Source organism: Staphylococcus sp. GDY8P57P (genome assembly GCF_017892585.1).
GTDB lineage: Bacteria > Bacillota > Bacilli > Staphylococcales > Staphylococcaceae > Staphylococcus > Staphylococcus borealis.
Window position 1 is genome coordinate 288,358 of the sequence record NZ_JAESLK010000018.1, and the last position, 57,671, is coordinate 346,028.

56 protein-coding genes, 2 tRNA genes, 1 pseudogene and 1 riboswitch (2 of these 60 only partly in view) are annotated in these 57,671 nt (G+C 33.2%); of the genes and pseudogenes, 17 read left to right on the forward strand and 42 right to left on the reverse strand.

Annotated elements, in window-relative coordinates; genetic code table 11:
• Together menD and KA878_RS06635 are read right to left on the reverse strand one after the other, a co-directional pair.
• Window positions 1-1,369, reverse strand: the 5' portion of a protein-coding gene (gene menD / locus KA878_RS06630; RefSeq protein WP_193839544.1) for a 2-succinyl-5-enolpyruvyl-6-hydroxy-3-cyclohexene-1-carboxylic-acid synthase. Its footprint begins 302 nt before the window's first position; only the first 1,369 of its 1,671 coding nucleotides appear in the window; it begins with the start codon at window positions 1,367-1,369; its stop codon lies off the left edge, out of view.
• A complete protein-coding gene (locus KA878_RS06635; RefSeq protein ID WP_210129972.1) occupies window positions 1,359-2,726 on the reverse strand; it encodes an isochorismate synthase in 1,368 nt (455 codons plus the stop codon). Before KA878_RS06635 ends, menD begins: the two co-directional genes overlap by 11 nt.
• 179 nt (window positions 2,727-2,905) lie before the next feature.
• Here KA878_RS06635 and KA878_RS06640 point away from each other — a divergent pair, with 179 nt between their 5' ends.
• A complete protein-coding gene (locus tag KA878_RS06640; protein WP_193839546.1) occupies window positions 2,906-3,844 on the forward strand; it encodes a 1,4-dihydroxy-2-naphthoate polyprenyltransferase in 939 nt (312 codons plus the stop codon).
• A gap of 105 nt (window positions 3,845-3,949) precedes the next feature.
• Here the strand turns inward: KA878_RS06640 and KA878_RS06645 are convergent, their stop codons facing one another.
• Window positions 3,950-4,504, reverse strand: coding sequence for a GNAT family N-acetyltransferase (locus KA878_RS06645; protein ID WP_193839547.1), 555 nt, complete (start codon window positions 4,502-4,504; stop codon window positions 3,950-3,952).
• Between the two features lie 184 nt (window positions 4,505-4,688).
• On the opposite strand from KA878_RS06645, the gene KA878_RS06650 reads away from it, so the two are divergent.
• Both KA878_RS06650 and KA878_RS14520 read left to right on the forward strand, forming a co-directional pair.
• A complete protein-coding gene (locus KA878_RS06650; RefSeq protein ID WP_053029107.1) occupies window positions 4,689-4,913 on the forward strand; it encodes a TM2 domain-containing protein in 225 nt (74 codons plus the stop codon).
• Between the two features lie 89 nt (window positions 4,914-5,002).
• Complete coding sequence (locus KA878_RS14520) at window positions 5,003-5,104, forward strand: SAR1012 family small protein (RefSeq protein ID WP_267253923.1); 102 nt, start codon at window positions 5,003-5,005, stop codon at window positions 5,102-5,104.
• A 78-nt stretch (window positions 5,105-5,182) separates the two neighbouring features.
• Here KA878_RS14520 and KA878_RS06655 read toward each other — a convergent pair whose 3' ends face one another.
• Window positions 5,183-5,401 carry an IDEAL domain-containing protein gene (locus KA878_RS06655; protein WP_075109046.1) on the reverse strand — a complete coding sequence of 73 codons (219 nt, stop codon included), beginning with the start codon at window positions 5,399-5,401 and terminating at the stop codon, window positions 5,183-5,185.
• Window positions 5,402-5,614: 213 nt separating this feature from the next.
• Between KA878_RS06655 and KA878_RS06660 the strand changes: the two genes are divergently transcribed.
• From KA878_RS06660 to KA878_RS06670, 3 genes are all read left to right on the forward strand, one after another.
• Entirely contained in the window at window positions 5,615-6,199 is a 585-nt protein-coding gene (locus tag KA878_RS06660) for a competence protein ComK (protein WP_053029105.1), read from the forward strand.
• Window positions 6,200-6,351: 152 nt separating this feature from the next.
• A tRNA-Asn gene (locus KA878_RS06665) sits at window positions 6,352-6,426 on the forward strand.
• A 3-nt stretch (window positions 6,427-6,429) separates the two neighbouring features.
• A tRNA-Ser gene (locus KA878_RS06670) sits at window positions 6,430-6,518 on the forward strand.
• A gap of 217 nt (window positions 6,519-6,735) precedes the next feature.
• Here the strand turns inward: KA878_RS06670 and lplA are convergent.
• Window positions 6,736-7,725, reverse strand: a complete 990-nt coding sequence (lplA, locus tag KA878_RS06675; RefSeq protein WP_193839548.1) for a lipoate--protein ligase — start codon at window positions 7,723-7,725, stop codon at window positions 6,736-6,738.
• A gap of 200 nt (window positions 7,726-7,925) precedes the next feature.
• Between lplA and KA878_RS06680 the strand changes: the two genes are divergently transcribed.
• Window positions 7,926-8,102, forward strand: a complete 177-nt coding sequence (locus tag KA878_RS06680; protein WP_011276202.1) for a YkvS family protein — start codon at window positions 7,926-7,928, stop codon at window positions 8,100-8,102.
• Between the two features lie 16 nt (window positions 8,103-8,118).
• Window positions 8,119-8,721, forward strand: a complete 603-nt coding sequence (locus tag KA878_RS06685; protein ID WP_075108394.1) for a CPBP family glutamic-type intramembrane protease — start codon at window positions 8,119-8,121, stop codon at window positions 8,719-8,721.
• An 83-nt stretch (window positions 8,722-8,804) separates the two neighbouring features.
• On the opposite strand, the pseudogene KA878_RS06690 reads toward KA878_RS06685, so the two are convergent.
• The 8 genes and pseudogenes from KA878_RS06690 to KA878_RS06720 form a co-directional block, all read right to left on the reverse strand.
• A pseudogene (locus tag KA878_RS06690) lies at window positions 8,805-10,303 on the reverse strand (bifunctional metallophosphatase/5'-nucleotidase).
• 192 nt (window positions 10,304-10,495) lie between these two features.
• On the reverse strand, window positions 10,496-11,854 hold the full coding sequence (locus KA878_RS06695; RefSeq protein WP_107629792.1) for a TrkH family potassium uptake protein: 1,359 nt from the start codon (window positions 11,852-11,854) through the stop codon (window positions 10,496-10,498).
• Between the two features lie 18 nt (window positions 11,855-11,872).
• On the reverse strand, window positions 11,873-12,067 hold the full coding sequence (locus KA878_RS14685) for a PDZ domain-containing protein (protein WP_483883280.1): 195 nt from the start codon (window positions 12,065-12,067) through the stop codon (window positions 11,873-11,875).
• An 8-nt stretch (window positions 12,068-12,075) separates the two neighbouring features.
• Window positions 12,076-13,788, reverse strand: a complete 1,713-nt coding sequence (locus KA878_RS14585; protein WP_228480593.1) for a S1C family serine protease — start codon at window positions 13,786-13,788, stop codon at window positions 12,076-12,078.
• 268 nt (window positions 13,789-14,056) lie between these two features.
• On the reverse strand, window positions 14,057-14,851 hold the full coding sequence (locus KA878_RS06705; RefSeq protein ID WP_053029667.1) for a TerC family protein: 795 nt from the start codon (window positions 14,849-14,851) through the stop codon (window positions 14,057-14,059).
• Window positions 14,852-14,921: 70 nt separating this feature from the next.
• Window positions 14,922-15,028: riboswitch (yybP-ykoY riboswitch) on the reverse strand.
• 128 nt (window positions 15,029-15,156) lie between these two features.
• A complete protein-coding gene (locus KA878_RS06710; RefSeq protein ID WP_070855076.1) occupies window positions 15,157-16,719 on the reverse strand; it encodes a peptide chain release factor 3 in 1,563 nt (520 codons plus the stop codon).
• 3 nt (window positions 16,720-16,722) lie between these two features.
• Window positions 16,723-16,974 (reverse strand): YueH family protein, encoded by a 252-nt coding sequence (locus tag KA878_RS06715; protein ID WP_193839549.1) that lies wholly within the window; start codon window positions 16,972-16,974, stop codon window positions 16,723-16,725.
• Window positions 16,964-18,448: a UDP-N-acetylmuramoyl-L-alanyl-D-glutamate--L-lysine ligase gene (locus tag KA878_RS06720; RefSeq protein ID WP_193839550.1), complete on the reverse strand. Its 1,485-nt coding sequence runs from the start codon at window positions 18,446-18,448 to the stop codon at window positions 16,964-16,966. The genes KA878_RS06715 and KA878_RS06720 overlap by 11 nt, the downstream gene beginning before the upstream one ends.
• A gap of 391 nt (window positions 18,449-18,839) precedes the next feature.
• On the opposite strand from KA878_RS06720, the gene KA878_RS06725 reads away from it, so the two are divergent.
• Window positions 18,840-20,015, forward strand: coding sequence for a diglucosyl diacylglycerol synthase (locus KA878_RS06725; protein WP_193839551.1), 1,176 nt, complete (start codon window positions 18,840-18,842; stop codon window positions 20,013-20,015).
• A complete protein-coding gene (gene ltaA, locus KA878_RS06730; protein WP_075108387.1) occupies window positions 19,993-21,189 on the forward strand; it encodes a lipoteichoic acid biosynthesis MFS flippase LtaA in 1,197 nt (398 codons plus the stop codon). The genes KA878_RS06725 and ltaA overlap by 23 nt, the downstream gene beginning before the upstream one ends.
• Window positions 21,190-21,268: 79 nt before the next feature.
• Here ltaA and KA878_RS06735 read toward each other — a convergent pair whose 3' ends face one another.
• Window positions 21,269-21,778 (reverse strand): YjcG family protein, encoded by a 510-nt coding sequence (locus tag KA878_RS06735; protein WP_075108386.1) that lies wholly within the window; start codon window positions 21,776-21,778, stop codon window positions 21,269-21,271.
• 179 nt (window positions 21,779-21,957) lie between these two features.
• Window positions 21,958-22,719, reverse strand: a complete 762-nt coding sequence (locus KA878_RS06740) for an esterase family protein (protein WP_193839552.1) — start codon at window positions 22,717-22,719, stop codon at window positions 21,958-21,960.
• A 404-nt stretch (window positions 22,720-23,123) separates the two neighbouring features.
• On the opposite strand from KA878_RS06740, the gene cozEa reads away from it, so the two are divergent.
• On the forward strand, window positions 23,124-24,209 hold the full coding sequence (cozEa, locus tag KA878_RS06745) for a lipoteichoic acid biosynthesis protein CozEa (RefSeq protein WP_075108384.1): 1,086 nt from the start codon (window positions 23,124-23,126) through the stop codon (window positions 24,207-24,209).
• Window positions 24,210-24,350: 141 nt separating this feature from the next.
• On the opposite strand, the gene fabI is transcribed toward cozEa, so the two are convergent.
• The 7 genes from fabI to KA878_RS06780 form a co-directional block, all read right to left on the reverse strand.
• Window positions 24,351-25,121: an enoyl-ACP reductase FabI gene (fabI, locus tag KA878_RS06750; RefSeq protein WP_053029684.1), complete on the reverse strand. Its 771-nt coding sequence runs from the start codon at window positions 25,119-25,121 to the stop codon at window positions 24,351-24,353.
• A gap of 407 nt (window positions 25,122-25,528) precedes the next feature.
• Window positions 25,529-27,373, reverse strand: coding sequence for a monovalent cation:proton antiporter family protein (locus KA878_RS06755; protein ID WP_053029686.1), 1,845 nt, complete (start codon window positions 27,371-27,373; stop codon window positions 25,529-25,531).
• A gap of 9 nt (window positions 27,374-27,382) precedes the next feature.
• Window positions 27,383-28,768, reverse strand: a complete 1,386-nt coding sequence (gene mgtE / locus KA878_RS06760) for a magnesium transporter (RefSeq protein ID WP_053029688.1) — start codon at window positions 28,766-28,768, stop codon at window positions 27,383-27,385.
• A gap of 21 nt (window positions 28,769-28,789) precedes the next feature.
• Entirely contained in the window at window positions 28,790-29,653 is an 864-nt protein-coding gene (locus tag KA878_RS06765; RefSeq protein ID WP_193839553.1) for an RluA family pseudouridine synthase, read from the reverse strand.
• Entirely contained in the window at window positions 29,650-30,459 is an 810-nt protein-coding gene (locus KA878_RS06770) for an NAD kinase (protein ID WP_011276221.1), read from the reverse strand. The genes KA878_RS06765 and KA878_RS06770 overlap by 4 nt, the downstream gene beginning before the upstream one ends.
• A gap of 12 nt (window positions 30,460-30,471) precedes the next feature.
• Window positions 30,472-31,101, reverse strand: a complete 630-nt coding sequence (yjbM, locus tag KA878_RS06775) for a GTP diphosphokinase (protein WP_193839554.1) — start codon at window positions 31,099-31,101, stop codon at window positions 30,472-30,474.
• A gap of 16 nt (window positions 31,102-31,117) precedes the next feature.
• On the reverse strand, window positions 31,118-31,465 hold the full coding sequence (locus KA878_RS06780) for a UPF0738 family protein (protein ID WP_070855082.1): 348 nt from the start codon (window positions 31,463-31,465) through the stop codon (window positions 31,118-31,120).
• Between the two features lie 245 nt (window positions 31,466-31,710).
• Here KA878_RS06780 and KA878_RS06785 point away from each other — a divergent pair, with 245 nt between their 5' ends.
• From KA878_RS06785 to yjbH, 3 genes are all read left to right on the forward strand, one after another.
• A complete protein-coding gene (locus KA878_RS06785) occupies window positions 31,711-32,292 on the forward strand; it encodes a CYTH domain-containing protein (RefSeq protein ID WP_193839555.1) in 582 nt (193 codons plus the stop codon).
• Window positions 32,293-32,379: 87 nt separating this feature from the next.
• The gene (locus KA878_RS06790; RefSeq protein WP_053030005.1) at window positions 32,380-32,745 is read left to right on the forward strand and encodes a truncated hemoglobin YjbI; all 366 of its coding nucleotides are present in this window, start codon (window positions 32,380-32,382) and stop codon (window positions 32,743-32,745) included.
• A 23-nt stretch (window positions 32,746-32,768) separates the two neighbouring features.
• A complete protein-coding gene (gene yjbH, locus KA878_RS06795; protein WP_193839557.1) occupies window positions 32,769-33,566 on the forward strand; it encodes a protease adaptor protein YjbH in 798 nt (265 codons plus the stop codon).
• 63 nt (window positions 33,567-33,629) lie between these two features.
• Here yjbH and KA878_RS06800 read toward each other — a convergent pair whose 3' ends face one another.
• The 6 genes from KA878_RS06800 to spxA form a co-directional block, all read right to left on the reverse strand.
• On the reverse strand, window positions 33,630-34,277 hold the full coding sequence (locus KA878_RS06800) for a hypothetical protein (protein ID WP_075108380.1): 648 nt from the start codon (window positions 34,275-34,277) through the stop codon (window positions 33,630-33,632).
• 15 nt (window positions 34,278-34,292) lie between these two features.
• Window positions 34,293-34,670: a hypothetical protein gene (locus tag KA878_RS06805; protein WP_053029704.1), complete on the reverse strand. Its 378-nt coding sequence runs from the start codon at window positions 34,668-34,670 to the stop codon at window positions 34,293-34,295.
• Window positions 34,671-35,020: 350 nt separating this feature from the next.
• Window positions 35,021-36,829, reverse strand: coding sequence for an oligoendopeptidase F (gene pepF / locus KA878_RS06810; protein WP_193839558.1), 1,809 nt, complete (start codon window positions 36,827-36,829; stop codon window positions 35,021-35,023).
• 64 nt (window positions 36,830-36,893) lie between these two features.
• Complete coding sequence (locus KA878_RS06815) at window positions 36,894-37,853, reverse strand: competence protein CoiA (RefSeq protein ID WP_193839559.1); 960 nt, start codon at window positions 37,851-37,853, stop codon at window positions 36,894-36,896.
• 101 nt (window positions 37,854-37,954) lie between these two features.
• A complete protein-coding gene (gene mecA / locus KA878_RS06820) occupies window positions 37,955-38,674 on the reverse strand; it encodes an adaptor protein MecA (RefSeq protein ID WP_053029709.1) in 720 nt (239 codons plus the stop codon).
• Window positions 38,675-39,002: 328 nt separating this feature from the next.
• A complete protein-coding gene (spxA, locus tag KA878_RS06825; RefSeq protein WP_011276230.1) occupies window positions 39,003-39,398 on the reverse strand; it encodes a transcriptional regulator SpxA in 396 nt (131 codons plus the stop codon).
• Window positions 39,399-39,686: 288 nt separating this feature from the next.
• Between spxA and trpS the strand changes: the two genes are divergently transcribed.
• Entirely contained in the window at window positions 39,687-40,676 is a 990-nt protein-coding gene (gene trpS / locus KA878_RS06830) for a tryptophan--tRNA ligase (RefSeq protein WP_053029711.1), read from the forward strand.
• 55 nt (window positions 40,677-40,731) lie between these two features.
• On the opposite strand, the gene opp4C is transcribed toward trpS, so the two are convergent.
• The 10 genes from opp4C to opp3b form a co-directional block, all read right to left on the reverse strand.
• Entirely contained in the window at window positions 40,732-41,640 is a 909-nt protein-coding gene (gene opp4C / locus KA878_RS06835; protein ID WP_193839909.1) for an oligopeptide ABC transporter permease, read from the reverse strand.
• 24 nt (window positions 41,641-41,664) lie between these two features.
• The gene (gene opp4B, locus KA878_RS06840; protein ID WP_193839560.1) at window positions 41,665-42,627 is read right to left on the reverse strand and encodes an oligopeptide ABC transporter permease; all 963 of its coding nucleotides are present in this window, start codon (window positions 42,625-42,627) and stop codon (window positions 41,665-41,667) included.
• A complete protein-coding gene (locus KA878_RS06845; RefSeq protein WP_193839561.1) occupies window positions 42,624-43,598 on the reverse strand; it encodes an ABC transporter ATP-binding protein in 975 nt (324 codons plus the stop codon). The genes opp4B and KA878_RS06845 overlap by 4 nt, the downstream gene beginning before the upstream one ends.
• Before the next feature lie 13 nt (window positions 43,599-43,611).
• A complete protein-coding gene (locus KA878_RS06850) occupies window positions 43,612-44,583 on the reverse strand; it encodes an ABC transporter ATP-binding protein (RefSeq protein ID WP_193839562.1) in 972 nt (323 codons plus the stop codon).
• Window positions 44,584-44,629: 46 nt separating this feature from the next.
• Window positions 44,630-46,342 (reverse strand): oligopeptide ABC transporter substrate-binding protein, encoded by a 1,713-nt coding sequence (gene opp4A, locus KA878_RS06855; protein WP_193839563.1) that lies wholly within the window; start codon window positions 46,340-46,342, stop codon window positions 44,630-44,632.
• 184 nt (window positions 46,343-46,526) lie between these two features.
• Window positions 46,527-48,197, reverse strand: a complete 1,671-nt coding sequence (locus KA878_RS06860) for a peptide ABC transporter substrate-binding protein (RefSeq protein ID WP_210125442.1) — start codon at window positions 48,195-48,197, stop codon at window positions 46,527-46,529.
• A gap of 26 nt (window positions 48,198-48,223) precedes the next feature.
• Window positions 48,224-49,168 (reverse strand): ABC transporter ATP-binding protein, encoded by a 945-nt coding sequence (locus KA878_RS06865; protein ID WP_053029727.1) that lies wholly within the window; start codon window positions 49,166-49,168, stop codon window positions 48,224-48,226.
• Window positions 49,161-50,240 carry an ABC transporter ATP-binding protein gene (locus KA878_RS06870; RefSeq protein ID WP_053029729.1) on the reverse strand — a complete coding sequence of 360 codons (1,080 nt, stop codon included), beginning with the start codon at window positions 50,238-50,240 and terminating at the stop codon, window positions 49,161-49,163. Before KA878_RS06870 ends, KA878_RS06865 begins: the two co-directional genes overlap by 8 nt.
• 17 nt (window positions 50,241-50,257) lie before the next feature.
• Window positions 50,258-51,325, reverse strand: a complete 1,068-nt coding sequence (gene opp3C, locus KA878_RS06875) for an oligopeptide ABC transporter permease (RefSeq protein ID WP_193839565.1) — start codon at window positions 51,323-51,325, stop codon at window positions 50,258-50,260.
• On the reverse strand, window positions 51,325-52,251 hold the full coding sequence (gene opp3b, locus KA878_RS06880) for an oligopeptide ABC transporter permease (protein WP_053029731.1): 927 nt from the start codon (window positions 52,249-52,251) through the stop codon (window positions 51,325-51,327). Before opp3b ends, opp3C begins: the two co-directional genes overlap by 1 nt.
• A gap of 244 nt (window positions 52,252-52,495) precedes the next feature.
• On the opposite strand from opp3b, the gene KA878_RS06885 reads away from it, so the two are divergent.
• Entirely contained in the window at window positions 52,496-52,873 is a 378-nt protein-coding gene (locus KA878_RS06885; protein ID WP_193839566.1) for a DUF3899 domain-containing protein, read from the forward strand.
• A gap of 77 nt (window positions 52,874-52,950) precedes the next feature.
• Here KA878_RS06885 and fabF read toward each other — a convergent pair whose 3' ends face one another.
• Together fabF and KA878_RS06895 are read right to left on the reverse strand one after the other, a co-directional pair.
• A complete protein-coding gene (gene fabF / locus KA878_RS06890; protein ID WP_075109203.1) occupies window positions 52,951-54,195 on the reverse strand; it encodes a beta-ketoacyl-ACP synthase II in 1,245 nt (414 codons plus the stop codon).
• A 13-nt stretch (window positions 54,196-54,208) separates the two neighbouring features.
• Window positions 54,209-55,150 (reverse strand): beta-ketoacyl-ACP synthase III, encoded by a 942-nt coding sequence (locus KA878_RS06895; protein ID WP_053029738.1) that lies wholly within the window; start codon window positions 55,148-55,150, stop codon window positions 54,209-54,211.
• A 204-nt stretch (window positions 55,151-55,354) separates the two neighbouring features.
• On the opposite strand from KA878_RS06895, the gene KA878_RS06900 reads away from it, so the two are divergent.
• The gene (locus tag KA878_RS06900) at window positions 55,355-55,555 is read left to right on the forward strand and encodes a YjzD family protein (protein ID WP_053029740.1); all 201 of its coding nucleotides are present in this window, start codon (window positions 55,355-55,357) and stop codon (window positions 55,553-55,555) included.
• A 315-nt stretch (window positions 55,556-55,870) separates the two neighbouring features.
• Here KA878_RS06900 and KA878_RS06905 read toward each other — a convergent pair whose 3' ends face one another.
• Entirely contained in the window at window positions 55,871-56,119 is a 249-nt protein-coding gene (locus KA878_RS06905) for an AbrB/MazE/SpoVT family DNA-binding domain-containing protein (RefSeq protein WP_193839567.1), read from the reverse strand.
• Window positions 56,120-56,457: 338 nt separating this feature from the next.
• Window positions 56,458-57,671, reverse strand: partial view of an ATP-dependent chaperone ClpB gene (gene clpB / locus KA878_RS06910; RefSeq protein ID WP_193839568.1) — the end only. It continues 1,396 nt past the right edge of the window; 1,214 of the gene's 2,610 nt are visible here — the last part of the coding sequence; its start codon lies off the right edge, out of view — the gene reads right to left on this strand; it ends in the stop codon at window positions 56,458-56,460.

Genomic DNA, 57,671 nt, shown 5'->3' on the forward strand with positions numbered 1-57,671 from the left:
AATGAATGTTGTTAATTTTTGCCATTAAAAGACCGTTCATATCATGATAAAACGCTAAGTCACCTATCAATAACGTTATTTTCTTATGTACAGCCATGCCAACAGCTGTAGACACAACACCATCAATACCATTTGCGCCACGATTTGCGTATACTTCAACTTCACTATTGTAAAGTAAATTATCTACGTCACGAACTGGCATACTATTACTTACAAAAATAGCATCTTCTTTAGTCAGTTTATCAATGACTGTTTTTACAAATGCCGCTTCATCAGTCGCATGTGACATATGTTTATCGATATGATGTCTCGCTTGAGATTCAAGTGTTCGCCACATTTCTATCCAATCGTTACGTTCAACTGCTGATTCTTCAATAAGGTTTCTGAAGAAATCATTTGCAGATATTTCATAAGACACACTCGGTGGTGTTGGAAAAACATCTATCTTGTCATTATTTTGAACAAGTATTTGATAGGCATTCGTATGTTTAAGCCATTGATTTAACTTTTTAGAGATAACTGGTTTCCCAACTCTAATAACAAAATCAACATCTAAATCAAGCCCTGCACGAAAATATAAGTCATACGTCGTTATCACATTAGGATGATTATACTTACGTAACTGACTCAATGGGTCAGCAAGTATAGGTAAATCGTGCACCGTTGCATATGTAAGAATTTGATCAACTGCTTGATGTTGCATGTCACCGACAATAATCAATCCTTTTTTCTCTTTTAAAATATGACTGATATCTTGAACATTAATATTTTTTTGATAATGCGGTAACTTTTTAGTATAAGACGTCAACCATTCTTGTCTTTCAAGATTAGGCGTTAATGGCTCTCTAAATGGTAAGTTAAAGTGAATTGGACCTCTATGAGGACCATATAAATATTGGCTTGCAATCTGCATTTGGTAATAAATGGCATCTAACATGTATTCAGTACCATCAGCGACAGGCATATCAAATTGAAAATTAACATAATTTGCAAACATATTCACTTGATTAATCGCTTGAGGTGCGCCTACACTTCTTAATTCATGAGGACGATCACTTGTTAACACGATTAAAGGTATACGACTGATTTGGCTCTCTGCAATTGCTGGCGTATAATTCGCTGCTGCAGTACCTGAAGTACATAAAATCGCTACAGGTCGTTCGCTCCCTTTTATTAAACCTAAAGCAAAAAATGCCGCACTACGTTCGTCTGGGTGTACCCAAGTCTTAATGTTGGGATGTGCCTCAAACGCAATTGCTAGTGGTGTAGATCTTGAGCCGGGACTAATGACTACTTCTCGTACACCATAGGCATATAACTCAGATGCAAAGGTATATACTTGTTTAGTTAATGCTTCGTTATGATTCATTCTTATCCACTACTCCTAAAGCATTCATCATTGGTGAAAATTTAACCGCTGTTTCAGCTAATTCGCTATCTGGATCAGAATCTTTTACAATTCCGCATCCTGCAAATAACGTCGTTTGATTTTGTTTCATTAACATTGAGCGTATGGCTACAATAAACTCACAATCATCATTCATGTCAATATAGCCAACCGGTGCACCATATAAACCACGCGTTCCAAACTCATTTTTTTCAATAAATTTGAGTGCTTCATCTTTAGGATAGCCACCTAACGCTGGTGTAGGATGCATGTCGTCTATTAACCCAATAAATGAATTGTTTTTTAACTGACCTTGTATTTGCGTATATAAATGATATAAATGGTCATTTTTTAAAATATTCGGTGTATGATTATATTCAATATGATCAACGTAAGGTGTGATATCATCTAGAATACTTCTAACTACAAAATCATGTTCACCTAAATTCTTTTTATCCTTTAAAAATGCTTGTATATTTTTTTCATCTTCTTCAGTGTCGTTAGATCGTTTAATCGTACCAGCTACTGCTTTCGTAGATAAAACACCATCTTCTACCTTAAGAAGTTGTTCTGGTGTTTGTGAAAAGAATACAGATTGGTTGGACTCTAAAATAAATAAATAGCTATTTTTTTCATTTTGTAGTGCGCGATTAAGCACGTAAGGTATACTAATTGGCTTATCAAATTTGATCATACGACGTCTTGCAAGCACAATTTTTTTAGTTTCATCAAGCTGAGCAATCGCATCTCTAACCAGTTCTTTCCACTCATCAACGTAAATATCTTCCATTCGTAAGATATTTCCTAATGTTTCATCTTGATCATCTTGTCCAATGTGCGCCTCTTCAAAGAAAGCGACTACCTCTTTGAATGCTTCAATATCAAAATTGGCTCTTTCCACTGTATAAGTCAGGTAAGTAGTCTGATTAATATTCGAAATAAGTACTTGAGGCACTACAAAATGATTGATGCCAAATTCTCGCCACTCATCATCAGACTTATGGCTAGAGAATTGAAATCCTCCAATGACTTTTAAATGATGCTTTTCTATATCTGGGTGAACTAATTCAACATCTTTTTTAAATTTTTCCCACTCACGAAAGATCGATTGCTTGTTATCAAAGTTATTTTTGAACCTTTGAACAGCATGATAGCCGAAAAACGAAGACGCATTATCATTTAAGCGAAAATAAAAGCGATCCCCTGCTTGTGCTTCTGTCAAATTGAACAACTCGTCAGGCGCAAGTGCTCTATCAATTTTCACTTCAACAGATACCCAGCTTTTGTTACTTTCATATATTGACTCAATAATGTCATCTTCCTTTATATTCGCAGCCATTCATTTCACTTCTTTCATTATCTATTTTTTCTCATTACAATATTGTATCATTTTTAACTATTTATAGTGGCATAATTGCTTAATCTTCTAGAGAAATATTTCACGCCAATTGACCTTTATTTATGATTCCTTTAAAATACATATGTTAAAACTATATACTATAAGAGGTAGATTAAATTATGGCAAATCAATATCAACAATATTCTACTGTTAGAAAATATTGGCATTTGATGCGACCTCATACTTTAACTGCTGCTGTTGTACCTGTATTAGTTGGTACAGCAACTGCTAAACTTTTTTTATTAGGTAGTCAAGATCACATTAAATTCATGTTATTTCTTGCAATGTTAATTGCTTGTTTACTTATTCAAGCTGCAACGAACATGTTTAACGAGTATTATGACTTTAAAAAAGGTTTAGACGATCACACTTCCGTTGGTATCGGTGGTGCTATCGTAAGAAACGGTATGAGTCCAAAACTTGTCATGAATCTAGCAATTGCTTTTTATATCATCGCTGCATTTCTCGGTATCATTTTAGCAGCTAATAGTTCATTTTGGATTATTCCAGTAGGCATCGTTTGTATGGCAATTGGTTATTTATATACTGGTGGCCCAATGCCTATTTCTTGGACACCATTCGGTGAACTATTTTCTGGATTGTTTATGGGCATGATTATTATTTTATTAGCGTTCTTTATTCAAACTGGCAATGTTAATGGCTTTGTAGTTTGGATTAGTATTCCGATTGTTATTACAATTGGCTTAATTAACATGGCTAATAATATTCGCGATAGAGTTAAAGACCAAGCGAGTGGTCGTAAAACATTACCAATCCTATTAGGTAAGAACGCTTCAATTACATTTATGGCAATTATGTATATCGTTGCATATGTGTTCGTTATTTATACTGCGCTATTTGTAGATGGCGGTTCACTATTTTATTTACTTGTACTGCTATCATTTCCTATGCCAGTCAAAGCGATCCGTCGCTTCAAGAAGAATGACACACCTGCAAGTATGATGCCTGCGATGGCTGCAACTGGAAAAACAAATACAATCTTCGGTGTATTATACGCATTAGGCATATATATCAGTGCTTTATTAGGTGGTATATAATATATCACTTGTGACATTTTAAATGTTGATACAAGCAAAATAGGACGGAGGTCGAGACTTTGAAATGATTTCTAATTTCTGTCTCCTCCGTTCTATTTTTTTACTTTATGCTGAATAAACCATGTGTAAATATTGATGACCATATAATTCCACATCTTCAGTCCATTTAAAGCCCAATCGTTCATACAATTTCTTAGCTCTCGGATTATCATAGTCGCAACTTAAACTCCACTTTGTATCTGGATACGTTGCTATTAAATAATTAAACAGTTTCGTTGCAATACCCTGTCCTCTAAACTTTGAAAAAGTAGCAACAGCTTCAATATACCATTCATCATCCTTCGATTCTTTCAATGGCAATGGCGTTCCAAGTGCTTTTATGTCATCCTCTAATGGTAATTCATTCCATGCTGCTTCTAACTCTAATTCTTTAGAGCCCTCATAGGCAATGATGCAACCTGCCACTTCGTCGTCTTGCTCATATATCCAGATATTATTATAATTCGTTCTATAATTAATATTAACGATACTCTCTTCAATAGCTTGAATAACTCTTTCTTTGGAAATTTCTTGCACAATATCAAGTTCCATATCTTTCCAAATAATGTAACATAATTCTGCAATTGACTTACTATCGCTCGGACGTGCTTTTCGTATCATAAGTTAATTACCCTTTCGATTAGTGTATTAACTATATTATATAAAATTTACAAATAATAATAAATTAATTGCAATAAATTGAAGCATTGAAATTTTGATTATAAATACATTATCTAATATCTGAGTATTATTTGATTTAATTTTTGAAATGCTTAAAATATAAATTTAAGGAGGCATCATTATTATGAGAGTTAATAAAACATTATATGTATTATGTTCTTTATTTTTAGGCGGTGTCGGTATTCATAAATTTTATGCAGATAAAGTATGGCAAGGCGTCTTTCATTTAGTTTTCTTCTGGACTACAATTCCTACTATCGTTTCTATTATTCATGGGATTATTGTCATCTTCACAACTAAAGCAGATCAATATGGCTATATTTATATACCAAATAAGCGACATCCATAACTTTTTAATAAATATTTATAGATAATATCTTTAATTATGTGTAGAACGGGTAAACTCAACTAAACAATTTAAAAAAGGAGCAAGTTAATATGAATATCGTTAAACGTGTCATTCGAATTGTGATAACAGGCTACTTAGTAAAGTGGATTCGTAATAAAATTGAGGGTAAATCAAACGGTGGACAAAAATAGAAATAAAAAAGGTCTATTCGCTAACTATAATTAAGTAGTGAATAGACCTTTTATAATGATGAGTGACAGGATCCTAATTTACTCATTGAGAAATGCCTCCAGATTTTTATATTCGTTCGTATAATTGATAAATGCTTCTTCATTCTTATTAATAAGTGCTTCATCAATCAACTTTAATAGTTGTTTTTTTCTTCCTTGGCGAAGGGCCTCTTCAATGACCAGCTCTACGCCTAAATCATTAACTGTAGTAACAAAGTCTTCTAACGTCGTATGTTTGACATTCGTGTTGTAATTCATTGCAATCACTGCCTTTCTTTTTTGTATAAGGATAGTATACAAGTTTTTATTTTTTAAATCAATCGAATATTCTGACTTTTCACAAAAAATATGTGTAATTTTATATGTAATGAATATCTTGACAACATATAAAAATTTTATATAATAAATTTATATTATTAATCGTTGTATTTTTAGCGCTTAATAATAACTTTATTTTAAGGAGGTTAAGAGATGACAAAAATTTCTCAAACCCAAAATACCGTATATATTATTCGGAAAGGCGACATGGTCATCAAACCAGTTATTGATGCCTATGAGCAAACTAAAGGATCAGAAATATTAAAGTATGATTCCTCAATTGTAACGAGTCCATTTAAAACACAAAAGATTGTCGAGCGATCATGTAAGTTTTATGGAAACAGTTATATTAGTAAAAAATCCGAAACGCAACGTATTGCTGGTATTACTAGCAAACCGCCTATCTTATTGACCCCTCTATTCCCTACGTACTTTTTCCCAACCCATTCAGACCGTTTAGAAGAAAACATGTGGATCAATATGCATTATGTTCATGAAATCAAACCTCTCAAAAATCGAAAATGTAAAATCATCTTCGCAAATCACCAAACGTTAACACTGAATGTATCCTATCACAGCATTTGGCACCAATACTCTAACTGCATATTCTATTATTACATGGTTGATAAACAATCACGTATGAAATCAAATAATCCAGAAATGCCAATTGATTATGAAAAAACAACTTTAAATATTTTCGAAGCACTTTCACATTATTCACTATTGCAAGATAACTAGTTTCACGTTTAATTTTAAATCATACGGAACTTTTATATTAATATAGTGTAAATGTTCCGTATATTTTTTGAATATAATCCCTTGCAAATTTTAAGTTTATTGATATAATAATATTTGTGCTCATAGAGATACATTATATAAATACATATTAATCCGCAGTAGCTCAGTGGTAGAGCTATCGGCTGTTAACCGATCGGTCGTAGGTTCGAATCCTACCTGCGGAGCCATATGGAAACGTACTCAAGTTGGCTGAAGAGGCGCCCCTGCTAAGGGTGTAGGTCGCGAGAGCGGCGCGAGGGTTCGAATCCCTCCGTTTCCGTCATTTAGAACCCTCCGTACATCGGAGGGTTTTTTCTATTTTTTAATATCTCTCAAACAATTTACAGCTTTTGAAAGTAATAAGTCACTATTCTATATATAATAAAAAGCACAAAGATATTTAAACGTCTAACCTATCAAGTTAATTTTTAATTTTAACTTTAGTGGTTTAGTACATTTATATCTTTGTACTTTTTCGACTTAGTATTGATACAATTTTAATAAGACATTAATTTTAAGATATCTTCTTTTTCAATAGCGCCGAAATAATGATAGAAATCAAATTCTTCCATCGCTTCTTTAATATGATTATAGTCATGTAAGACGCCTATAAGAGCTTCTTCTAACTCCGTAACATCGCCTTCACCAAAGAAGTCACCGAAGATTCTAGCATGTTCAATTTTACCTTTTTTCACATCAAACTTAATTTGTACAAATCCTTTTTCAAATTTTTCATCGCGTTCAAAATTGTATTTAGGATTTCGACCATAATTCCATTCCCATGTGCGATATTTCTCGTTACTTAGCGCTTCAATATTCTTCCAATCTTCATCAGTTAATTTATATTCTTCGACTTCATGTTCACCGAAGATTGTTTTCAAGATGATTTGTTTAAAGTCATCAATAGAAATTGATTCTTCTAAGAATTCATCAATATTTGCGACACGTTTACGTACCGACTTAACACCCTTAGATTGAATCTTTTTAGGGTTAACTTTTAATGCGTTTTGTACTTCTCCCAAGTCACTTTTTAACATTAATGTGCCATGACTAAACATTCTATCTTTAACTTTAACCATCGCATTTCCTGAAATTTTAGCTTGTCCAACTTGAATATCATTACGTCCCGTCATTTCTGCATCTACGCCCATTGATTGAAGTGCTTGTACAATTGGCTCTGTAAATTTTTTGAAATTATGGAAGCTATTACCATCATCGTCTGTAATAAAACTAAAGTTTAAATTACCTTGATCGTGATATACAGCACCACCACCTGAAATACGACGCACAACATGAATATTATGCTCATCCACATACTGTTTATTTACTTCTTCTATAGTGTTTTGATTTTTTCCTACAATAATTGACGGACCATTTACATAAAATAAAAAGTAACTGTCGTCTGAAGGTAAGTGTTTTAACACATATTCTTCCATAGCAAGATTCATTGTAGGATCTGTAATATTATTATTACTTACAAATTTCATCTTTATCTCTCCTTTGTCTCACTCGTATATGCCCTTAATTAAGTTATGCCTTATATCTATTTATTTTGCCAATCATTTACTCAAATTTGACATTATTTTCATAATTAAAATATTATTTGCCAATTTTAGCATATATTTGTTTATTATTATGGTAATTTTTAGTACAATATAGTCTAGCTATGATTTTAGGAGGACTCGGTATGACTGTTGCAGAAGTAGGAAATATCGTAGAATTTTATGACGGTTTAAGAGGCCGTGTTGAGAAAATTAATGACAATTCAGTTATTGTAGACTTAACAATTATGGATAACTTCAATGAATTAGACTTACCTGAGAAAACGGTTATTAATCATAAACGATATACTATCGTTGAATAAGAAGGTATACATTAAAATGAAAAATATATCAAAAGCTTTAATTTGGTTTATAGCAAGTTTCATTGTATTCCATTTGATTTTATTTGTAATGTGGGGAGAACATCAAGAATATTGGTATTTATATACTGGTATTATGTTAATTGCAGGTATTAGTTATGTATTTTACCAACGAGACATCGAATCTAAACGCTTATTAACTTCTATTGGCGTTGGTATTGTTACGGGTGTTGTATTGGTTATTATACAATTAATCTTTTCATTGCTATCTCCACAAATTACTTATGCAGAACTCATTAAAGAATTATCAAGAACAGGTGTTTATTTCAAATGGCAAATGTTAGTAACATTAATTTTTGTTATACCTTGTCATGAGTTATATATGAGAACGATTTTACAAAAAGAATTAACGCGTTTTAAATTACCTACTTGGTTAATCATATTAATAACTGCATTATGTTCTAGTTCATTATTTATCTATTTAGACAAATGGTGGATCGTGGCGTTTATTTTCGTAGCTCAACTTATTTTATCATTGAGTTATCAATATACACGTCGCATCGTAACAACATCTTTAGGACAAATTGTTGCAATTATATTATTATTAATATTTCATGGATAAAAAACTTTTCTTAGTGTTTTAGCTAAGAAAAGTTTTTTTGTAGTCATTTGCGTTTCAGCAACGTTTGATTATATAGAGCTGATTTAATATTTAACTATAAAGTTAGCATCAACATTTAGATTGAAATCAGATTGATTGAGTCTTGTAGCTATAAGTGTGCTCATTGGTTGGTCACATGTAGAATGCAATGTTGATTCAGACTCTAAATATTGACGGTAATTTCTATAGCAATAATCTGTCATCGTTACTCTATAGTGTTTATCTAATTCAAGCCCCTTTAATGTCACCCTGTTAAAGCGTGGTGCAGACATATCCACAATATAATCGAATCCTTGCCACATCGTACATCGTGTTTCATCAATAATTGTCATACTTAATTGTTTGTGTTCAAATTGAATATAAGAGTACGTATATTCAATCATCTTTTTAATTTGATGACCTTTTAAAGTGATATCTATCGCTTTATCTGGATGTGGATAAGCGTTATATACATCTTCATTTGTAACAATGCCTTTTAATCCCTTTTCACCATTTTTAGGCACATTGGCACACGTAATTTCATTGTCAAAAGCCAAATGTAGACTGTCATGTAATAATTGGGTAAATGGGTGTGGTTTACTTAACAAATCTTCTAATCCATTAACTTCTAAATTAACTTTCTTATTAGAAACGATTTCCTTAGACCAATGTTCAAGTGCTTTTCGATCATAATACGTTGTTTCGAGTAATGCTTGATCTTCTGGATATTCACTTAAATTGATTACAGTAGATTGAATGTCTTCTTTTTCAAAAGAATTAGTGCGTTTTTTAAATTTAATCTTCACGTGTACCAACGTCCTGCTTGAACATATACAGTTTCAAAGTCATTTCCAATAATTGTTTGGTGTTGGTGTGCAGTGATCATCAAATCGATGACACCAATTTCTTTCATAATTTTTTCCGCTTCATGCGACCCTTTACTATGTCTAGTATTGGTTTGATTGATTTTATAGAGGCCTCCATGATATATCACGATTAAAAAGTCAGGATGTTCACTTTCATGAATATATCTAATCCATCGTTTTGCAGATAGTAAAGCTTTTTCAATACTGACAGCTTTCTCCATTTCAGCAAATTCATTTTTCATGAGCCCATCAGCAGTTAAGCCAACAATCGCGATTCTAACATTATCATACTCTTTGATGATATAAGGCGTTGAGAAGTATGGCTCTTTTGTGAGCGCAAACTCTATATTTGCAGATAACCATTGAAATCGAGATAATGAAACAGCTTTTGTTAGAAACGATAAACCAAATTTGAAATCATCTGGGCTTACACCGCTAGCATCATACTGCATCGCATTCATCAATTTAATCATTGGATGACGTTTGTATGGCGCCACAACTGCATAATAATGCGCAGCCATCGAGCCAGCAATACTGCCTCCACTATCTAATAAAATGACTTTATCATTATTGTCTCTCACATTTTTAACGTAAGTTCCTGCACGATAGATATTCGAACCAAAGTCTCCGTTCATAAAATGACTATGCATATCTGAAGTTGCTAAGATATCTATATTTATATGTTCATTTTTCTCCAATTTACACACCCCTTATTTAAAGATAGTTTAACATTTATTAAACTACGGGTGCTATTTATTTCTAACCAAAAACTGGGACAGAACAAATTATCTTGAATTCGTTCTGTCCCAGGTTGCTATAGATATATGTCTTATTCAATTTAATACCATAAGGTTTTAAATGATTTAACTATTCAACTTAATATCTTGAACTTAGCCAATTTGTACACGTTCTTTAGGATAATGGTATTTATCAGGTTCTTTACGTCCAGCAATCATAATAATAAATGATATTAAACCAACACGACCAATGAACATTAAGATCATCAGTATTACTTTCGTAAGACCGCTAATATCATCTGTCACACCTAAAGATAAACCACATGTTCCAAATGCTGACATGACTTCAAAAAATACTTGTAGAAATGATAAATTAGTCTTTTCTGTTGCAAGAATAATAATCATACTTACAAATGTTAAAATTGATGCCATCGTAAAAACTGCAAATGAACGTTGAATATCAACCACATGTATTTCTCTATTGAAGACTTTTATCGCTGTCTTTTCAGTATTATTATTAAAGTTAATGACAAAGAGAATGAGTATCGCGAATGTTGTTGTACGTATACCACCACCAACTGAACTTGGCGATGAACCTATAAACATTAGAATACTCATGATAACGTTCGTTGCATCACTAAAGTTTGTAACATCAATTGTTTGTAATCCTGCACTACGTGTTGTTGCAGATTGAAATAGTGCGTAAAATAATGATTGATGCCAACTTAAACCTTTGAAAGCATGATGATGTTCTAAAGCTAAAATAGCTAAGACACCAAAGATAAATAGAAATAAATATGTACAAGTTGTGATTTTGGTAAATAATGAAAATCTAAAATGACTAACTCTGTTTCTAACATAGGCTCTAATTTCCAATAATACAGGAAAACCGATTGAACCTAATACAATGAGAAACATAACTATCGTTTGTACAAAATAATCTTTAGCATACGGGATTAAGGATTGACCTGTAATGTCTAATCCACCGTTTGTAGTAGCGGATACTGAAACAAATAATCCTTGCATGAGCGCATTTTTCAAATCAGGATTATCTCTATAGAAGTAAAATGCTAATAGCAATGCACCAATAAATTCAATAGTTAAGATTGTTTTAATGATCTCTAAAATTAACTTTACAGTTCCACTCATAGTATCCTTATTATTGTCTAACATGATCAATTGGCGTTCACGGATACCTATATGTTTACCTAATACGACCCACAACACTGTACCAATCGCCATGACACCAATACCGCCTATATTTAGGATGATTAGTATAATAATTTGGCCAAATGTTGAGTATGTATCTACAATGTTAACGGGAGACAGTCCAGTTACACTAATCCCTGATACAGCTACGAACAGTGTATCAATTGGACTAACATCTACACCTTGTTTGTGCACAAAAGGGAGATTTAGTAATAAGAAAGCGACAACTATGGCTATCAAATAATATAAAACTATCCCCTGTTGAGGACTAGATTTTTTAAGTAACTTACTAAAAATAGACACGCATTTGTCACCTCAACGTTATTTCAATTTTATTTTTATCTCTTGAGACTTACCTTCTCTATAAATTTTAGCCGACAATGTTTTTAAATCTTGTCTATGGCTAAAAATAGTTTGTCTATACTGTAAATTATTTTGAATTGATTTACTATCTAATTCTACAACTACATCACCAATTTTTAAACCTGATTTTTTACCTAATCCACCATCTTTCAATTTTTCTACTACAATTCCGCTTTGAACATCTTCAGGGACTTTAAATAATGCTCTTTCATATGGTAATAACTCTGAAACATTTTTAATTCCAATACCAGTATTAGGATATTGAATTTCACCTTTTTCTCTAGTTCTGAAGCAATTGCACGTGCATCATCTATTGGAATAGCAAATCCCATACCTTCAATATTCGGCATGTTTATTTTTAGTGATACTACACCTACGAGTTCCCCATCTTGATTAACGACAGCACCTCCTGAATTACCAGGATTTACCGAAGCATCTATTTGAAATGTATTAATCAGTTCATCATTTTTATTATCTTTATCAAAATCGACCGGTACTGCTCTATTTAATCCAGAAACAATACCTTTTGTTACTGTATTTTTAAAATCATTGCCTAACGGATTACCCACAACTAAGATGGTTTCACCTAACTTCAATTGATTTGAACGACCGATTTTAATAGGTTGAACATTTTTGTTATTGATCGTTGCTTTAAGCACTGCAATATCTGACCACATATCTTTGCCAACTACTGTAGCCGTAGCTGCCTTATTATCATCATATGTAATGTTAACCTTATCGTTATTACCGACTATATGTGTATTCGTTAAAATAAAAAAGGTATCGTCTACAGCTTTGTAGACGACACCTGAACCAACTTCGTTATTTGAATTTGTATTTATATTTGTTTTATCAGTTGTTTGTGTTGTTGGATTCTTAGGTGTGTCGTTCTCAACTGTTACCACTGATTTTACAGCGGCATCTGCATTTTTCATTGTTGTTGTATATTTTGTATTTTGATGACTACTTTGTTCAATACTACTATTTTGGTTAATTGTTGAAATAATTGCACTAATTAATATGATAATTAATATTATTGCAACTACGATAACAATTTTAAGCCAATGTAATGTTAAGAATGATTTTACTTTGTCCATCATATCATTATTATTAGACTTATCGTGTGCATGCTCACTTGCTTCTTCATGATTCGTTTGATTTGAATTATGACGTGTTGTATTACCATGCGCTGCACCTTCATCATCTTTATGCTCTTGATGAGATGTGGATACCTGTTTTGAAGCATAACGCTCATTCGTTGTTAGATCCTGTGCTTCTATCATTTCACTATCACGCGTTTCTAAATCAGACGTAGTATTAGCTTCTGAGGCACCTTTTTCTCCTTTGTATGTGCTAACATCATCGCATTGATGCGCGTCTTGTTTATTAACACTCGCATGCTGAGTTTTGCCTTTATTTTTTTCTACTCTACTATACTTAGGTTCTATATCACTTTGATTTGAAGATAGCTCATTTTCGTCCTCATTAGTCTTATTACCTGTTTCAACTTTAGATTTTGATGCTATCGGTTTATTATCTTTGTCCTCATTTTTAAGTTGTTGCTCCTCAGGCAATGTTAAATGATGTTCTTTTTCGTCTGCCGCATATTCAGATTCATTTTCAGAACGTAATTTGGCTAAATGTTGCTGTTGCTGAATTTCTTCTTGCGTCAATTTCTCAATTCTTGCTTTTCGCATGTTATCTTTAACACGTTCTTCATTAACTTTTGCTTGTTCTTGCTCTTTTTGTGCAAGTCTTTCACGTTGTGCTTTCTCACGTGCTAATCGTTCTTCACGCTCTTCGTTATGAAAATACTCGTGTCGTTTTCGACGATATTGTTCACGTGGTATTACGTGCTTTTTATCATTATCCAAAGGTGTCCACTCCTATCGATTCACTCACAATCTATTATGGTAACGTTGCATTATGTTTATATGGTTGTGGTTTTGTTTAATTTATTTATACATTAATTAAAGTTTAATATCATTATTGCCAATTGGCAATGAATTGAAGGTTCAAATCTGAATTTTTCTTACCATTTATATATATATATATATATCATTCTATAAAAAATAAAAAAGCCTTTTAAATTTAATGGTTCTCATCAAATTTAAAAGACTCGAATGAAGCGTTTAAGCCAAATTATTTAGTTTTCTTTTTGTTACTACGCACTGATGTTAACCAACCGATAACAACTAATAGAATCATAACTGTCCAGAAAATAGCTTGCCATAATGTACTATGAGGGAAGTGTTCAGGTAAAATACCGATGTCTTCATGTGCAAGTACAATGACAACTAATTTAATACCTACCCATCCTACAATTGCAAAGGCAGCACCTTCTAAGCCAGGGTATTTGTTTAATAAGTCAACAAACCATGTAGCAGCAAAACGCATTAAAATAACACCGATCATGCCACCAATAAACATAACTGAGAATTGACCTAAGTCCATGCCACCAAAATGAATGCCAACTGTTGGTAATGTAACAGCAATAGCCATGGCAGCTAACATAGAATCAATAGCAAAAGCGATATCTGCAAATTCAACTTTTAACACAGTACCCCAGAATTGCATTGGTCCGACTTTCTTTTCAACACCATCATCGTCGAAATGATGATCATCACCTTCAGGTTGATCTTCGTGTTTTTTATGGAAAAATTGCCACAGATTTCTTATAGACATGAAAATTAAATATGCGGCACCCAGTGCTTGAATAAACCAGAAATTAGCGATAATACTAATTAAGAATAAGGCAAGAAAACGAAATACAAATGCACCTAGTAAACCATAAAATAAAGCTCTTTTACGTTGTTCAGGTGGTAAATGTTTAACCATAACGGCCATAACAACAGCATTATCAGCTGCTAATAGCCCTTCTAAAAATACAAGAACGAGAATTACCCACAAGTAAGGTAAAATTAAACTCGGATCCATAGTGGACAGCTCCTTTTTGTTTGAATACAAATAAAGAGACCTATGCTAAATAATAGCAAAGGTCTCACTTAGCAAATAATTGCCCACTTTACCGGAAGTCCATACTTCGTAATGACGATAAAGTGCTAATCATCAAATGTAATGATGATTCTCAAGTTACTCCCCTCTGACAACTTGTCATAGGTATTCATTTGTTAAGTGTATTATACACCATACTCCATATAAATAAACCATTTGCGTTCAATAAATTGTAAAATTTAAAGAGCTGAAATCGTTATTAATACCCTTCTTTTTCAATCGTATGCTTATAAAAGACTATACAATTTAATTTCTGGGAATTTTTCTTCGAACCATCGTGTTGCAAATTCATTTTCGAATAAGAAGACAAAATTATCATATCTATCTTTTACTAATATTGAGCGAGATGTGTTCATTTTATCTTGAATATCATCTTCATTTTCAATCCAACGCGCAATTTTTCTACCGACAGGTTCCATTACAACATCAACATTATATTCATTTTTCATACGGTGTTCAAATACTTCAAATTGTAATTGTCCTACGGCACCTAAAATAATTTGATTCGTATGAAGCGTTTTATAGTATTGAATCGCACCCTCTTGAACAAGTTGTTCAATCCCTTTATGGAAATGTTTTTGTTTCATTACGTTTTTAGCTGAAACTTTCATAAATATTTCCGGAGTAAATTGTGGTAAGTCTTGGAAACTATACTTTTGTTTACCACCAACTAATGTGTCTCCAATTTGATAGTTACCTGTGTCATATAAACCAATGATATCTCCGGCTACGGCATGGTTCACTGTTTCTTTATCGTCAGCCATAAATGATGTTGAACGTGTGATTTTTTGCTTTTTATTCGTACGTTGTAAAGTTACGTCCATACCACGTTCAAATGCGCCACTTACGACACGCATAAATGCAATTCTGTCACGATGTTTAGGATCCATATTGGCTTGTATTTTGAAGATAAATCCAGAAAATTCATCATCGAAAGGACTTACTTCAACTTCTTCATTTGTTTGACGTGCATTCGGCATAGGTGCATGATCAACGTAGGCATTCAAGAAGTTTTGTACACCAAAGTTAGCTAAAGCAGAACCAAAGAATACCGGTGTCAGTTCACCATTCAATAGCGCATCATTATCAAAGTCTTCACCCGCTTCTTCTACGAGCATGAATTCTTCAATCGCTTGCGCAAATGCACTGTCATTACTAATGGGATGTGATTCTTGCAATTCATAATCATCATTTAAGTGTAAGACATTTTCTTCATCTCTAAAAGGTTCGATAGACTTTGAATCACGGTCAATAATACCAAAGAAATTTTGCCCCATACCAATTGGCCAATTCATAGGGTACGTATCGATGTTTAATGTTTCTTCAATCTCATCTAATAATTCAAATGGCTCTTTACCTACACGGTCTAATTTATTAATAAATGTAAAAATCGGAATACCTCTCATTTTACATACTTTAAATAATTTCAAGGTTTGCGGTTCAATACCTTTGGCGCAGTCAATAACCATTACCGCACTATCCACTGCCATTAATGTACGGTAAGTATCTTCTGAGAAGTCTTCGTGTCCTGGTGTATCTAGAATATTAATTTTGTAGTCATCATAATCAAATTGCATAACTGAACTTGTTACTGAGATACCACGTTCTTGTTCGACTTTCATCCAGTCACTTGTTGCAAATTTCCCTGTTTTTTTACCTTTGACTGTACCCGCTTCTCTTATAGCACCACTAAAATATAATAACTTTTCAGTCAATGTCGTTTTACCAGCATCTGGGTGAGAGATGATGGCGAACGTCTTTCTTGATTCAACTTCTTCTTTTAAACTCATCTATTAATCTCCTTTAAAATCATTCACAATCCATTTTGTTAAATTTGAAGCAATATGTATCGCTGCTTCTTCATCTACAAATGCAAATAATTGCATTATCAATTCTTCTTTAATGTCGTCACTATTCATACGTACATCTAGTTCTATTGACCAAAATACATCAGGTATAGCTATCATAATTTGCTCTGTTGCTTCAATAATACATAGATATGCATTAACAATTTCACCATTAATAGTTAATTGTTTAATGTTCACCAGAGCCACCGCCAAATTTCTTGTATGCTGCTTCCAGTCCAATTAAATCATCTCTATGAGGTACCTTAACATGTCCAGGCATGATTTGATATGGTTCTCTTCCTTTAGAAGCTAATACGACTGTATCTCCTGGTTCGGCCACATCAATGGCGTGTCTAATACCTTCAGCTCTGTCCTCAAATTCAATGTAATGATCATGTGTAGCACCTTTAGCGAGTTCAGCTGTCAACATTTTAGGATCGTCATTAGCTGGATTATCTGGTGTGAATATAACATAATCTGCCCTACATGCTACTGCACCCATTTCAGGTGTCTTAGTTAAGTCACGTTCTCCAGCCATACCAATTAAAAAGATTAATTTCTGTTTTACGAAAGGTTTCACAGCATCTATTAATTTATTCATTCCATCAGCTGTATGTGCATAGTCAATAATTAAATCTATCGGTAACGGTGGATCAAGCACTTCTAAACGACCTTCAACTGGTTCTAAAGTTTCAACCACCTTAACAATATCTTCCATTGACGTACCCTTACTCCAAACAGCAATCATAGCAGCCATGATATTTGAAATATTAAATTTACCTACATATGGGGTTTTAACATTATAAGTACCAATAGGTGTTACAAAATCAAACTGAACACCTTGTAAAGATTCTTGAATATTGGTAGCCATAAATTGCGCATCGTGATCTATACCATACGTAAAAATTTCATATGGTGTCACTGACGCCAAGTACTCAGAGAATGCGTCATCATTGTTGACAATGGCATACTTCTCTTTCGATAAATCTTCTCCTAATTGACTAAATAATAATGACTTAGCGTGACCGTAAGCTTCCATTGTGCCATGGAAATCTAAATGATCTTGTGTCAAATTAGAGAATACCGCTACATCAAATTCAACGCCTCTTAATCTTCCTAATGATAAGCCGTGGCTAGATACTTCCATAGTCATAACTTCCGCATCTTCATCGACAGCTTGTTTAATCTTTTTAGTCAAAGAGACCGTTTCTGGTGTCGTGTTTGCACCTTTAGTTTTATATTCGTTGATTTGGAAACCATTCGTTCCTAAATATGCACTACCTTTGCCTAATCCTCTATAAATGAGATGGATCATCGTAGCAATTGAAGTTTTACCATTTGTCCCTGTTACACCAATTGTCGTTAATTGATGGCTCGGATAGTCATATAGTGTATGCGCTAATAAGCTAGCAACTCTTAATGTATCTGGTACAATAACTTGCGTTACGTTCCCGCTAATGTCTTGTTGTTGATTAACTACAATGACTTTTGCGCCTTGATCTACAACATTCTGACAAAATCTATGGCTATCAACCGTGTAACCTTTTGATGCGACGAATATACTTCCTTCACTTGCAGTACGTGAATCTGTAGTGATATCTGTAACATTTATATCTAAAGTACCTATTACTTGTTTTACTCGTATTTTTTCGAACAACTCATTCGCATTCAAAATGTATCGCTCCTTTTTTTACAATAAGTTTATTATACACGTTTTGAAGTTGTTGATAAATTTATAATCATTAAAATATTAGTTTTAACCTCACACTCAATATATGAATCAATAAAGTGAAGAAATTATTAATTAAGCGTTAATTATTTTAAAATTTCCTATATATATCACTACAATTCAATACATTTAAATATATTAGTGCTAGGATAGTGATATAAAGATGATGTTAACTTCGTTAGTATGCTATAATGCACTATAAATGAAATTTATACTGTTAATAAAGGGTATAAATATAATACGATAACTGAGTATCCGTATTTAATGCTATTATCGTTCGCATTAAATACGTTAATGCGTATTTTAAATTTAAATTAATGGAGGGTGACTATTAATGGTTACTCAAAATAAAAAGATATTGATTATTACCGGCTCATTTGGAAACGGACATTTACAGGTGACTCAAAGTGTTGTTAATCAACTTAACGAAATGAATTTGTCTCACCTATCAGTTATTGAGCATGACTTGTTTATGGAAGCACATCCAATTTTAACTTCTATTTGCAAAAAATGGTATATCAATAGCTTTAAATATTTTAGAAATATGTATAAGAACTTTTATTATAGTCGCCCTGATGAGTTAGATAAATGTTTTTATAAATATTATGGATTAAATAAATTGATTAATTTGTTGCTTAAAGAAAAGCCAGACTTAATCTTATTGACGTTCCCTACACCAGTAATGTCAGTGTTGACTGAGCAATTTAACATGAACATTCCAATTGCAACGGTTATGACAGATTATCGTTTGCAAAAAAACTGGATAACGCCTAATTCTCATCGATATTATGTCGCTACTGAAGATACTAAGCGTGATTTTATCAATGCAGGTATTCCAGCTTCTGATATCAAAGTAACTGGCATACCAATTTCTGATAAGTTCGAATCTGATATCGATAAAGTAGTTTGGTTACAAAAGCATCATTTAAATCCTGATAAACCAACTATTTTAATGTCTGCAGGCGCATTTGGCGTTTCTAAAGGATTTGACTTTATGATTGATAGTATCCTTAAGAAGAGTCCTCAATCACAAATCGTGATGATTTGCGGACGTAGTAAAGCACTAAAACGTACTTTAGAAGCACAATTTAAGTCATATGATAACGTACTCATTCTAGGTTATACCAAACATATGAATGAATGGATGGCTTCAAGTCAACTTATGATTACAAAACCAGGTGGGATTACAATTTCTGAAGGTTTAACACGTAGTTTACCAATGATATTTTTAAATCCAGCACCAGGTCAAGAACTTGAAAACGCATTGTATTTCCAAGATAAATCATACGGAAAAATTGCAAACACACCTGAGGAAGCTATCGAAATCGTTTCTGACTTAACCAATCACGAAGAACGGTTACAAGCTATGACTAATAAAATGACTGAAGAAAAAGTTGATCATTCAACTTATAGATTATGTACCGATTTACTAAATATCCTGGACAGTTCATCACAACAACAGGAAATTTACGGAAAGGTACCTTTGTATGCCAAATTCTTCGTTAAGTAGTAAAGGAATTAGTAAAAACTTTAAGATAATGCTCGTTATTTTATTCTTAATGGAATTTGCAAGAGGTATGTATGTATTAAGTTACGTCAATTACTTACCAACCGTTACTTCGATTGCAGTAGCAGTAACATCAGCGGCATTATCAATTCACTTTATATCCGATGCAGCAACAAATTTTATCATTGGATTCCTCTTAAAAAAATTTGGTACTAAGCTAGTATTAACCCTTGGATTTTTATTAGCTTTTATGAGTTTATTCTTAGTCATTTGGTTTCCAGCTAATCCTATAGTAATCATTATTAGTGCAATCATGCTAGGTATCGCAGTTAGCCCTATATGGGTCATCATGTTATCAAGTGTAGAAGAAGCACAGCGTGGCAAACAAATGGGTTATGTCTACTTTTCTTGGTTGTTAGGTTTACTTGTTGGTTGGGCGTTTATGAATGTATTAGTTAAAATACATCCAACTCGATTTGCATTTATGATGTCACTCGTCGTAGTTATTGCATGGGTGTTGTATTATTTTGTTGACGTTAAATTAACAAATTATAATACGAAACCTGTAAGTGAACAATTAGGACAAATTGTCAATGTTATGAAGCGCCATTTGGTATTATTCCCGGGCATTTTGTTACAAGGTGCATCTATCTCAGCATTGTTACCTATACTACCAACATATGCGACTAAGGTAGTTGGTGTTAGCACAATTGAGTATACCGTTGCCATTGCTATCGGTGGCGCAGGTTGTGCGATTTCAATGCTATTCTTATCTAAAATTATCGATAAAAATAGTAAAGGATTTATGTATGCCGTTATTTTTGTAGGCTTTTTACTATTTACAGCATTTATCTTCGGTTTATCACTAGTAACCAATATTGTTGTTGTATGGATCGTAGCAATATTTATAGGATTAATGTATGGCATATTATTACCAGCATGGAATACATTTATGGCAGGACAAATTGACCCCGCTGAACAAGAGGAAACTTGGGGCGTCTTCAACAGCGTTCAAGGCTTTGGCTCTATGATTGGTCCCTTATTTGGTGGTTTAATTGCTCAATTTTCTAACGGGCTAAGTAATACATTTTACTTTTCTGCCGCGATCTTTTTAATATTGGCTATTTTCTACGGCATTTATTTTATTAAGCACCGAGGCAAAGTAAATCGTATTTAACATAAAACACTAAAAAATCTAGTTAACGTGCAAATAATGTACGTTAACTAGATTTTATTTTGCTTATTATTATTTACAATTACGCTAATTTGAAAGTATCAATCACTTTCCATTTATCTTCTTCCTCGTCATAGCGTAACAATGAAAGTTCTTCAATATTTTCTTTAAGGTCTACCCCTACTAATTCTACTTGACCAAATATATCTTCAAATTCTTGGCTTGTTAAACCTTGAGCAATTGTAAAGTGCGGTACAAATGGATGTTCCGCTTCACCATGAAAATCTTCAGTATTAAATAAATTGAAAAGCTGTTCTAATTCGTCTGTTTTAGCAACTTTAAAATAAATCACATTGTTAGTTGGTTTAAAACTTGAAGCTTTTGTTGCATGCACTTCAACTGGTTTAAAACCTTCTAATCTTTTTTTAACTTCTTCTTTTACTGAATCTAATTCATCATCATTGATTTCAAAGTGTGACTTGATCGTGATATGAGGCATGATACGTGCATATTCAGTATCATAACGTTTACGATAACCGTTCACTTCATCTTGAAATGATTTTGACGGAATTAATGCTAATCCTATATTCATTTAAATTCCTCCTTTGTTTAACATATTACCATTATAGCAAAATTCTATATTTTACGTTATTAGTTAGCAGAATTTTTTGAAAAGGTTTACAATAATTAAATATTTCATTTCGCATCATCAAAAAATCATTGTACAAACTGACACTATACCCTTGATTCCCCTTTTCCTAATAAAACGAATTAAACTTCATCTGATGGTGCCGTTACTTCATCACCAAGAAAATACGTTAGTACATCTGGTAATAATGGCTTCCAAGATTTCCAATTATGCCCGCCTTCAAACTCTAAATAATGGTAGGTCACGCCCTTATCTTTAATCACATCTGCAAGCGCTCTATTCGGTGTTAAAAAGTTCGCACGTTCCCCCGTTGTTGGTAAGGCAAAATCTTCCTCTTCTAACCCTATCGCATGCCAAATAGATAATTCATTATACTGTATGCAATGATTAAATTTATCTATAACTGTAGCATCTGAATGTGGGCTAAGCATTGCAATTTGGCTGAATATGGTTGGATATGTTAATGCGGTTAATAGTGCTATACTGCCTGCAAGACTATCACCCATTAAAATTCTGGCGTTTCCTACTTTATATGTTGGAAACGTATTATCAATAAATGGCAGCAACTCTTTACCTACGGCTTGTACCGTCTTCTGACTTCTACTTCCTTGTGGATGAAACTCTTCTCGACGCTTATCAACATCTTCATAATGGAAACCGACAATAATCGCGCGTTGAATTTCATCCTCTCTTCTTAAACGTTCATATTCACGCTGAAGTCTTCCAAATCTTAAAAAATCTAACCCGTCAAAACAAATAATGACTTGATATTTGAATAGTTCAGAATAATCTTCAGGCAAATATACTGATAATGTAACATCTCTTTCTAAGATATGACTATGTAAGATATGTTTATTAATTTTGCCTGCTTTAAAATTCGACATGACATTGACGCCCCCTAAATAGAATATACTCATTGTATCAAGTTCACGATGACTTTTAAATCTCTGAAAAAACAAATGTTTCATATTCATGAAATTTGGTAATTTAATCATAGTTATTAGGGAAAGAAGACGATTTAATACGGATAGGCTAGGATCTCCATTCCCCCAGCTTGCTTTGCTTGTGGAATTTCTTTTCGAAATTCTCTGTGCTGGGGCCCCACCGTATTTTAGTTTGAAAGTTGTGGTGTTGTTTTAGGTTTGTTGAAGGTTTGGTTTACGTATCTGAATTTAAGTGTGATGGATTTCTGTGTATTTCTTGCAGTTAAAATTTCCCTTTTTAACATGTCTTAATTGATATATACTTAATAAATAGTGAACAAATGAAAATAGGAGGACGTAAGCATATGCTTAACAAAGTTTGGTTTCGAACAGGTATTGCCCTAATTATCTTGTTCGTGCTAATTAAATTGTTTATGGAAGTACAAAGCGTTTTTGCACCTATTGTAACCATTATTGGTTCTGTGTTTCTTCCATTTATGATTAGCGGATTTTTATTTTATATCTGCTTACCTTTTCAAAATATTCTTGAAAAGTGGGGATTCCCACGTTGGGCAAGTATTACAACCATCTTTATTGGTTTAATTGCTATCATTGCAATCGTTGTCGCATTTATAGCACCAATCATTATTTCGAATGTGAACAGCTTAATTAAAGCGGCACCATCATTACAAAAAGAGGCTGAACAGATTGTTAATTTCTCACTTACTCAAATGGATAAACTTCCAAGTGACGTAACAGATAGAATTAATTCAGCTGTTAAATCAATGAGTGACAGTTTGACAGGTATTTTAGCCAACTCATTCTCTTACATTACGTCATTTATTTCAACTGTCTTCTTACTTATCATGGTACCGTTCTTCTTAATTTACATGTTAAAAGATCATGAAAAATTTATTCCTGCGCTTGCTAAATTTTTCAAAGGAGAGCGTAAAGTATTTGTAGTCGATTTAATGAAAGATTTAAACTTCACTTTAAAATCATACATTCAAGGACAAGTGACAGTGAGTGTTATCCTAGGGGTTATTTTATATATTGGTTATACAATTATAGGCTTACCTTACACACCTTTATTAGTACTATTTGCCGGTGTAGCTAACTTAATTCCTTTCTTAGGACCATGGTTATCTTTTGCACCTGCAGGCATACTAGGTATTATTGATGGCCCTACTACATTTATTTGGGTTTGTGTGGTGACATTAATCGCGCAACAACTTGAAGGTAACGTCATTACGCCGAATGTTATGGGTAAATCTTTGAGTATTCACCCACTTACTATCATTGTCGTTATTTTAGCTGCAGGAGATTTAGGTGGCTTTACACTTATTTTAATTGCCGTCCCTCTTTATGCAGTACTTAAGACCGTCGCAAGCAATGTCTTTAAATATCGTCAACGTATTATTGATAAAGCGAATAGCGACGTCAAAGATTAATTTGATACAAATGTATAATATATTTTAGGAGTAGGTTTGAATTTATTACGAATTCAAATCTACTCCCTTTTTTAGAAAAAAAGAGAACAGGACAGAATTTAAAATAAATTCGTTGTCCCGCTCCCATATTAAATATACTCATTATTTTATTGCGTGGAAACCACTATCTACGTGAATGTTCTCTCCAGTCACACCGCTTGAGAAATCACTTAATAAATAAGCAGCTGTTTTACCTACTTCTTCTTGATCTACATTTCGTCTTAATGGTGCACGTTCTTCAATTTCTTTAAGGATTGTATTGAAGCCACCGACACCTTTAGCACTTAATGTACGAATTGGACCTGCAGAGATCGCATTGACACGAATATTATCTGGACCTAAATCATAGGCTAAATATTTCACATTCGCTTCTAAACTTGCTTTCGCTACGCCCATAACGTTATAGTTTTGAACAGCAAATTCGCCACCAAGATATGTTGTTGCAACAATACTACCACCATTTGGCATTAATTTCTTCGCTTCATGTGCAACAATTGTTAATGAATAAGAGCTGATATCTTGAGCAAGTAAGAAACCTTCTCTTGATGTTTCTGAGAAACGGCCACGTAAATCTTCGATATTAGCAAAAGCGATAGAATGATATACACCATCAATATTGCCTACTTCTTCGCCAATTTTCGCGAAACCATTGACTACATCTTCATCTTTTTGAACATCAATTTGATATAGTTTAGGATCTTCTTGATTTAATTGTTCTAATAATTTTTCTAATTCTTTGCGGCTACGGTCTTTACGATACGTGAAAACAAGTTTAGCCCCTAATTGATCTAATACCTTTGCAACGCCAAATCCGATACTACGTTTATTAGCAATACCCATAATTACGAAGGTTTTATTTTCAAGATTAATCATTCGAAATAACTCCTTAATCATCGATTTTTTATATCTTAATCTCACTGTATTAACAATGTAGACTAATCTAACGTTATTATTTTACCATTCTTACTCAACAATTATAAAGCAATATTATTACCTTATGAGATGAAAAGAGGCGGAAATATAAAGATTGTACTTTGGAAAAGCTAAACTTAGAACGCGTTATTTTAAATAGTGATTTTGCTTTAGCCACTCAAAAATGAGGATTAACGGCGGAGTTACCCCCTGGCTAGCGATTTCCTATAAGCAATTCTACAAGTAGCGCAAGCTGAGTACTTTCACACCCTACAACGTTTGAGAAACAATTTTGCAAATCACTCGGTTCTTCTCAAATACTAAATATCTTTGTTCCGACCTCATAATCAATTGTTGATTCCACTCAATCAATAATAAAACTCTAAATCTGATTTTAATTCATCAACGTACTCTTTCGAGCCCGTTACGATAAGTCTATCTTTATACCTTAATTGTGTATCACCATGAGGGACGATGGATTCATTGTTACGGATAATTCGTACAAAGATAATGTCACCGCCAAATGGGAAATTACGTAACTGAATATTTTCATATTGATGATTTAACATTTCAATTTCATATAATGATGTTTCCACATTGCTTAAAATGTTCAACATATTTGGTGTTTCGATTAAGCCTTGTAAGAAGATTTTATTACTAATGAAGTTACTGAATACTTCAATACCTTCACCTTTCATTTCTTCATCTTCATTACTGTTTTCTAATCGACAAATGACACGCTTAACATCATGTGCTTTAGCTAATTTAGCGACTTCTCGGTTAAGACTATCATCATTAGCAGAACAAACTACAATATCTTGATTGAATAATCCTAATCTTTCTAAGAGGTGTTCCTCATAGTGCGCGATTTCAACCACAGTTATATGATCCGATAAATTACGTTTATCCCCTAAATCTTTACGATAATATAAGGTCACGTTATAAAGATGTGGTGATAAATTTTGCACAATTGGAATCGTCAACTGATTCTTACCTATTAACGCAATATCAATTTTACGATTAGCTTCATCGGGAATTGGAAACATTTTCTTGAAAATAATTGGTACAAACACACAAGTAATAATCGCACTTAAAATAAGTATGCCTGACATTTCAGATGATATCGTATTTAATTGTTCTGCAATTTTAGCAGAGGCAATGACTAATGATAGTGTTGACGTTAATAAAAATGCTGATGCTATTGTTGTCTTGCTGTCAAACCATCGTCGAATAAAGAAAACTGGAATTAATTTCGAAATAATAAAAGCGATAATTAATACTGGAATGATTAATAATAGTGATGGTTCTTTAATTAATGACGGAATATTTAAATCAACACCCACCATAATAAAGAAGATTGGAATAAAGAACCCATATCCAAATGAATCGAGCGTATGCACTAATTCTTCGTCTGGTTTCAGTAAAGATACAACGACACCCGCTAAGAATGCGCCTAATATGTATTCAGCGCCTACCCCTTCAGCAAGTGCGACTAAAAGAATGATAAGGGCAAATATTGCTCTGATACCAATTTGTGTTGTGCCACCAATCAAACGGTGTAAAAATTTCATACGCTTAAATACAACACCTAATATATAGAAAATGGCCGTAAAGACAAGCAGAATTGCTGAAAGCCAAACAGAACCATTACCACTACCATTGATACCACCGTATATAGTTAACAGTACCATTGTTACTAAATCGGCTAATACGGCCACTAACAATATAAATTGACCAATGGTCGTACGCATGATATTCATTTCTTTCAATGTCGGTACGACAACACCTAGTGATATCGTTGATATAATAATAATCATTAACAAGACATCATCTACTAGCCCTAACCATTTGAACGCGTACGCTAATATAACAGAAATAATCATGATAAAAGCAAACACAGTTAAGGCTAAGTTAAGATGACTTGGTACATTCTTTTCATGCTTATTAGTACCTTGTCGATTTCTTTTATCCTTTTTAAACGTACTAAAATCAATTTCTAGACCACTTAAAAACATTAAAAAGATAAACCCTAAAGTTGACAATATGTTCAGCATACTATCTTTATGTACTAAATTTAAAAAAGACTGACCAATAATAATCCCCATTATAATTTCAGCTACGACAACTGGTAAAAAATTGATGTTCAGCCTATTGATAATAATTGGTGTTAAAAAAGCTGCTAGAACTACAATAACTAGTGAAAAAAACTCCATTTTGTCCCCCTATGTTAAATATGACATGAATGTTGTTGCTAAACCAAAGTAAATTAACATACTTACAATATCATTTATCGTTGTAATAAATGGTCCACTGGCTACAGCTGGATCAATATTCAATTTATTCATAAACAATGGAATCATAGAACCAACTAATGTACCAACTGTCATCGCAATAGTCAGACTGCCACCTACAATTAAAGCTAAAAATGGTTGTCTATAAATGACAACGATGATAATAAATAAGACAGTGGCACACACTAATCCTGATAGTAAGCCACTTCCCGCTTCTCTTAAAGCAACCTTAAATTTACTTTGTTCATCAATTTCTCCAGTTGAAATATTACGTACAGACACCGCTAATGATTGCGTACCAGAGTTCCCAGACATACCACTAATAATTGGTATAAATGCTGCTAACAACGCAACTTGTGATAATGTTGATTCAAAACTTCCTAATATTGTGGCAGTAATCATTCCTAAAAATGTAAGTATGATTAACCAAGGTAGTCGTTTAGTCGCAGTTTTGACAACAGAATCATTCGTTGAGTCGATATCAGATACCCCGGCTAAACGTGAGTAGTCTTCACTCGCTTCTTCATCCATGACATCTAAGATATCATCGATTGTAATAATACCTAATAAATGTTGTTGATAATCAATAACTGGCATAGCGATAAAGTCATAATCTCTCATCTTTTGTGCTACATCTTCTTGGTCATCAGCTACATTAACACTAATGACACGTTCACTCATGATATCTTCGATGTAAGCATCATTTTCTGCTACGATTAAATCTCTTAAAGATAATACACCAACTAATTGTCCGTCCGTGTTTACGGCAAAAATAACATAAATTGTTTCGGCATCTGGTGCTTGTTCTTTTACTAACATCAATGCTTCTTTAACCGGTGTATTCACATCAAGCGAAATATATTCCGTCGTCATTATACCGCCGGCTGTATCTTCTTCGTAATGTAATAGATGCTTAATTTCATTTGCATCTTCACGATTCATTAATGTTAACAAGCTAGCTACTTTCGGTTTTGACAGCTCATTTAAAATGTCTACGGCATTATCGGAAGACATTTCTTCTAATACTTTACTCGCATAATGCGCATTCATCGTATCAAAGAGGTCCTCATATGCTTCATCATCAATCTCTAATTGTTCAAAGAATTCCCCAACTTCTTGTGGTGATAAAAATTCAAATATTTTTTGTCTGTTCTCATTCGTTGTATCTTCAAAGTATTCACTTTGTTCATATTCATGCATTGCTAGAAATTCTTCTCTAAAACGATCAATATCATCTTGTATTAATAACTCGTCTAACAAATTTTGGTTATAGACTTCCTCATTGTTATAGTCATTATTTTCTGTTTCTAATGACAACGTCAGCACCTCCAAATCTTATTATAATTCTGTATATATCTTGTCTAGCCATTTATAATCTATCTCTATCTCAATCTCTTTATTATAAATCGGATGTATGAATGTCACTTTATAGCATTGTAAAGATTGCGTATGAATAGTAGGATGACTTCCCTCATATAAATCATCGCCTACAAGTGGATGCCCAATATAATTAAAATGAACGCGTATTTGGTGTGTACGCCCGGTATGTAATTTAATTTCACATAGGCTCGCATTAGGTTTATGCGCAATCGCTTTATACGATGTTTTAGCGTATTTCCCCGAATTATCTACCTTCCTAGTGATAATACTTTGACTGTCTCTTGCAATTGGCGCTTCGATCACACCATCGATTGACGTTTGACCATAACACACGCACATATATCGTTTATCTAGAGCCATCATCGACATTAAATGATGGATATGCCCATACTTAGCAAATACAACAATGCCACGAGTATTACGATCTAAACGTGTAACAATATGCGGTACAATCACCGAATGCATAAATTGTCCATCATTCAAATAGTACAATACGCGTTCTATCAAACTATCATGTGGATGTTCTCTTGATGGTGTACTATTTAAATGATGCGGTTTAGAAACAATAATTAAATAGTCGTCTTCATATAGCACTTCAACAGGGTTGTTAGAAGGTATTAAATACGCACTAGGTATTTCTTCAGGCAACTCAATGGTTAATTCATCACCCGGCATCATCATTTTCCTTACGGTGACATGCTTATTATTAATAATTAAAGCGCCATTAAGTTTAATGGCGCTAATTGTCTTTTTAGAGTATTGATGACGCTGTAAAAAAGACTTAAGCAGTTCATTATGCTGAATCTTATATACAAATTTCATCGACCATCTTCACTCTCTATAAATGAATCATGTACCCTTTTCCAGAATGGGAATGGTCTAAATCTAGCAAATCGAACTTTCTCGTTCGCTACTCTAAATTGGATACCATTGACATTTTTATGTTTTAAACTCACATGATCAATTGTGGTAAGTATCGTGTCGTGATTAACTGGTGTGATTAAGCATGTATGATGCTTAGGCAAAACAAGTGGTGACCCCACTGTTCTAAAAACTCTATTATTGATAGAAGCAATTTCAGCGATTTGCATGGCTTCAAGTGAAGGATGTATTAACGCACCACCTAATGCTTTATTATAGGCAGTAGAACCTGATGGTGTTGAAATACATAATCCATCCCCTCTAAAACGCTCAAATTGTTTTCCACGAATACCTACATCCACAACGAGTGTCGATCCATTTTCAGTCTTCATCGTTGCTTCATTTAAAGCTAAATAACGTGTTTCATAACCATTGTCATTGTATCTCACAATAATTTCTAACAATGGATATTCAATGACTTGAAATTCAGAATTATTAATTTCGATAATTAATTTTTCCACTTCATGAGGCAACCAATCAGCATAAAACCCTAAATGGCCTGTATGTACACCGACAAACGCCACCTGTGACAACATATGACTATATTGGTGAAAAGCTTGGAGCAACGTTCCATCTCCACCTACCGAAATCACTATTTCTGGATTAACGGCATCTTCTACCATATGGAAGTCTTTCATATGATTTATCATTTTATGCTTTAATGCATTAGATTTCGAATCACCTTTTGACAAGATTGTATAACGCATCCCCACACCTCATTAGTCATGTTTTTTTGCACGTTTTTGAGAATAATATTTCTGTGCTTCTTGAATTTCATCTTTAATCTCAGACATTTCCTCGTCTAGAAGATATGCCGCTTCTGCTGCACGTTCAAGACGATGCTGAATTTCTGCTGGATAATCACCGTCATATTTATATCTAAGTGTATGTTCGATGGTAGCCCAGAAATTCATCGCTAATGTTCGAATTTGGATTTCCGCTAAAATAGCTTTCTGACCATTTAGCGTTTCAATTGGGTACTCAATAATCATATGATATGAACGATAACCACTTTGTTTCGTATTATTAATATAGTCACGTTCTTCAATTACCTTGAAATCCTGGCGCTGTCTAAGCATATTAACCACAACGTCGATATCATCCACAAATTGACACATCATTCTTAGACCGGCAATATCATACATCTCTTCACGTAGTCGATCAAATGGTATACCCCTTTTATTCGCCTTATCAATAATACTCGTAATTGGTTTTACTCGACCAGTAACGAATTCAATGGGTGAAGCATCTTCTCCAACTTCATATTGCTTACGCAAACCTTTTAATTTTACCTTCAACTCATCAACGGCTTGTTTATATGGTGTTAAAAATTGATCCCATTGATTCATATTGTTTCACTCCGCTTCACTTTAGGTCAAAAGTTTCTTCAACAGCTGAAACAAACTCCTTACCATAGTTATTATTTCCTTCAACATTCTCAAGGATATAATCTAATTCCTCTTGAAAATGTTCTAATTCCAATTCATCGTTTACAATTAATTTCTTGCCTCTATTCTCATGCAACATGGACCATGTTTCTTGAACGAAAATCAAGTAATCATACGATTGTCCATCATCTAATAAGTAGGCAAATCCATAATTATCACTATCAACAAGCATTTGCCCTACTTCTACTAACCCATCAGTTGGATCTTCTGAGTAGCAATAAATGCCATCGTCTTTAATTTTAATTTCATTTACATAAATACGCATGCTTGTTCCTCCTTATTATTCTTTACTAGTTTAACATAATTCAACTGCATAACACACGTTTGAAATGCACTTATTAATCGTTTAGTCCTGTTCAATTAACGCCGTTACGTCGCCGTTAGACACATCATTTTAAAATCTATACTTTTTTGCTCATATTTACTTATTTCACACAACTTTAATTACTTTAAATTTTGATACAACTCAGTCATAATGTATTACAATAAATGGATTTCGAGGTGCTAGTTATGGCTACAAATAATGAAATTGAATTCAAACAATTACTAAATAAAGACGTGTACGATAAATTTAAGCATGCATTTTTCGAACATAAAGAACCTTTTACTCAAACAAACTATTATATTGATACGCCAAGTTTCACATTACGTAATCATAAGTCAGCATTACGTATTCGCGTTAAAAATGATACATACGAAATGACCTTAAAAGTACCAGCCGAAGTAGGTTTAATGGAATACAATCATATGGTGACGTATCATCCAAACACTGGTGATGTGATATCCACGCACACATTACCGCATGATATTCGAGACATTATTGAATCATACGGTGTTAATGACAATGAACTCACTATATTAGGTGCACTAACAACAGCGCGTCTGGAAACAACTTATCAAGATGAATTATTAGTATTAGATAGAAGTGATTATTTCGACAAGGTTGATTATGAATTAGAATTTGAAGTTAATGATTATAACAGTGGCTTGCAGAAATTTAATAAGCTATTAAATGAATTTAATCTTGAACACACTGTACCTAAAAATAAAGTACAACGTTTCTTCGATTACAAGAATCAAATTGAGAACTAATCCAACGTCATTGTAAAAAGTCAAATTACTTTTAAATGTAAAAATTCATGTTATATTAGTAATATATTAATGGAAATTTGTGATATTATGTCTAAAACGCCATACGATATTATAGGTGAAACAGCGCTCTACAATATGATTGATCATTTCTATTCCTTAGTCGAAAAAGATGATAGAATCAATCATTTGTTTCCTGGGGATTTTGCCGAAACGAGTAGAAAACAAAAACAATTTCTCACTCAATTTCTTGGTGGACCAAACCTATATACTGAAGAACACGGACATCCGATGTTAAAAAAGAGACACATGGAATTTAAAATAACAACTTACGAAAGAGATGCATGGTTAGAAAATATGCATATTGCAATAACCGATGCGCAATTTCCAGCTGGCGTCGGAGATTACTTATATGAACGATTACGTCTAACCGCAAATCACATGGTAAATTCCTAAATATAATTGAAGGTGAGTAAAACATGGCTGAAGAACTAAAAATCGTAGACAATAAAAGTCGTGAAGATGCTAATCTGTCACCTGTAAATAAAATTGAAATTTATTCATTTTTCAATCCGTTTAATGCAGATTGCTTTAAATTATCAGCGATTATTTCTAAATTAAGAATTGAATATAATCAATATATCCGTATCAGACATATTCTAAACCCTTCATTGAAAGTACTTACTAAGTGCCAAGCTCAAAGTACCTCTGATTTTGATAATATCGCCTTAGCTTATAAAGCCGCTGAATTACAAGGGCGTTTAAGAGCAGAGCGTTTTATACATTTAATGCAAAATGAAATCATCCCTAAGAAGGATATTATTACGGAAGAGATGATTTGTGACTGTATCATCAACGCAGGTTTAGATTACAATGAATTTAAAGAAGATCTACAAAAGCGCAAACTAACTGAAAGTTTAAAAATAGATTTACACATTGCTCGAGAAATGGAAATTGAACAGGCTCCTTCACTTGTATTTTTCAGTGAAGATGTTCATGAGGAAGGACTCAAAGTCGAAGGATTATATCCATATCATATATATACTTACATCATTAACGAATTAATGGGTACCCCAATTGAGAAAAATCTTCCACCAAAAATTGAGGAATATATTCAAAAGAAACAACTTGTCACTATGGAAGAATTATTAACCATTTACGAGTGGCCCGAAAAGTTATTGACCAAAGAACTAAAAAAATTGGCGTTACAACAAAAAGTTGAAAAACTTCAATATCCTGAAGGCGATTTTTGGCAATCAAAAATGCCTAGAATTTAATTAAAAACAACCAATCATTGCAGAGTCGCTTTGATTGGTTGTTTTTTTGATTGTTTAACTTAATTAAGGTTGTACAACCCCATTTTTTATTTTCACATTACTTCCTTTTTGAAGCTTATCAAATTGATGCTTTGGCAACACAACAACTCTATCTCCCTGCTTTGTCTTAATAGTCACTGTATATAATGTCTCTTTAGCTTTCATTTGATGTTTTAACATATTCATTTGATAGTTAACGCTATGTTTATGTTCTTGAGATGAATTAGCAATCATATAATAAAATAGCCAATTGTTATAGAAGTTTGTTGCCATAAATTGTGATGGTACTGAAGCATTTGGACTATATTTGTAATTAGGATTTAAAAGTGCACGTGTTTGATGATTGTAGCGACTTGAATGATATGTGTTTTTAGCTTTAGTATTATGAGCTATATTACTCGTTTTAGACGCTTGCGCTGCAGCACGTTGGCTGGACAGTCTTGATGCACGAGAAGCGTTAACTGCACTAGAGCGATTCATAGATGAACTTGAAGACGATGTCGTTCTAGTTGCTGCACTACTTGAAGATGCACTGCTTGAACTTGAAGACGATGAACTACTTGATGTGCCACCATTTGAAGTTGTAGCATGTAGCTGATGATGTGGCATTTCAAACATATAAAGTAAGCTCACAATACTAATGCAACTTATCAACTTTACTATTTTGTTCACTAAGTCGTCACCCTCCTATTTAGTTACTTGATCTTTTGAAATTACTTTTCCTTCTACATCATCATCGCCATAAGTCATATACGGTGGTCGATAGACATGTATATTTTTACCATCTTTAATGATGTAAGGTTTTTCATTACCATCGCTTAATATATGTTCATAAACATGATCTAAACTTGTGCGTTCAATATGTGGGTGCTTTTCTTTATCATTATATTTAATTTCAACATTAGGCGAATCTTCATCACCATCATTTAAGACTTCGTAATATACATACTCAAATTTTTCTGATTTCTTACTGTCATTTGATGGTTCCTTTTGTTCCCCATCGTCACAAGCAGCTAAAACGATTGTTAAGCAAATCATAGACAATAACAAAGTAAATTTTTTCATTGATATCCCCTTTCAAATTGATTAAATATAAAATTAAATCACAACTTAATTTTAACAAATTAATATTAAAAATCATCATATGATAGAAAAGGGAATAAAACTATTTATAAATTAAGAGATAATAAACTGAGATGGTTATTAAAAAAGTATAAAAAAAACGCCGTGTCTGATTACACGACGCTAAACAAAGGGGATGGGAGAAATTTTTCACTTCAAACAAAGGGGTATGTTTGTTATGTGATTAATTTCATGTTCATAATATAACACGGTAAAATAGGTGTTTCAATAATAAAGTCCCCTTATTTTTAAATTGTCACAAACTTGCCATATTGTAAACGTATACAGTTATTTTAAGCTTTCATTAACTTTTCAAACGCATCTAATTTTTGCTCGAAAACTTCACAAGCTTGCTCAATAGGTTCTGGAGATGTCATATCCACACCTGCATTTTTCAGAATTTCAATTGGGTAATTAGAACTTCCTTTTTTCAAGAATTCATTAATATATCTATCTACAGCTGGTTTACCCTCAGTAAGAATTTGATGACTTAAACTTTGTGCGGCACTATAACCTGTTGCATATTGATATACATAATAGTTCATATAGAAGTGAGGAATACGTGACCATTCTTTGCTAATATTGTCATCTGTTTCAACAACATCACCAAAATATTGTTGATTCAATTTAGCATATTCCTCATTCATACGTGTTGCCGTCAATGGTTCACCCGCTTCTTCAATTTGATGAATTTTATGCTCAAATTCTGCAAACATTGTTTGACGGAATAAAGTCGCTCTGAATCTTTCAAGTTCTTGATTTAACAATAATAAACGACGTTCATCATCTAAATGTTTATCCATATAATCACTTAATAACGCTTCATTACAAGTTGATGCAACTTCAGCAACAAAGATTGAATAGTCACTAGAATTTGATGGTTGATATTTACGACTGAAATAACTATGTGCTGAATGACCAAACTCATGAATTAATGTATATAAGTCAGAGACAGTATCTGACCAGTTTAATAGAATAAACGGATTAGTTAAGTGCGCACCAGATGAGTAACCACCTGAACGTTTACCTTTATTCTCATATACGTCTACCCAACGATTATTTAAACCTTCTTTAACAACATCAAGATATGTTTCACCCATTGGCTCTAACGCTTTAAGCATCCATTCTTTCGCTTCTTCATAAGGCATTTCAAATTTAACATCTTTGACCATAGGTGTGTATAAATCGTACATTTTTAAGTCGTCGATATTTAATAATTCTTTTCTTAATTTCGTATATCTGTGTAATAATGGTAAATATTTATGCACGGTCTTAATCAAATTATCGTACACTTCTTCAGGAATATGGTTGTTACTTAACGCACGTTCACGCGCAGTTTTATAATGATGTGTACGTGCATTAAACACATTCTTCTTAACTTCACCTGCTAAAGTTGATCCTAACGTATTATTATAAGCACCATATGCTTTATATAAATTATTATATGCAGATTGACGTAATACTCGATCATCTGATTCTAAATATTTAATAAAAGTGCCTTGCGTTAATGGATGTTTCTCACCATTTTTATCGACCGCATCTTCAAATTCCAAATCAGCATTACTGAACATACCATATACATTACTTGGTGTAGATAATGCATCTTGTGCTTCAGTTAATAATCTTTCTTGTTCTGCATCTAAAATGTGTGGTCGTTTTTCGTTAATCAATTTCAAGTCAAATTCGTAACGTTTTAAATCATTATTCTCATTAATAAAAGTTTGTAGTTTATCTTCATCAATTTGAAGTATTTCAGGTACTAAGAAACTCCATGCTGAACTTATTTTAATGATAAGTTGATGCGCACGTGATTCAAAACCAGTATATTTATCATTTGATGTGTCTTGGTCTTGTTTTAAATGTGCATATACATATACTTTTTCAAGTTTAGTACCAATTTCATCTTCTAATGATAACGCATTGTATAACGTTTCCGAGCTATCACCTAAGTGTCCTTTAAATTGTTCTTCTTTACCTAGATAACCTTCAACCTCTTTTAATGCGGCTTCGAAAGCTTCATCACTCTCAAAAATTGTTGTTAAATCCCACGTATCATTTGGATATTTACGTTCTTGCTCTTCTCTTGTTAATTGTTGACTCATATAGTAAACCTCCTATAATAACTAATGGTATAATTTTCTCATTATTCCCTTTGAATTGCACGTTTTAACTATATTTCCTGTAATGATTAATGAGTTCTGAGACAACATGATCCATAGAAATAATGTTAAGGTACATCTGTCTAAATTTAAGAAAGTCTTTTAAACACTGATGCACATCACGTTCTTGTTGATTCAATAATTCCAATTGTAATTGCCACTGAACTGGATGATTCTCAATGTAGAGTTGATAAGGGAATATGTATCCGAAGTTACGATAAACAGCTTCATCTGACAACCTTAATTGATACATTGCACTTAAAGAAGGTTCAAGGACAGAATTTTGTCTTCTACATTGATTCAAGTAATGATGTATTTCAGATTTCATTAGCTTGAAAATGTGTTGATATGGTGGAGACATTATATTAATCTGATTCACTAATTCATTGATTTCAATGACTGTTTGTTTTGCGATAAATTGTTTGCCACCAATATGCTGAATTTGACTATATAAAACAATGCACTTATTCTCATGATTCCATACATATAAACACCTGTTAATTGGATGTATAAAATGTGCTTGAAATGAATTGAGATATAGCCTTCCTCTATGATATCGACAATCTTTAATCAACCAAATGACTTCCATATTCAGTTGTTTAAACCCCTTTGTTCGTTCTAAGATTTCTTCTATAGTTATTCTAGAAAATTGAATTTCAATGACAAATTTTAAGTTGACTAGTATATCTGGAAATTGTTGTATCGTCGGGCAATAAGGCTCAATTTGAACGTGATAATGCTGTTGTGATAACATCTTCGCAATGAAGCACTTTACAAAGTAATGTTGTTCCGATTCTTGCTTCGCACAATAACTTACGCTATCCACTTTATGCGCGAAATGCGGGATTTTCTTTGTGCCACGTTTTAGCAATAGTTGTGATCTACAATGTGGACAAAAATAACTGTCTTGTTGCTTTGCACGATGCGCATATACTTGCTCGCCTTGTTGATTTATAGCCATTAACATAAATTTCACTCACCTCATAAGATTAAACGTTTGAGATGGTGATTTTACTTCTCAACACAAAAAACCGAAGCAATATTTATTGCCTCGGTAAAAACCTTTCATTATTCAACCGTATCTGGGAAATAACGACGGACTTGTGCAGTGACGTTATGACTCATAATAATCTTAGCATAATCGTTTAAATACACTTCAGTTTTATCAGTTGGATATGCAAATTCTAACATTTGACTATAACTATCATTAATAGTCTCTTGACTCACTGTTTCATCAAAGTGAACAGCATAATAATATTTATTATCATTCATATATAATAAATCTTCAAATTCATCAGTTGATAAATTATGATGATAAGCATAACTTATCACTTGTTCTAAATCATCGAATTTAACAATAACTGTTCTAATATTAGATCGTTGTTTCGTTTGCTTTTGTTCAGATTTATGCGCTTGTTTTTGTTGCGCTCTTTGTTCGAATAAGTTTTCAATACTGTCTTCATTTTCCAATGTATTTGCAAGTAATTCATTAACCTGTTCTTCAAACTGTTCATTCGCATCTTCATCTGACATATGCATAGCGTCTTCATTTTTAGATTTAGAAATCGTAACTTCCACACCTTTTTCGAAGGCATGTACTTGTATCCAAAGTGGGCCTTCAACTACGAAGTCCTCTTCTTCATTGATTTCATCCATCATTGACCAGAAGAATTCTTCGCCTCTTTTACGGTTCGTCCATAAATCTTCACGACTAAATCCTCTAGCTTCAATATCACTATAAGTTATAAATAATTTGACTGTTGTGTCATCAACGCGTTCTATTCTCATATCATCTCACTCCTTACAGTCGATGAATAGTAACCATATTGTATTAGAACGTGATGGAAATTACAATTTATTTGTTTGATTAAATTTAACTATTTTATAATCGTTATATATACTAACATATTCCCTTTTAGAGTTACAAAAAGGGAGTGGAACAGAATTCTTTTTAAATTCGTCGTCCCACCCCCGCAAGGATGACTAGAACTGAGAAAAGCTTAATTAAAGCGCCTTCTCAGTTCAGTCAGCTACTGCAAATTTACAAAATAGCTTCATTATATTAATTATGTCCCAGTCTCTTCATAATATTATAATCTTCAATTAAATTTTAAAATTAATCTACAAGACGTTGCGCTTCTTGTAATTGGAAAGTACGAACCTTTCTAGGTAAGAAACGTCTAATTTCATCTTCGTTATAACCAACTTGTAAACGTTTTTCATCTAAAATAATTGGACGACGTAAAAGTCCAGGATTATCTTGGATGATTGCATAAAGATCTTGTAATGGTAAAGAATCAATATCAACGTTTAATTTTTGGTATGTTTTAGAACGAGTAGAAATAATTTCATCAGTTCCGTCTTCAGTCATTTTTAAAATTTGTTTGATTTCATCAATTGTTAAATGTTCAGAAAAAATGTTACGCTCCGTATATGGAATGTCATGTTCTTGTAACCATGCTTTCGCTTTACGGCAAGATGTGCAACTTGGTGAAGTAAATAATGTTACCATACATCTCACTCTCCTATTGAATGAATATTATTCATTATTTTTAAATTTATTGATTAAGAAATAATCGTTTATTTAGTCCTCTTAACCTTACAATGTAAGTATAACTATCTAACATTAAAATTAAATGAGAAAATCCTAATTTTTCTGAGAAATCTCAAATTTTCTAAAAACCTAACTTTAAAGGCTTAGAATTAACGTATAACTACATACTAACATAACTTACATTTTAAAGAAATACTGTTATAATTTAAATAATATGAATTAAAACTAAGAAAGTAGGCATCTAATATGGAGACATTATTTTCAGGAATTCAACCTAGTGGCATACCCACAATTGGTAATTATATTGGCGCATTGAAACAATTTGCTGATGTACAAAATGATTACGATTGTTATTTTTGCATTGTTGACCAACATGCAATCACAGTGCCGCAAGATAAAATCAAGTTGCGTAAACAAATACGTCAACTTGCAGCTATTTATTTAGCATCAGGAATCAACCCGGAAAAAGCGACCTTATTTATACAATCTGAAGTACCAGCACACGTACAAGCTGGTTGGATGCTCACAACAATCTCAAGCGTGGGTGAACTTGAACGTATGACTCAATATAAAGATAAAGCTCAAAAGCGAACTGATGGTATTCCAGCTGGACTGCTAACTTACCCACCATTAATGGCTGCAGATATTGTTATTTACAATACTAACATTGTTCCAGTTGGTGAAGACCAAAAACAACATATGGAATTAACTCGAAACTTAGTTGAACGCTTTAATAGTCGTTATAATGACGTTCTAGTTAAGCCAGAAATTCGCATGCCTAAAGTAGGTGGCCGTGTAATGAGTTTACAAGATCCAACTAAGAAAATGAGTAAAAGTGATGACAATCAAAAAAACTTTATTTCATTACTAGATGAACCTAACGTGGCTGCTAAGAAGATTAAAAGTGCTGTAACAGATTCAGATGGCATTATTAAATTTGATCGAGATAACAAACCAGGTATATCAAATTTATTAACAATCTACTCTAGCCTAACAAATGAATCTATTAAAGATTTAGAAGCTAAATACGAAAATGAAGGATACGGAAAATTCAAAACCGACTTATCAGAAATCGTCAAAGATTTCTTAATTGATTTCCAAAAGAAATACGATGAATTTTATCATTCAGACAAATTAGATGAAATACTAGATCATGGTCGTGATAAAGCCCAAAAAGCCTCATTCAAAACATTGAAAAAAATGGAACGCGCTATGGGACTAGGGCGTAAACGATAATAATAAAAAAGTGAGATGACTTAACTCATCTCACTTTTTTATTACCTATTTTTAGTTATTTTCTCCCTTTAGGGTTAAATGCATCTTTAAGTCCCTCACCAACAAAGTTAATACTTAGTATTGTAAACATAATCATTAGTGCAGGGGGCATCCATATCCAGGGCTTAGAACTAATAATGTCGCCTTCTTGTGCATCACTTAACATGTTCCCCCATGAAGGAATGGATTTACTAATCCCAAATCCTAAAAAGCTCAAACCAGATTCTACTACAATCATTCCTGCAAAAGTTAACGTAGCTTGCACAATAACTACACTTAAAATATTAGGTAATAAATGCTTTAAAATAATTTTATGTGTGGGCGTACCAATCGATTTCGCAGCTAAGAAATATTCATTTTCTTTTTCTTGCATGACTTTCCCACGTACTAATCTAGCAATACCTCCCCAACTAAGAACGATAATAACTGCTACTAAAATAATCGCTGAGCCGTATGGATTTTTAATTTTATCACCAAGCGCAGCATTTAAAACGATTGCGAAAATTAAAAACGGAAAAAGCATTACAAATTCAGTGACACGCATTAATAGGGTATCAAGTATGCCTCCAAAATAACCTGATATGACACCTATTGCTATCCCAATTACTAGCATACCAATCGTAGAAACTAATCCAATTGTCAACGACATTCTTCCTGCAAATAATAATCTACTGAAATTATCTCTACCTCCGGAGTCGGTTCCTAATATATTTTGAGAAGTCATGTCACCTTTGATATTTAATAAATCTTGCTGTTTAATAGGCAACGGTGCTAATAATGGTGCAATAATTGATATAATGGCTACTAAAATTAAAAATACTAATGATGCCATAGCAATTTTATTCTTGGCAAATTTGTGTAAGGCAATCTTTGTAGGTGAAGATGCTTTTTTTACAGTTTTTAAGTGATTACGTCGTTTGGTCATCATTTACCTTTACCTCTTCTCATTTTAATTACTACGAATTCTAGGATCGACAAAATTATAAGTTATATCAGATATAAGATTTCCAAATAACCCCAAAAATGAAAAGAATAACGTTAACGCCATCATTAATGGATAATCTTGCCCAGTTACTGATTCTAAAAACAATTTACCAATACCATTAAAAGAAAAAATTGTTTCAGTAATAACCGCGCCGCCTAAGATACTTACAATATCAGCTCCTAAAAACGTAATGATTGAAATTAATGAGTTACGCAAAATATGTTTATTATAAATTTTATTCATTGATAAACCTTTTGCTTTAGCAGTTAAAACATAGTCTTTATTAGCATTATCAATAATATCGTTTCTTAAATACTGAATATAACCGGCAGTTGATAATAATCCCAACGTTAAAGCAGGTAAAATCGTATGATAGAGCTTACTCAAATAGTATGCAAAACTTCCTTCTTGAAGATTAATATTGACTGACCCTTGAAAAGGAAATATCGGGAATTGAAATGCAAATAGATAAATTGCAAATACACCCGCAATAAATGAAGGAATAGCCAGCATAACGTAGTTAAAAACTTGAATAGTATAGTCTCCTATTGAATATGCATATCTTCCTGAAACAATTCCTAGAATAAACGATAATATATATGTAATTATTAGAGATACAACACCAAGCAATATTGTATTAGGCAAGCGTTCAATAATTAAATCAAATACTGGTCGCTTATATTTAATAGATTCTCCTAAATGACCATGTGCTACATTTTCAATCCATCTGACATATTGCGTTGGTATAGAATCATTGAGACCTAATTTTTCTCTCTGAGCGGCAATTGCCTCTTGCTTAACATGAGGGTTGTATTGTCCACTAAAAGGATCACCTGGTTGAATTATTGCTAAGCTAAATACCACGATTGATATCAAAAACAATAATGGTATCATTAAAAGAAATCGTTTTAAGATGAGTTTTATCATTTCGCATTCACCCTTTCAGTAAAGAAGCAAGCAACATGATGTTGTGATTTTATTTCTTCTAGTTTCGGTCCTTGCTCGCGACATTTATCTTGTACAATCGGACATCTAGTGTGGAATGGGCATCCTTTAGGTGGATTACTTGGAGATGGTAATTCTCCCTTCAAAATAATTCTATTTCCCTTAGCCTGATTAAATTGGGGTATAGACGAAATTAAAGCCTTAGTATAAGGGTGTTGTGGATTTTTATATAACTCAGTACTATCTGCGATTTCCACCATATGTCCTAAGTACATAACACCTATCACATCACTAATATGTTTCACTACACTCAAATCATGAGCTATAAATAAATAGCTTAAATTAAATTCTTTTTGTAGATCTTTCATAAGATTTAATACTTGAGACTGAACAGATACATCTAAGGCACTCACAGGTTCATCAGCTACAATAAGTTTTGGTCTAATTGCTAGCGCTCTAGCTATACCTATTCTCTGTCTTTGTCCCCCTGAAAATTGGTGTGCATATTTGTAATACGTATCCTCACTCATCCCTACGCAGTTTAATAAATACATTACTTCATCTTTAAGTTTCTTTTTATCAACTACATGGTAATTTTGTAACGGTTCGCCTATGATATCTCCAACCATTTGCATTGGATTTAACGAAGCATAGGGGTCTTGAAATATCATTTGAAAATTTTTACGCGCTTCTCGTAATTTTTTCCCATTTAATTGCGTAATATCAACATCATTAATTTTAATTTCACCCGATGTTATATTTTCTAATCGAACGATAGATTTTCCAAGCGTTGACTTACCACATCCTGATTCTCCTACTAAACCAAATGTTTGTCCTTTTTTAATTGTAAAAGAAACATCATCTACTGCTTTAACGTATTGTGTTGGTTTAAAAAGTCCTGATTTAATAGGATAATATGTTTTTAAATTCTGTATTTCTAAGATGTTATCCATTTTTTCTTCCCCTCTATTGGTCTAATAGATGACAGCGTACTTGACTACCATCCCTACTCATAAGTTTTGGTTCTCGTTGGTTACATAATTCCATTCTGACTTCGCATCTATTCGCAAAACGACATTGATTTTTATTAAACTCAGTTATACTGGGTACCATGCCATCAATCACTTCTAAATACTCTACACTTTCATTTAACTTTGGAATTGTACGAAGTAATTTCTTAGTATATGGGTGTTTAGGATGATTTAAAATTTGATGTAGTTCCCCAAATTCAACAATTTGTCCAGCGTACATGACGATGACTTTATCACAAAATTCCGATACGACACTTAAATCATGCGTAACCAGAATAATTGACATGTTATTTTTTTGCTGTAATTTTTTTAGTAATTCAAGAATTTGTGCTTGTATCGTTACATCTAACGCTGTAGTCGGTTCGTCAGCAATTAATAATTTTGGGTTACAAGAAATTGCAATCGCAATCATCACTCTTTGTCGCATCCCACCGGATAATTGATGCGGATAGCTATTTAGTACTTCTTCTACTCGAGCTATCCCTACTTGTTGTAACAATTCTTTAGCCAACACATATGCTTCTTTTTTCGTTTTATGTAAATGTAAAATAATAGGTTCTATTAATTGATTTTTGATTTTAAATACAGGATTCAGTGCCGTCATAGGCTCTTGAAACACCATACCGATATCTTTCCCTCTAATTTTTCGGTATTCACTTTCACTAGCATTTTGTAGCGCTTTACCGTCGAATATCATTTTACCGTGTGTGATTTTAGATATTTTTTCTGGTAAGAGTTTTACAATTGACTTATTTAAGATTGATTTGCCACATCCAGATTCTCCAACAATTCCAAGTGTTTCATTACTTTTTAATTTAAAAGAAATTTGATCAATTGTAGGGTACCAGTTATTGTTGATATTAATAGATGTTTCTAATTCATTTATTTCTAATAAATAACGATTCATGCTTTACTCCAATCAATAAACCTCGACTAAAGTCGAGGTTCATCTTTTATTCTTTAGTTATTTGATATAAATCCTTATCTGAGCCAATTGAGATATCAACATTTCTCACTTTATAATTGACTACTGTAATAGTATCTAATTGAACAATTGGTAATGCTGGAAGAACTTCATTAGTATGTTTTTGCCATTGTAGATAAATATCTTTACGTTTTTTATCATTATTACCAACTTTATTAAAATCTAACGCATCATCTAATAATTTATCTGATGTTTTATCGGTAGTACGCATTTCATTTTGTGGTCTATCCGTATGATATAAATCTGAAGGATCTGGATCAGAACCGCCTGTCCATGTTCTGAAATATACTTCCATATCTTTAGAAGCACTCGCTAAATCATCGTTATATTTACCAAACTCAACCATTTTTACATTCGTTTTTAATCCTACTTTTTCCCAGAAATCTTTAATAGCCGCAGTTCTAGGTTCAAATGTAGGGTTTGAGCCTGAATAATGTTTTAAGTTAATTTCAAAAGGTTTACCGTTAGGATCTTCTCTGAAGCCATCTCCATTTCTATCTTTATATCCTAATTTATCTAACATTTTTTTAGCTTTTTCAGGATCGTAACTATAGTTATTTAAGTCTTTTTGATCGGCTGCAATCCAATGGATAGATGGAACAAAGCTATTTAGTTCTTTACCATAACCTTGATAAAATGCTTTAATCCATTTTTTTCTATCAATTGCATATAACATTGCTTGTCTAAGTTCTTTTTCTTTATATTTAGGACGTTCTGCACCAGTTTTATTCTTCTCTTTATCATAATCATGAGATACAAAACCAATAACAGAATAGTCTGTACCTGGTGTTGATAATACTTTAAGTTTTCCATCTCCAGATTTTTTAGCTTCTTGAGCAATACTACCTGTAGTAGAATCAGTCATATCAATTTCGCCATTTTTCATAGCTTTCACAATTTGTGTTTGATCAATAACTTTTAAATTAATTTTGTCTAAACTTGGTTTACCTTGCCAATAATCATTAAATTTCTCTAATTGAACTGCTTCACCTTGAACAACTTTTGTCACCTTATAAGGTCCAATACCAATTGGATGTTTTCTGATTTTATCTGATTTCGCTAAATCTTTAACTGCTACATCGCTTAAATATTTTTTACTTAATAATGGACCAGCAAAGAAGCCTTCAAGATAATTTACTTTCTTCTCTTTAAAAGTAACTTCCATAGAATAATCATCTAGTTTTTTCAATCCACTAATCGTGTCCGCTTTGCCTTCATGTTTTTCTTTAGCACCTTCGATGTTTTCAACGATAGGGAAATAACTACCTTCATAATCTTTGTCTGCTAAAACATTTAACGTATAAATCCAGTCATCAATTTTAAACTCATTACCATCTTGCCATTTAATGCCTTTTTTAATTGTAAATTTAATCTTCTTACCTGGATCAATATCTTTCCATGAAGCAATAAATGGTTTAGGTTTCATATTTTTATCTAGTTTAATTAATGATTCATTATAATAAGCTTCGACTGCTGAGTCTGAAGCATCTGAACTCAACACAGATGACAGTGTTCCTGAAGGAGCAGCATTTAAACCTACGTTTAATACTCCACCTTTGTGATTAGATGTTTCTGTTTTTGACATATCCTTTGAATTTTCATCCTGTTTTCCTTTTCCACATGCACTCAATACTAATACTGCTACTAGTAAGAGTATTAAATATTTACCAATGACTTTCACTCACATCAATCCTCCTGTTGATTCTAAGATGTTTTTCTTATTTTACTTCTAAAATAAAAATTAACAAGTTAAATTTTAGAATTTTCAGATAACATTTTAATTATTAACTTTCAATTAATTTAAATTTCCCACAAAAATACAACCTAACTATCTCATTCGTAGCTAGGCTGCATTTTGACACGCTTTATTCATTTTTCTTTTTCTTACCAGTTTCTCTATCAATTGATTTGTCCATATATGCATGTTTTAATGAATAATCTCCACCAATTTGGTGATACTCAATACCTTTTAATTGTGGATTTCTTAATGAAGCAGCACCTTTTTGATAAATTGGTGCTACAGGTGCATCATTTAAGAAAATTTCCTCAGCTTGGCGCATAGCAGCAAATCTCTCGTTTGGTTTTTGTAGTAAACTACCGTTCGCTTTTTTTAATAAGTTGTCATATTCTTTACTACTCCAACCAGTGTTGTTTTGAGCGTTTCCTGTTGTCATCGTATCTAAGAAAGTAATTGGATCAGGATAATCTGGTCCCCAACCTGATAATGACATTGAGTAATTCATCGTCAATTCAGCTTGAACTCTTTGTTTAAAAGGTAATTGCTTAACTTTTACCGTTACTCCTGGTAGATTATTTTCAATTTGAGATTTAATAAATTCCGCAGAAATTTTAGAATCTGGTGTATCTTCAGTATTTAATGTGAAGGTAAATTCATCTTTACCTAGTGCTTTCTTCGCTTTTTCTAAATGTTCTTTTGCTTTTTTAGGATCGTACTTTAGTGGTGAATTTACAGTATCAGCATAATCTTTGCCATCTGGTGTTTTAGCTGTTCCACGTGCAGTAAAGCCATCAAACGGTTTTGCACCTGTACCAAGCACTTCATTAACGTAGTCCTTTTTATTAATTGCTTGAGCAATCGCATATCTCATGTCTTTATTTTTAAATTCTGGTTGTTCTTTCTGGTTTAGTTTCAAAAAGAATGTAGATGCTAATAAACGTTTGAATAACGCTGGACTATCTTTATACTTGTCTACTTGTTCAGAAGTTATACCTGCGACATCAACAGAACCTGTATCGTATAATGAGGCACCAGCTTGTGTATCTTTCAATATTTTATAGTTGACTCTATCCAATTTAACATGGTTTTTATCCCAATAATCATTATTTTTAGTTAACATAATTTTATCTTCTACAGCCCACTTATCAATTTTAAAAGGACCATTATAAACAGTTTTATCAGCAGTAGTACCATAAGATTTACCATATTTTTTTACTACTTTTTCATTTTGTGGCATAAACGTACCAAAAGCTAACATTTGTTGAAAATAAGGAATTGGCTTTGTTAACTCAACTTGTAATGTGTAATCATCTAATGCTTTTACTCCTAAATCTTTAGGTTTCTTACCATTTTTATTTAAATTAATATCTTCTGCATTTTTCAAATCGTACATTATGTATGCATATTCTGATGCAGTTTTTGGATCAACAGCTTTACGCCATGCAAATACAAAATCATGTGCCGTTACCGGGTCCCCATTAGACCATTTTGCATCTTTACGTAATTTAATTGTCCACGTTTTTCCACCATTTGACTTTTTAGGTTGTCCTTTTGCGACACCTGGTACAGCTTCATCTTTACCATTAAGTGAATATAACCCTTCGAATACTTGATTGTAGATCGTAAATGAAACTGTATCTGTAGCTAGCGTTGAATCAAGTGTATTTATATCTGAAGAAGTGGCAACTCGATATGTTTGCCCACTATCATCATATAATCCACCACCTTTACCACATGCACTTAATAGTAAAGTAGTTACAATTAAACCTAAAATCACTTTGAAGTTAATTTTTCTCATAACAATTTCATCCTCCTTCCCCAGTATTAAACGCTTTGCGTTAGATGCTGTTCTTTTAATTGAGCCGCTTCTTCATCAGTAACAAAGACAAAATGGCCAGGTCTAATTTCTTGAAGGCTTCGCTCACTATTTTTAGATTCATCATCTTTGTATGCTACACGTTTACGTGTTCTTTCACTATCTGGGTCGGGTTGTGGAATCGCTGATAACAATGATTTAGTGTATTCATGTAATGGATGATAGTATATTTCATCGGCAGAACCCAACTCTACAATTTTCCCAAAATGCATCACTGCGATACGATCTGAAATATATTTAACCATAGATAAGTCATGTGCAATAAATAAGAAAGTAATACCTCGTTCTCGTTGTAGTTTCAACATTAAGTTAACAACTTGCGCTTGAATCGATACATCTAGCGCTGAAATTGGTTCATCCGCAATGATAAATTCTGGTTCAACGGCCAACGCACGTGCAATACCAATACGCTGTCTTTGTCCACCTGAGAATTCATGAGGATACCTGTTTGCGTGCTCCTTACTTAAACCTACTGTTTCAAGCAAATCATATACACGTCGTTTACGATCTTTTTTACCACTAGCTAATTTATGAATATCAATGCCTTCAGCAACGATATCCATTACCTTTAACCTAGGATTAAGAGATGCGTATGGATCTTGAAATATCATTTGAATTTTTTTATTGAATTTCAATAAATCTTTACGTTTAGAAATTTTCTGAATATCTTGACCTTCATATAAAATTTCTCCACTAGTGATGTCATTTAATTTAATAATTGCCTTTCCTGTTGTTGATTTACCACATCCTGACTCTCCAACTAACCCTAGTGTTTCTCCTTTATAAATGTCAAAAGAGATGTCCTCTATGGCTCTTACTTCATTTCGTTTACCTTCATTAAAATATTGTTTTAAATTTTTAATTTCTAATAATATTTCATTATTCTTATCCATCGAACGACACCCTTTCTACTTGACGTGGTTTGTCGTAATTATTAGGCATTTGGCGCTGTCTCTTCATCACCATTTCTGGTGGTGCTACTTTAGGCGCTCTTTCATCTAATAACCAAGATTTAACAAAATGAGTTGGTGATACTTTAAACCATGGTGGTTCTTGTTTGAAATCAATATCTAAAGCGTATTGACTTCGTCGAGCAAATGCATCCCCTTTAGGTGGATGTAGTAAATCAGGAGGTGTCCCTGGAATTGCAATTAATTCTGTATCATTGCTCGTAGTTAAATCAGGCATAGATGATAGTAATCCCCAAGTATATGGATGCTTTGGATCATAGAAGATTTCATCTACATCCCCCGTTTCCACCATTTGTCCGCCATACATGACAGCAACCCTATCTGCAATATTTGCTACAACACCTAAATCATGTGTTATGAATATAATTGAAGTATCAATTTTTTGTTGCAATTCTTTCATTAAGTCTAATATCTGTGCTTGCATAGTAACGTCTAAGGCAGTTGTTGGTTCATCAGCGATTAATATTTTCGGTTCACAAGCCAAAGCTGTTGCGATAACAATCCTTTGTCTTTGCCCACCAGAGAATTGATGTGGATACGCTTTGAAACGTTTTTCTGCATTAGGTAATCCTACTAAATTCAATATTTCTAGCGCACGTTTTTTAGCGTCCGCCTTATTATAATTTTTATGCTTGATAAGTGGTTCCATAACTTGCTTACCAATTTGCATCGTTGGATTAAGCGATGTCATTGGATCTTGGAATATCATTGAAATGTCTTTACCACGTAATTTAATAAGCTCATTTTCAGATTTGACGGCCAAATCTTCGCCCAAGAAATCAATTTTCCCTTTTTTTATTCTTCCAACATCCCCTTGGAATAATTTAGTGATTGCTTTTGTCGTTACGGATTTACCCGAACCAGACTCGCCTACTATTGCTAACGTTTCTCCTTTGTTCAAATAAAAATCTACGCCTCTAACTGCCTGCACTTCCCCTGCCGTAATGTCAAAGGAAACATGCAAGTCGTTTACTTCTAAAACTCTTTCTGACATAACCTTTGCCTCCTTTTTTATTTACGCATCTTAGGGTCAAATGCATCGCGTAAACCATCGCTAAATAAGTAAAAGAATAAGATGAGCAAACTTAATACTGTTGCAGGAATAAATAATTCATGTGGATGAATTAATAACATAGCACGTCCATCATTAACTAATGAACCAAGTGATGTTTGTGGTGCTGGTACACCGATCCCAATGAAGCTTAAGAATGCTTCAAAGAATATGGCACTTGGCACTGTGAACATTGAAGTTACAACAATTGCGCCTAACGTATTTGGTAAAATATGTTTAAAAATTAAGTTGAATTTTGATGCACCTAATGTTCTTGATGCCATCACAAATTCTTGATTTTTTAACTTTAAGAATTCCCCACGAACTACCCTACTCATTCCTAACCATCCGGTAATCGACATGGCTAAGATAATTGTCCATATAGACGGTTCAAATATGAGTACAAATAAAATTACGACAATTAAGTTAGGAATAGATGCAATAATTTCTAGAATACGTTGCATGATATTATCTACCCGTCCTCCGAAGAAACCGGATATTGCACCATATACAACACCAATAAAAATGTCCAGTACTGCAGCTACTACACCGATAAATAATGAAATTTGAGCACCTGTCCATGTACGTGTCCATAAATCTCTACCTAATTGATCAGTACCAAACCAGAAATTTTCTTTAACGTCTGCATCTTTATATGCGTTTGTTCCATCTGCGCCTGTTCCGTCAAATGGAAGGAAAGGTACCTTATCTAATACTGGAATCTTAGCAGGTAAATTTCGTCTTGAGACATCTTGTTCGGCATAATCATGATCACTTAATAAAGGACCAATAAAAGCCATAATAACAATTAAAACCAATCCGATTAATCCTACAATAGCCAATTTATTTCTTTTTAATTGGGTCCAGGCATCTTGCCAGAAGTTTTTACTTTCTCTTTGCATTTCTGGTTCTCTATTTAAATCAAGCTCTCTCATTACGAAATCAGAAGCTGCAATGCCTTCAGAGGTATGTGTCATAGCCGCATTTGAATGATCATCAAATGGCTTTTCAAATTTATCATTTGCCATTACTTTTTACCTCCTTGTACACGAATTCTTGGGTCAATGATTCCGTATAAAATATCTACGATAAAGATTGAAACAATAAATAAAGTACTGAATAAAATCGTTGTAGCCATAATAACTGAGAAGTCATTTGTCGTAATCGATCTTACGAATTGGTCCCCTAATCCCGGAACACCAAATATATTTTCAATGGTTAACGTACCTGTTAGAATTCCTGCTAACATCGGTACTATGATGGTAATAATTGGTATGAGTGCATTTCTTAATGCATGCCCAAATAGCACACGCAAAGAAGAATTCCCTTTTGCTCTTGCTAATAATATGTAATCCGAACTTAAAACTTCTATCATTTCAGCTCGTATGTATCTTGCTACTGTTGCCATAACCCCTGCAGATAGTGCAAGTGAAGGTAATACAGCTGTAGCAATTCCTTCCCAACCAGCAACAGGGAACCATCTTAATCTCACTGCAAAAACATATTGAAGAAGTACGGCTAAAACGAACGATGGTACGGATACAGCGATAACTGAAATCACAGTAGTTGTATAGTCTACCCATGTATTTTGCTTAGTTGCAGCTGCAATACCAAGGATTAGACCTAAAATTATACCTATAATCATAGCGATAATACCCATTTCCATTGATGGAATCAATCTCGGTCTAATTAACTCCCATACCGGTTGATTATGATACTGGAATGAATAACCAAAGTCCCCTGTTACAACGTTCTTTAAATAATGAAGATATTGAACGGCAACCGGATCATTTAATCCATATTTTTCATTAAGAATAGCCTTTTGTTCAGCACTTAATTTTGCATCATTAAACGGTGAACCTGGCATCATTTTCATTAAGAAAAATGTAATCGTAATAATAATAAACAGCGACAAAAACATGTACCCCAATCGTTTTAAAACATATCGCGTCATTACTCCGCCCCCTTTTAAATTTTCAAAATTAACATTCCCTTCAAAATTTTCAGAAATATTTAGTAATATTATATATACAATTTTCATACAATTGCAATATAATTTTCACAATATTTAAAAATTGAATTGTAAAATAAATGTTCTTTTTACTGTTTTGATATTATAATCTTATGTTTTAGATTTAAGATATTATTCTTTATACGAATACGTTAAACTAGTATTAACTTCATCAGGGGGTATACAAATGAAACATAAAAAAAGTTGGGGGCTCTGGTTGTTAAGTACTCCTATGATTACATTGATAATTTGGTTAATCTTTTCTAACCATTCCTTTATTTCATACATAAATACATTATTTTATCTATCACTTATAGTCTTTATACTCGTTTTCATTATTTTATTAGTTCAAGAAGGCATTTTCGATGCTACAAGTTATGGTTTTCGACGTATTCGTTATCAAATGTCTCCACGTGCAAAGAAAAAGACAATGGAACATGATGCGTTTTTTAATCCTTCACAAGTCAAAAAAGAGGTTTATTTTATATCATCATGGATTTTTCCTGCGCTAATCATCAATAGCTTATACTTTGTATTAACAATCATCATTTCCATTTTTTATTGATAAAAAGGCAAAAAAATAGCGAGGGTGGGACAGAATTCTTTTAAAATTCGTCGTCCCAGTCTCGCTATTTTATGTTATTAATCTTCAAATTTTTTAAATACTAATACTGCGTTGTGACCACCAAAGCCAAGGCTATTACTCATTGCATAAGTAATTTCTAAATCTTGCGCTTCATTTGGAACAATATCAAGATCACATTCAGGATCTGGTGTATTAGCATGAATCGTTGGTGCAACTTTAGAATCACGAATTGATAATGCTGAGAAGATAGCCTCTAAACCACCTGTAGCACCTAATAAGTGACCAGTCATTGATTTAGTTGAGCTAACTTTTAAATGATTAGCGGCTTCACCAAATGTATTCTTGATTGCTCTAATTTCATACATATCACCAACAGGCGTACTCGTACCATGTGCATTTAGATACTGAACATCTTTTGCTTCAATACCCGCATCATCAAGTGCTGCTTGCATTGCGCGTGAGCCACCTTCGCCTTCAGGTGCTGGAGCTGTAATGTGATAAGCATCACCTGTTGAACCATAACCAACAATTTCAGCATAGATTTGAGCACCACGCGCTTGTGCAGATTCTAATGATTCAAGCACTAAAATTCCGGCACCTTCACCCATTACGAAACCATCGCGGCCTTCTTGGAATGGACGACAAGCTGTTTCTTTATCATCATTCGTAGATAATGCTCTACTAGCACTGAATCCTGCAAGTGCCATATGCGTAATCGGCGCTTCTGTACCACCTGTAATCATCGCATCTGCATCGCCACGTTGAATGATTTTAAAAGCTTCACCAATAGAGTTAGTGCCTGTTGCACATGCTGTAACTGTAGAACCATTTGGTCCTTTTGCACCTAAATCAATCGATACCTGACCAGTTGCCATATCAGGAATTAACATTGGTACGAAGAATGGACTTACACGTCTAGGCCCTTTCTTTTGAAGCGTCGTATGCGCTGTTTCAAACGTTTCCATACCACCAATGCCTGAACCAATCCATACACCAATGCGATTAGCAGTTTCTTCATTGATATCTAGCTTAGCATCTTCAACTGCTTGACGTGCTGCAACTACCGCATATTGAGTGAAACGGTCCATACGGCGTGCGTCTTTCTTTTCGATATGATCTTCAATATTAAAATCTTTAAGTTCACCTGCTAAATGAACATTATAATCTTCTGTATCTACTCTAGTAATTGTATCGATACCATTAACACCTTTTAAGGCATTTTCCCAACTTGTTTGGGCGTCATTGCCAATAGGTGATAATGCACCCATACCAGTAATTACAACTCGTTTATTCTCAGTCATACATTAAATCCTCCTATTTACCCCATTTGATAACCATAGCGCCCCATGTTAGGCCACCACCAAAACCTACTAACACGAGTGTGTCATCATCTTTAATTCTTCCATTCTCTAATTCTTGTGAAATACTTAATGGTATTGAGGCAGCAGATGTGTTACCAAAGCGATTAACAGATACACTCATCTTTTCTCTCTCTATACCAAGTCTTTCTCGTGCTGATTCCATAATTCTAATGTTTGCTTGGTGAGGAATAAACATATCAATATCATCAGATTTTAGTCCTGCCTTGTCAACAACACGCGTTGACGCTTCACCCATAATTCTTACAGCAAACTTAAAGACTTCTCGTCCGTTCATAACTAGTTTACCAGTATCTTTATTTAAGTATAAGTATTTTCCACCGGTACCGTCAGACCCCATTTCATAGCTAATGATACCTCGGCCTTCTGAAACCTCACCAATAACTACTGCACCAGCACCATCACCGAATAAAACGGCTGTTGAACGGTCTGTTAAATCTGTTATCTTAGATAATTTATCTGCACCGACTACAAGTATATTTTTATAGTCGCCTGATTGAACATATTGTTTTGCCGTTATCATTGAATACATGAATCCAGAACAAGCTGCTAATTGATCCATAGTAGGTACTTTACGCGTACCTAATTTTTCTTGTAACATATTGGCAACTGATGGAAATGGCATATCTCCAGTAGCACTTGCCACAATAATCATATCTATATCAGCTGGTGTGAGTCCTGCATCTTCAATCGCTTTTTTACTAGCTTCAAATGCTAAATCAGATGTATCTTGCTCTTCACTTGCCCAACGTCTTTCTTTAATACCAGTCATTTTAGAAATCCATTCATCTGAAGTTTCTAAAAAACTTTCGAAATAAGCGTTATCAACGACTCTCTCTGGTGCATATGCACCAAATCCTTTTATACCTACGTTCATGAACGTACACCTTCTTACTTCAATTTTTAATACCAGGTATTAATTTAACACACTTTTTTATCTCTACTCAAGTAGTTACCCTTTCAAGATGATGATTTTCTAATAAATAAAAAAGTACAAAGTATAATCAGTTATTTACTATCTCTATACAAAACGACTACTTTACATTAAAATGGAAGTATATAAATTATGGAGGTCATCGGTATGAAATACCTCGTAACTTTTATTTGGGCAGTCATCCTATTACAAATGGTTAACTTTGTATTGAATAGTTTAAATGGCGGTGGATCATTAAACTTTATTACGCCATTAATTCTAGCAGTTGTCTTTACAATTGTTATTGCTATTTTAGGTGCAATGATAAAACCAGATGACTTTACCCGCCAAGGTAACAGACATATTTAATAACATAGCATGTTTATTAAAGAAACAAATGCGATAAGTGAAACAAGTACACTGTTTCATTTATCGCTTTTTTAATTTGATAATAAAGCACCTAAACTACTTCTGGATGCCCTTCAGCCCCCATCAATAATGCTAATCTGGTTTTCACCACTATGTCCGAAAAGTAACGTTGCTTTCTACTTGTAATAGTCATTACCCAAATTATCCCAGTATAATGATTAATTTAAATATTACTTATACTTAAACAGGTCCTATACCTTACCTTTTCCAATTCCATTTACAGGGTTAAAATCAATCTTTATTATTCAAACTGACTTACCACTTTTCTTTACCTACATCTTGTCCATAATCTATTTCATCTTCAATATATATACCTCCATTTTTATAATAATTATGAATTTGTTCTTTTATTGATAGTTCCTTTTTAGAAAATACAACCTTTCCATCATTAGTGACATATACATCTAAATCATCACCAATCTCCAAATCAGCTTGCTTTAAAATATGTTTATTTAAAGTAATTGCTTGACTATTACCATTTTTAAACACTTTTGCGGAATTCATTTTAGATTGCCCTTTTCTTTTTGCTTAATATTATATATAAAATGTACTTACTTAAGCATATGTTTTGTTATCTTACATATTGTTTCTCAAATAGTGTGGGTGAGACGCCTCTAGGAATAGCATCAGCTTAAGACAAAACTACAATTAAAAAGCAATTCATCACAATCTACAAGACTTTGAAAAAGGCTTCTAAAGTGATGAATTGCTTATCCTTACTAACCATTGGCTTAAGCCATGCCTAGGGCAAGCGAACCCAACACTATCTAGAAACACACTAAACTTCACAAAAAAACCTAGAAAGTGCGCATCACACTCTCTAGGTTTCCCATAATCATTCATTATTCATTTTTAGGCTTTTGCACATCGAAAGTTAACGCATCGTTGCCATCTAAATCTACTTTAATTAAAGTACCCTCTGGCATACTTTCTTTAATCATCATACGTGCTAATGGTGTTTCAATTTGACGTTGTACAAAACGTTTCAATGGTCTTGCACCAAATTGTGGTTCATAAGCTTCTTCACCCAACCATTTTTTCGCGTCATCAGAAACTTCAATAGAAAGTCGTTGATCCATTAAACGAATATTTAATTGAGTTAAAATTTTATCAACAATCATACTCATATCGTTAACAGATAATGGTTTGAATAATACAATATCATCCATACGGTTTAAGATTTCAGGTTTAAAGAAAGCATGTAAGCTATCCATTACAGCTTTTTCAGTGTCTTCAGTAATTTCACCTGTATCTTTGACATTCTCAAGTAATACTTGAGAACCGATGTTACTAGTCATAATGATAATTGTGTTTTTAAAGTCAACACTACGTCCCTTAGAATCAGTTAAACGACCTTCATCTAAGATTTGAAGTAACACGTTGAATACATCACTATGTGCTTTTTCAACTTCATCAAGCAAGATTACTGAGTATGGGTTACGTCTAACCGCTTCAGTTAATTGACCACCTTCATCATGACCAACATAGCCTGGAGGAGCACCAATTAATCTAGAAACAGAGTGTTTCTCCATATACTCACTCATATCAATTCGAATCATATGTTTTTCAGAATCGAATAATGATGCAGCTAATGATTTAGCCAATTCAGTTTTACCTACACCAGTTGGTCCTAAGAATAAGAAACTACCAATTGGTCTATTAGGGTCTTTAATACCTGCACGTGCTCTTACAACAGCATCAGATACCAAGTCTACCGCTTTATCTTGACCTACCACACGTTCGTGTAAAATATCACTTAAACTTAATAATTTTTCTCTTTCTGTTTCAACTAATTTAGAAACTGGAATACCAGTCCATTGACTCACAATGTCGCCAATTTCTTCGTCAGAAACGACTTCACGAATCATGCGTTCACTATCACCTTGTTCATCTTGGTATGCTTCTTCAAATGCTTTTAACTCTTTTTCTAATTGAGGAATGGTACCATATTGTAATTCAGCTGCTTTTTCAAGATCGCCTTTAGTTTGTGCATCTTCTAAAGCTTGACGACTACGGTCTAATTCAGCACGTTTTTCTTGTACTTTTGCGATTTTTT

What these genes read in the sequence shown, in the direction of transcription:
- KA878_RS06790 (WP_053030005.1), top strand. Translation starts at nt 32,380, where the DNA reads ATGTCTAAAACGCCATACGATATTATAGGTGAAACAGCGCTCTACAAT.
- KA878_RS06685 (WP_075108394.1), top strand. Translation starts at nt 8,119, where the DNA reads ATGAAAAATATATCAAAAGCTTTAATTTGGTTTATAGCAAGTTTCATT.
- KA878_RS06815 (WP_193839559.1), bottom strand. Translation starts at nt 37,853, where the DNA reads ATGTTAATGGCTATAAATCAACAAGGCGAGCAAGTATATGCGCATCGT.
- KA878_RS06845 (WP_193839561.1), bottom strand. Translation starts at nt 43,598, where the DNA reads ATGGATAACATCTTAGAAATACAGAATTTAAAAACATATTATCCTATT.
- KA878_RS06740 (WP_193839552.1), bottom strand. Translation starts at nt 22,719, where the DNA reads ATGTCGAATTTTAAAGCAGGCAAAATTAATAAACATATCTTACATAGT.
- KA878_RS06660 (WP_053029105.1), top strand. Translation starts at nt 5,615, where the DNA reads ATGACAAAAATTTCTCAAACCCAAAATACCGTATATATTATTCGGAAA.
- KA878_RS06770 (WP_011276221.1), bottom strand. Translation starts at nt 30,459, where the DNA reads ATGCGTTATACAATCTTGTCAAAAGGTGATTCGAAATCTAATGCATTA.
- KA878_RS06780 (WP_070855082.1), bottom strand. Translation starts at nt 31,465, where the DNA reads ATGCGTATTTATGTAAATGAAATTAAAATTAAAGACGATGGCATTTAT.
- KA878_RS06870 (WP_053029729.1), bottom strand. Translation starts at nt 50,240, where the DNA reads ATGTCAGAAAGAGTTTTAGAAGTAAACGACTTGCATGTTTCCTTTGAC.
- spxA (WP_011276230.1), bottom strand. Translation starts at nt 39,398, where the DNA reads ATGGTAACATTATTTACTTCACCAAGTTGCACATCTTGCCGTAAAGCG.
- KA878_RS06785 (WP_193839555.1), top strand. Translation starts at nt 31,711, where the DNA reads ATGGCTACAAATAATGAAATTGAATTCAAACAATTACTAAATAAAGAC.
- fabF (WP_075109203.1), bottom strand. Translation starts at nt 54,195, where the DNA reads ATGACTGAGAATAAACGAGTTGTAATTACTGGTATGGGTGCATTATCA.
- KA878_RS06635 (WP_210129972.1), bottom strand. Translation starts at nt 2,726, where the DNA reads ATGGCTGCGAATATAAAGGAAGATGACATTATTGAGTCAATATATGAA.
- KA878_RS06905 (WP_193839567.1), bottom strand. Translation starts at nt 56,119, where the DNA reads ATGAATTCCGCAAAAGTGTTTAAAAATGGTAATAGTCAAGCAATTACT.
- trpS (WP_053029711.1), top strand. Translation starts at nt 39,687, where the DNA reads ATGGAGACATTATTTTCAGGAATTCAACCTAGTGGCATACCCACAATT.
- KA878_RS06680 (WP_011276202.1), top strand. Translation starts at nt 7,926, where the DNA reads ATGACTGTTGCAGAAGTAGGAAATATCGTAGAATTTTATGACGGTTTA.
- KA878_RS06805 (WP_053029704.1), bottom strand. Translation starts at nt 34,670, where the DNA reads ATGAAAAAATTTACTTTGTTATTGTCTATGATTTGCTTAACAATCGTT.
- KA878_RS06895 (WP_053029738.1), bottom strand. Translation starts at nt 55,150, where the DNA reads ATGAACGTAGGTATAAAAGGATTTGGTGCATATGCACCAGAGAGAGTC.
- mecA (WP_053029709.1), bottom strand. Translation starts at nt 38,674, where the DNA reads ATGAGAATAGAACGCGTTGATGACACAACAGTCAAATTATTTATAACT.
- KA878_RS06725 (WP_193839551.1), top strand. Translation starts at nt 18,840, where the DNA reads ATGGTTACTCAAAATAAAAAGATATTGATTATTACCGGCTCATTTGGA.
- fabI (WP_053029684.1), bottom strand. Translation starts at nt 25,121, where the DNA reads ATGATTAATCTTGAAAATAAAACCTTCGTAATTATGGGTATTGCTAAT.
- KA878_RS06735 (WP_075108386.1), bottom strand. Translation starts at nt 21,778, where the DNA reads ATGAATATAGGATTAGCATTAATTCCGTCAAAATCATTTCAAGATGAA.
- KA878_RS06705 (WP_053029667.1), bottom strand. Translation starts at nt 14,851, where the DNA reads ATGGATCCGAGTTTAATTTTACCTTACTTGTGGGTAATTCTCGTTCTT.
- yjbM (WP_193839554.1), bottom strand. Translation starts at nt 31,101, where the DNA reads ATGAATCAATGGGATCAATTTTTAACACCATATAAACAAGCCGTTGAT.
- KA878_RS06900 (WP_053029740.1), top strand. Translation starts at nt 55,355, where the DNA reads ATGAAATACCTCGTAACTTTTATTTGGGCAGTCATCCTATTACAAATG.
- KA878_RS06640 (WP_193839546.1), top strand. Translation starts at nt 2,906, where the DNA reads ATGGCAAATCAATATCAACAATATTCTACTGTTAGAAAATATTGGCAT.
- pepF (WP_193839558.1), bottom strand. Translation starts at nt 36,829, where the DNA reads ATGAGTCAACAATTAACAAGAGAAGAGCAAGAACGTAAATATCCAAAT.
- KA878_RS06755 (WP_053029686.1), bottom strand. Translation starts at nt 27,373, where the DNA reads ATGGAGTTTTTTTCACTAGTTATTGTAGTTCTAGCAGCTTTTTTAACA.
- opp4C (WP_193839909.1), bottom strand. Translation starts at nt 41,640, where the DNA reads ATGACCAAACGACGTAATCACTTAAAAACTGTAAAAAAAGCATCTTCA.
- KA878_RS06645 (WP_193839547.1), bottom strand. Translation starts at nt 4,504, where the DNA reads ATGATACGAAAAGCACGTCCGAGCGATAGTAAGTCAATTGCAGAATTA.
- KA878_RS06710 (WP_070855076.1), bottom strand. Translation starts at nt 16,719, where the DNA reads ATGAGTTTAAAAGAAGAAGTTGAATCAAGAAAGACGTTCGCCATCATC.
- cozEa (WP_075108384.1), top strand. Translation starts at nt 23,124, where the DNA reads ATGCTTAACAAAGTTTGGTTTCGAACAGGTATTGCCCTAATTATCTTG.
- KA878_RS06860 (WP_210125442.1), bottom strand. Translation starts at nt 48,197, where the DNA reads ATGAGAAAAATTAACTTCAAAGTGATTTTAGGTTTAATTGTAACTACT.
- opp3C (WP_193839565.1), bottom strand. Translation starts at nt 51,325, where the DNA reads ATGGCAAATGATAAATTTGAAAAGCCATTTGATGATCATTCAAATGCG.
- opp3b (WP_053029731.1), bottom strand. Translation starts at nt 52,251, where the DNA reads ATGACGCGATATGTTTTAAAACGATTGGGGTACATGTTTTTGTCGCTG.
- KA878_RS06865 (WP_053029727.1), bottom strand. Translation starts at nt 49,168, where the DNA reads ATGGATAAGAATAATGAAATATTATTAGAAATTAAAAATTTAAAACAA.
- KA878_RS06650 (WP_053029107.1), top strand. Translation starts at nt 4,689, where the DNA reads ATGAGAGTTAATAAAACATTATATGTATTATGTTCTTTATTTTTAGGC.
- ltaA (WP_075108387.1), top strand. Translation starts at nt 19,993, where the DNA reads ATGCCAAATTCTTCGTTAAGTAGTAAAGGAATTAGTAAAAACTTTAAG.
- KA878_RS06885 (WP_193839566.1), top strand. Translation starts at nt 52,496, where the DNA reads ATGAAACATAAAAAAAGTTGGGGGCTCTGGTTGTTAAGTACTCCTATG.
- KA878_RS06765 (WP_193839553.1), bottom strand. Translation starts at nt 29,653, where the DNA reads ATGAAATTTGTATATAAGATTCAGCATAATGAACTGCTTAAGTCTTTT.
- yjbH (WP_193839557.1), top strand. Translation starts at nt 32,769, where the DNA reads ATGGCTGAAGAACTAAAAATCGTAGACAATAAAAGTCGTGAAGATGCT.
- KA878_RS06850 (WP_193839562.1), bottom strand. Translation starts at nt 44,583, where the DNA reads ATGAATCGTTATTTATTAGAAATAAATGAATTAGAAACATCTATTAAT.
- opp4B (WP_193839560.1), bottom strand. Translation starts at nt 42,627, where the DNA reads ATGATAAAACTCATCTTAAAACGATTTCTTTTAATGATACCATTATTG.
- lplA (WP_193839548.1), bottom strand. Translation starts at nt 7,725, where the DNA reads ATGAAATTTGTAAGTAATAATAATATTACAGATCCTACAATGAATCTT.
- KA878_RS14520 (WP_267253923.1), top strand. Translation starts at nt 5,003, where the DNA reads ATGAATATCGTTAAACGTGTCATTCGAATTGTGATAACAGGCTACTTA.
- KA878_RS06655 (WP_075109046.1), bottom strand. Translation starts at nt 5,401, where the DNA reads ATGAATTACAACACGAATGTCAAACATACGACGTTAGAAGACTTTGTT.